Below are 57671 nucleotides of genomic sequence, written 5' to 3'. Positions count from 1 at the left end.
GTAGTAGATAAAGCGACCCTTGAGGTCTACCGGCAAGGTTTCACCCTTGTTCAGCATTTCGACCATGCGCTTGTGCGCCGCGTCGCGACCGGTGAGCATTTTGCCGTTGAGCAGGACGGTTTCGCCCGGCTTCCAGCTCTGCACATCTTCCGGGGTCAGGGTGTCGAGGTTGACACGGCGGGCCGAAGGGCCTGCTTCCCAGACGATTTCCGGGTAGGCGTCCAGCGGTGGCGCTTCGAGGGCTGCCGGGCCGGAGCCGTCCAGTACGAAGTGGGCGTGACGGGTGGCCGCACAGTTGGGGATCATGCACACCGGCAGCGACGCTGCGTGGGTCGGGTAGTCCATGATTTTGACGTCGAGCACGGTGGTCAGGCCGCCCAGGCCCTGGGCGCCGATGCCCAGCTGGTTGACCTTCTCGAACAGCTCGATGCGCATCTCTTCGATACGGTTGGACGGGCCGCGCTTGATCAGGTCGTGAATGTCGATGGATTCCATCAACACTTCCTTGGCCATCACTGCGGCTTTTTCTGCGGTGCCGCCGATGCCGATGCCGAGCATGCCCGGTGGGCACCAGCCCGCGCCCATGGTCGGAACGGTCTTGAGTACCCAGTCAACGATCGAGTCGGACGGGTTGAGCATGGCCATTTTCGACTTGTTCTCGGAACCGCCGCCCTTGGCTGCCACGTCCACTTCCACGGTGTTGCCCGGGACGATGGAGTAGTGGATGACCGCAGGGGTGTTGTCCTTGGTGTTGCGACGGGCACCGGCCGGGTCGGCCAGGATCGAAGCGCGCAGGACGTTTTCCGGCAGGTTGTAAGCGCGACGCACGCCTTCGTTGATCATGTCGTCCAGGCCCATGGTGGCGCCATCCCAGCGCACGTCCATGCCGACGCGCACGAATACGGTGACGATGCCGGTGTCCTGGCAGATCGGGCGGTGGCCGGTGGCACACATGCGCGAGTTGATCAGGATTTGCGCCATCGAGTCACGGGCCGCTGGCGATTCTTCGCGCAGGTAGGCTTCGTGCATGGCCTGGATGAAGTCCACGGGGTGGTAGTAGGAAATGAATTGCAGGGCGTCAGCAACGCTCTGAATCAGGTCGTCTTGCTTGATCACGGTCATGGGTCGCGCTCCTCTATAAGACGGGAACATACAATCAATAAGGTGTTTGCGACCTTGGTGCATCGGTCTGTCGGAAACATCTTCGCTGGGCATACCGGGCACGCATGACCGGTACAAAAACGGCGCGGCAGTATAACCCGGTACACTGTTTGATACACCGGTAGAGATGCAAACGAAAGTAGGGTGTGCTTTGTAGCCGCTGCCGAAGGCTGTGATAAGGATCTATCGGTCAACATTATTCAACTGTGGGAGCGGGCTTGCTCGCGATTGCATCACCGTGGTGTACGAGATTCACCGCGTCGTCAGCATCGTGAGCAAGCCCACTCCCACAGGTTTACCCTGCGGAGGCCAAGTGCCCGAACTACAAGTTGCCGACCGGCATTGGTCGGTTGCCGATGGCAGCAACCTGCTCGACGCCCTTAATCAGGCCGGTGTAGCGGTGCCCTACAGTTGCCGGGCGGGCAGTTGCCATGCCTGCCTGGTGCATTGTGTGCGTGGCGAGCCCTTCGATCTCAAGCCCGAGGCCCTTGACCGGGCACAGCGTGAGCAGGGCTGGCGCCTGGCGTGCCAGTGCCAGGTGGTCGGGGATTTGCAGGTGGAAACCTTCGATCCGTTGCGCGACGGCTTGCCGGCCGAGGTTGCGGCGCTCGACTGGCCAAGCCCGGGGGTGTTGCGCTTGCGCCTGGTGCCGCAGCGCCCGTTGCGTTATCGCGCCGGCCAGCATCTGGTGCTGTGGACCGGCGGCGTTGCGCGCCCATATTCACTGGCGAGCCTGCCCGAAGAAGACCGCTTTCTGGAGTTTCACCTCGATTGTGCGCACCCCGGTGAGTTCGTTGACGCGGCGCGGCAGTTCAAGCCCGGTGACGTGGTGCGCTTGGGCGAGCTGCGTGGCGGGGCACTGCGTTATGACCCGGACTGGCAGGAGCAACCGCTGTGGCTGCTGGCGTCCGGCACCGGCCTGGGGCCGTTGTACGGCGTATTGCGCGAGGCCTTGCGCCAGGATCATCAAGGCCCGATACGGCTGGTACATGTGGCCCGCGACCAGGCTGAACATTACCTGCGGGACGAACTGCTGGCCTTGGCGCAGGCTTGCCCACAGCTTGTGGTCGAATACCTTGAGCGTCCTCAGCTGCCCGACTACCTGTTACAGATGCGTGTCATCTCGCGCCAGACCCACGCCCTGGTCTGCGGCCACCCCGACACGGTCGATGCCTTTGCCAGGCGTTTGTTTATGGCGGGCTTGCCGCGCAATCAGCTATTGGCCGATGCCTTTCTGACGCGCAGTTGAGGGCACAAAAAAGCCCCGCCTGATCACTCAGGCGGGGCTTTGGATTCAAGCTTTACAGGGCTTAAACCATTTTGTCGCCGACATGCAGGATCTTCATGCCGTTGGTGCCACCGATGGTGTGGTAGCTGTCGCCCTTGGTCAGGATGACCCAGTCGCCTTTTTCCACAACGCCACGCTTGAGCAGCTCGTCAATCGCGGCCTGGCTGACCTGTTCTGGCGGCAGCGATGCCGGGTCGAACGGTACGGTGTACACGCCACGGAACATCGCCGCGCGCGCCTGGGTTTCGCGGTGCGGGGAGTACGCGTAGATCGGCACCGAAGAACGGATGCGCGACATGATCAACGGTGTGTAGCCGCTTTCAGTCAGGGCGATGATCGCTTTGACACCCGGGAAGTGGTTGGCGGTGTACATGGCCGCCAGCGCAATGCTCTGGTCGCAGCTTTCGAACGTTTTACCGATGCGGTGGCTGGAGGTTTTGCTGGTCGGGTGCTTTTCAGCGCCGACGCAAATACGCGCCATCGCCTGCACGGCTTCCAGCGGGTAGGCACCGGCAGCACTTTCAGCCGAGAGCATCACGGCGTCGGTGTAGTCGAGAACGGCGTTGGCAACGTCGGACACTTCGGCACGAGTTGGCATCGGGTTCTGGATCATCGACTCCATCATCTGGGTTGCCACGATCACTGCTTTATTGTGGCGACGTGCGTGCAGGATGATTTTCTTCTGGATGCCCACCAGCTCGGCATCGCCGATTTCAACGCCCAGGTCGCCACGGGCAACCATGACCGCGTCGCTGGCCTTGATCAGGCCGTCGAGGGTTTCGTCATCGGCTACGGCTTCGGCGCGTTCAATCTTCGCTACCAGCCAGGCGGTACCGCCTGCTTCATCGCGCAGTTGGCGGGCGTATTCCATGTCGGCAGCGTCACGCGGGAACGACACGGCCAGGTAGTCGACCTGCATTTCGGCAGCCAGCTTGATGTCGGCCTTGTCTTTTTCAGTCAGGGCCGGCGCGGTCAGGCCGCCACCGCGACGGTTGATGCCTTTGTGGTCAGACAACGGGCCACCGATCAGCACGGTGCAGTGCAGGGCGTCTTCAGTGGCGGTGTCTACACGCATGACCACACGACCGTCGTCGAGCAGCAGCTCGTCGCCGACGCCGCAGTCTTTAACCAGATCCGGGTAGTCGATGCCGACCACTTGCTGGTTGCCTTCGGTCAACGGATGGCTGGTGGAGAAGGTGAATTGATCACCGATCTTCAGCTCGATCTTTTTGTTGGCGAATTTGGCGATACGGATTTTCGGGCCTTGCAGGTCACCCAGCAGGGCTACGAAACGACCGTGCTTGGCAGCGATGTCACGTACCAGCTTGGCACGAGCCTTGTGCTCGTCGGGGGTGCCGTGGGAAAAGTTCAGACGGGCAACGTCCAGGCCAGCGAGGATCAGCTGTTCCAGCATTTCCGGTGAATTGCTGGCAGGGCCAAGTGTGGCAACAATTTTGGTTCGACGAACAGACATGCAAAGACTCCTGAGTTCAAGCGCTGCCAAAGGCTACTATGGTCTTTGGCTGTAGTCATTGTTCCTCTGCACTACTTTCTGCTTAAGTTGTGGTGCATCGGGTCTGTTGTCTGAAGAATCTGGCCGTGGGGTCGATACACTGTTGTGAACAGGAGATACCCATGCGAATCGTGCTCGTTTTATTGTTGGTCGCCAGTGCGGCCGGTTGCACCCGTTGGTCGATGAACCATCACTTGAACAATGCTTACCGGGCCTATGATCGCGGTAACTGCGAGGCGGTGATGCTTGAGTTGTCGGAGGTTGACCGCGATAGCAGAAGCCGTCCGTACATCTGGCCACAAACAGCTATGCTCCGTGGGCTGTGTCTGGAGCGTACGAAGTTTTACCTGGATGCGGCCCAAACGTATCAATACATCATCAACGAATTTCCCAAGAGTGAATATGCCTATCGGGCCAAGGCCCGGATCGAGACACTGCGCATTCTCAAGTTCATCCCGGGCCCCGGCGCAGCCGCCCAGGGGGTGCCTGTGAGCATCCCATGATGAGCGAAATTTAAACTGGTCATTTGTACCCGGTTGACTACTATTAAATTCGTTTGAGTGCTTTTGGTTTTTGTTGGTACTCAAACGGTTTTATTCCTTCTTGGCAGCTTGATATGTCGAGCTTCAGCTGAAGGTGGCGGGCAGATTTTCACGGGGTTGTTGACCCGGTTGTGGGGCAGGGCGTTTCGAGACGCCAGCGCGGCCATGCTCAATGGCCTCTCTATAGTGAATTCGAACATGGTTATCGAACGGCTTATCCTGCGGCACCAACTGACGTGTTTCCTGAAAGTGTTCAATCGGTTCACGGACAAGCCCATAGGTTATCTGGGCAATGTGTCTGATGGCGGGTTGATGCTGATCAGCCAGCTGCCGATGCTGGTGGACGCCAATTTCGAGTTGCGGCTCAAGCTGCCCGATACCGACGGCTGCCCGCAATTTATTGATCTGACGGCGCGCTGCCTGTGGTGTCGCGAGGATGCTACGCCGCACTACTATGACTCCGGATTTATCCTGTATCAGCCGCCTGCCGAGTACGTCGGGTTGATCAGTGCCTTGCAACGCTACTTCAGCTTTCAGCCCTTGCAGGCTTCTGCCTAGGGCTGGTCTTGCCCGGGTTTGAGCGCCTAGACTGTCGAGGTCTACTGCTTAGGAACACCCCGTGACCTCTATTTTCTGGTACGACTACGAAACCACTGGCATCAACCCGCGCTGCGACCGGGCCGTGCAAGTGGCCGGCATCCGCACCGACCTGGAACTCAATGAGATTGATCAGCCGGTCAATCTCTACTGCCAGCCAAGCGACGACATCCTCCCGCATCCGATGGCCTGCCTGATCACCGGTATCACCCCTGGCCGCCTCGAAGACAAGGGGCTGGGCGAAGCCGAGTTCATGACCCGCACCCATGCCCAGCTGGCGTTGCCTGGCACCTGCGGGGCGGGCTACAACTCGTTGCGCTTCGATGATGAAGTCACCCGCTACAGCCTGTACCGAAATTTCTTCGACCCTTATGCGCGTGAGTGGCAGGGTGGCAACAGCCGCTGGGATTTGATTGATGTGGTGCGCACCGCCTACGCCCTGCGCCCGGAAGGGATCGTCTGGCCAGAAGAGGACGGCCGGGTGACCCTCAAGCTTGAACGCTTGACGGCGGCCAACGGCATCGATCATGGCCAGGCCCACGATGCGTTGTCCGATGTGCGCGCAACCATTGCCCTGGCCCGGTTGATTCGCGACAAACAACCCAAGTTATATGAGTGGTTGTTCCAGTTGCGCAGCAAACAGCGGGTGCTTGACCAAGTTCGACTGTTGCAGCCCATGCTGCATATTTCGGGGCGTTTTTCTGCGGCCCGGCATTATGCCGGCGTGGTATTGCCATTGGCCTGGCATCCGAAGAACCGCAATGCCTTGATTGTGTGCGATCTGCACTTTGATCCGCAGCCATTGCTGGATATGGATGCCGAGTCTTTGCGCAAGATGCTTTATACCCGTCGTGATGAATTGCCTGACGGCCAATTACCGATTCCGCTCAAGCTGATACAGATTAATCGTTGCCCGGTGGTGGCCCCCTTGAATGTTGTACGCGCGCAGGATCAACAGCGTTTGCAACTGGACATGGACCTCTATCAGGCGCGAGCGCGCAGCCTTGTAGAGGCCCGGGAAGTTTGGCAAGACAAGTTGTCGGCCATTTATGCGCATGAAGACTTCACGCCCAGTGAAGATCCCGAGCAGCAATTGTACGACGGCTTTATCGGCGATCGAGACCGTCGCCTGTGTGAGCAAGTCAGAAACAGTGACCCCGAACAATTGGCCAAAGATACATGGCCTTTTGATGATGAGCGCTTGCCTGAATTGTTATTCCGTTACCGCGCGCGAAACTTTCCGTACACCCTGGATGCACAGGAACTGGAGCGCTGGCAGGTGTTCTGCCAACAGCGTTTGTCGGACCCTGCAATGGGGGCGCCCATGACCCTGGATAGCTTTATGCAGGCAGCCGACGAGTTGTCGCGCAGTGCCACGCCAGCCCAGCTAAAGCTGTTGGGGGAGTGGCAACGCTATGCGCAGGCCTTGAGCCGGCGTGTGGGGCTGAGCCCGTCAGGCGAGGGCGCGGACTGACACACAGGCAATAAAAAACGCCAGCAAGCTGGCGTTTTTTAATGGCATCGCAAAAGGGTTGCGTACCGGGGGTGTTACTTAGTCCAGCAAAGTCGCCCAGCCTTCAACCACGTCGCTGCCCCACTTGGCTTTCCACTCTTTCAGAGTTTTGTGGTTGCCACCTTTGGTTTCAATCACTTCGCCATTGTGTGGGTTTTTGTATTGTTTAACCTTGCGGGCACGTTTGGTGCCGGTGGTTTTAACAACACCGCGTGGTGCTTTGCTTACTTTGGATTCCGGATCCAGAAGCGCGATGATATCGCGTAGCGATTTCTGGTACTCGCCCATCAGAGTGCGCAGTTTGCCTTCAAATTCCAGCTCGGTTTGAAGTTTGTCGTCTTCAGACAGGTTCTTCAGGCGAGCTTGCAGTTCTTTGATGGCTTCTTCAGTTGCGCGATATTCGTTGATCAAGGACATGAGGATAACCTTATGTTGAAAAGGGGTAACAGGGATACAGTGGCGCAATAGTAGTCAGACAGTTACTGCAAGTAAACCTGTAACAGACGATTAATTTAAATTTTTATCCATTAACTTCGCACTCGTCAATATGAGTGCTATTAAATAGACGAAGCGCCAGCTGGGTTATTAAGGGGGATGAATAACCCATGTCAATTGTCCTTAAATACCGATGCAGGCCACGCCGCTGCTGGCGTGGGCCACAGGCTGCGCGACCCAATGGCGCAGGCGCCAGGGTGTAACGAATACTGCAGTTTTGCTGCGCACTCGCTAGAATGGCGGCCTTAGTAAAGTTTTTGGAGTTTTCCCCTCATGCGCACTTTTCGGTTGGTGATTGCGTGCCCCGACGGCGTCGGCATTGTCGCCAAGGTCAGCAATTTCCTTGCCTCCCACAATGGCTGGATCACTGAAGCGAGCCATCACTCGGACGACCAGAGCGGTTGGTTCTTTATGCGTCACGAGATTCGTGCCGATTCCTTGCCATTCGGGCTTGAGGCTTTTCGTGAGGCATTTGCCCCGATTGCCGAAGAGTTTTCGATGGAGTGGCGCATTACCGATACGGCGCAGAAAAAACGCGTGGTGTTGATGGCCAGCCGTGAATCCCACTGCCTGGCAGACTTGCTGCATCGCTGGCACAGCGATGAACTGGACTGCGATATCTCTTGCGTGATCTCCAACCACGATGACCTGCGCAGCATGGTCGAGTGGCATGGCATCCCGTTCTACCATGTGCCGGTCGACCCCAAGAACAAGGAGCCGGCATTCGCCGAAGTGTCGCGACTGGTCAAGCATCACGATGCTGAAGTGGTGGTACTGGCCCGTTACATGCAAATCCTGCCGCCTGATTTGTGCCGCGAATATGCTGGTCAGGTCATCAACATCCACCACAGCTTCCTGCCGTCGTTCGTGGGCGCCAAGCCTTACCACCAGGCTTCGATGCGTGGCGTGAAGCTGATCGGTGCAACGTGCCATTATGTGACTGAAGAGCTGGACGCCGGTCCCATCATCGAGCAGGACGTGGTGCGCGTCAGCCACAGTGACAGCATTGAAGACATGGTGCGATTCGGCCGTGATGTCGAGAAGATGGTACTGGCCCGTGGCCTGCGCTATCACCTTGAAGACCGCGTGCTGGTGCATGGCAACAAGACAGTCGTGTTTTAAGCAGTAGTCGCTGCCGCAGGCTGCGAAGGGTTGCGTAGCAACTGGTTTCCTTGACGACTGCGAGGACCTCATCGCAGCCGCAGCAAAGAGAAGGGTTCGTCATGACTGATCCGCTCGACAAGGCCACTTCCAGTGCCCCGGCTACCTTGGGCGAAGGGTGCCTGAGTCGCTATGACCCGGATGCCCTCAGTTCCGAGGATGGCACCGACTTCCCCGATGCCGCCAGGCTTTGGGATGCGCTGCAGCAAGCTTCAGGCGACATGCCTGAAGCCAGCTGCGCTACATCAGATACGGAAACTGCCCACCAGTTGCTTCAGGCGCACAGCCTGTTGCTCCAGGTCGGAGCAGGCACGAAGGGTTGATTGCAGGTTTTCAACGCCTTCCTGGTTCAGCGTATTGATTTCGGTAATGTCCATGTTGATCGACTCGACCACCGAGGTTTGCTCTTCGGTTGCCGTGGCCACGGACTGGTTCATCCCGTCAATCTCGCCAATACGCTCGGTCACGCTGATCAAGCGCTCGCCTGCGCGGTTGGCGATTTCCACGCTGTCCTGGCTGTGACGCTGGCTTTCTTCCATGGTGCTCACTGAGCCGCGGGCGCTGACCTGCAACTCCTCGATCATTTTTTGCACCTGTTGCGCCGATTCCTGGGTGCGATGGGCCAGGTTGCGCACTTCATCGGCCACCACGGCAAAACCGCGTCCGGCTTCACCAGCACGCGCCGCTTCAATGGCAGCGTTAAGCGCCAGCAGGTTGGTTTGTTGGGAAATACTGGTGATCACTTCCAGGATCTGACCGATATTCACTGTCTTGTCGTTCAGCGCTTCGATATGGCCGCTGGAGGTGCCCAGCAGTTGCGACAGTTGCTGCATCGAGCTGATGCTGCGTTCAACCACCTGCTGGCCTTCTTCAGCCAGGCCGCGTGCGTCGCTGGCCTGGTGCGAGGCCTGGGCGGCATTGCGGGCGATCTCTTGCGCAGCGGCGCCCAGCTCGTTGATGGCGGCGGCGACACTGTTGGTGCGGCTCGCTTGCTCGTCAGAGTTAAGCATCGACGAATTGGAGGCACTGACCACCCGCAGGGCCACTTCGTTGAGCTGTTCTGTGGCCGAGGCCACTTCGCTGATCGAGGTGTGGATACGTTCCACAAAGCGGTTGAACGCGCTGCCCAGAATACCGAACTCATCCTGGGATTCGACCGCCAGGCGGCGCGTCAGGTCGCCTTCACCTTCGGCAATGTTTTGCATGGCGCGGGTCATGACGTGCAGGGGTTGCATCAGCAAGCGGATCAACAGGCCGAGCAGGGCGATGATCGACACCACAGCAATCACCGTGGCGATAATCGCCGAGGTGCGGAATTCGCTGAGTGCGGCGAAAGCCTGTTCCTTGTCAACCGACAGGCCGATATACCAGTTGGCCGAACCCAGCCCTTTGACAGGGGCAAAGGTCACAATCCGGGCTTTGCCGTTGACCTGGATCTCGCTCAAGTCGGTAGTGATCGCAGGGGTGTCCTGAGGGTAGATATCTTTCAGGTTTTTGGTCACCAGACTTTTGTCCGGGTGTACCAGGATTTCGCCATCGGCATTGATCAGAAAGGCGTAACCCATGCCGTTGAAATTCAGTGCGTTGATACTGTCGGTGATGGCTTGCAGGGTCATGTCGGCACCGACTACGCCCAGGGTTTGCCCGGCTTTTTTCACTGGCGCGCCGATGGTGATGACCATTTGCCCGGTGGCGGCATCGATATAAGGCTTGGTCAGGCTCGATGAGCTGCTGTTGAGCGCATCCTTGTACCAGGGCCGGGTGCGCGGGTCATAACCGTCAGGCATCTTGCTGTCGGGGCGAATGGTAAAACCGCCCTGGCTGTCACCAAAGTAAACCGACATAAAGGTATTGCTGAGGGTTTTTTGCTCCAGCAGATTTGCCACCTGGCCAGGCTCCGGGGTCAGGGCGATGGTTTCGGCAAGGTTTTGCGCCAGCAGAATCCGGCCTCCCAGCCATGTCTGAATGTTATTGGCGGTGACACTCCCCATTTCATTGAGGTAGTTGTCCAGGTTGTGGCGAATGGCGTTGCGTTGCAGGTAATCGTTGTACAGCGTAAATAGCGAAAAGGCGGCTATTACGATCAGGGACGCGGCAAGCAGGATTTTATGGCTGAAACGCAGGTTTTTATTCATGGCTTGAAGGGTCCGCTAAAGTCTAAAAGTGTGAGGCGTACACTCTGGTAAAACGCGCGCTCTGCACATCACTGCCAAAACAGGGCAAGTTGGCTGTTTATCAAGGCGCTTTACGACGCTAAATCCGGATTTTTCTGGTCTAGCATTCAGTGTGTATCGACCCGCGATCGGGAAAGATTAATCAAAGGTGGCAAAATGCCTGACTCTTCTGCTCTAGTACTGGGTGCCGACCTTTCGGGCCAGCCCATCGCACAGTCTTTACGCCTGGCCAACCGCCACGGCCTAGTGGCGGGGGCCACGGGCACGGGTAAAACCGTCACCCTGCAGCGTCTGGCCGAACAGTTCAGCGATGCCGGGGTGGCTGTGTTTGCGGCTGATATCAAGGGCGACCTGTGCGGTCTGGGCGCCGCGGGCAACCCCCAGGGCAAAATCGCGGAGCGAATTGCGGGCATGCCGTGGCTTGACTACGCCCCCAAGGCCTATCCGGTCACCCTTTGGGATATACAGGGCAAGACCGGCCATCCGTTGCGCACAACCTTGAGTGAAATGGGGCCGTTGCTGTTGGGCAGTCTGCTGGAACTGACCGATAGCCAGCAGTCGGCGCTGTATGCCGCGTTCAAGGTGGCGGACCGTGAAGGCCTGTTGCTGCTCGATCTCAAAGACCTCAAGGCGCTGCTCAACCACCTGCGCGATAACCCCCAGGTACTGGGTGATGACGCGGCCCTTATGACCACCGGCTCCAGCCAGGCGTTGTTGCGGCGCCTGGCAACCCTTGAGCAGCAAGGTGCCGAAGCCCTGTTTGGTGAGCCTGCACTGCAACTGGAAGATATCTTGCAGCCGGCCAGCGATGGTCGCGGGCAGATTCACCTGCTCGATGCCAGTCGTTTGGTGCATGAAGCGCCCAAGGTGTATGCGACTTTCCTGCTATGGCTACTCGCAGAGCTTTTTGAGCAATTGCCCGAGCGCGGCGATGCCGACAAGCCGTTACTGGCGCTGTTTTTCGATGAGGCACACCTGCTGTTTGCCGATACCCCGAAAGCCTTGCAGGACCGACTGGAGCAAGTAGTGCGGTTGATTCGTTCCAAGGGTGTAGGGGTGTATTTCGTCACGCAATCGCCAGCGGACTTGCCGGATGCGGTCCTTGCGCAACTGGGGTTGCGTATCCAGCATGGCTTGCGGGCCTTTACGGCGAAAGAGCAGAAGTCCCTGAAAGCTGTGGCCGACGGCTTTCGCCCCAATCCGGCATTCAATGCGCTGGCCGTGCTGACCGAACTGGGCACGGGGGAGTCGCTGGTGGGCATGCTTGAGGAAAAAGGCACGCCGGCGATGGTGCAGCGCGTCCTGATTGCGCCACCGCAATCGCGCATCGGCCCGCTTACTGAAGCCGAGCGGGCGGCGCTGATCAGCGGTTCGGCGTTGCAGGGGCGCTATGACAAGCCCATAGATCGTGAGTCGGCTTATGAAATTCTGATGGCGCGCAAGGGCGTGGCGCCTGAAGCGCAAGCGCAAGCACAAGCACCAACTGCACCGCATGAGCCCGGGCTGCTTGATCAGGCCGGGGAGTTTTTGGGTAGCGCAGCAGGCAAGGCCTTGCAATCCATGGCACGCCAGGCTGCGAACCAGATGGGTCGCCAATTGGTGCGCGGGTTACTGGGGTCGCTGTTGGGCGGCAGCAAGCGTAAATAAACAGGTGTGAAAAATGCCCAGGTGGGAGCGGGCTTGCTCGCGATGCAGGCGACAAGGTCTGTCAGATAGACAGCAGTGATGCCATCGCGAGCAAGTCGAATCGTCGCCCCCGCCGTTTTTTGCGCCTAGGGCTTGGGTTTAGCGTGACTCGCCAGGCGCTCAAGGGCCGCACGCAAGGCCGGGTCGGTGATGCCCTCGGCCGTTGCCTGAATGGTCTGGGCGGCATCAACTGACAAGTCCAGTGTGTGCCCCGCGACCTTGGCCAGCACCGTAGGCGGCTGCACTTTGAACAAAATTCGGGTCAGGCTGGCAAATTCGTCGAACGCCTGCAATTGGCGCAGCAGGCGTTTTTGCTGATAGCGCAGGCGAGTGGCCCAATGGCCGTCGGTCACGATCAGCAACAAACTGCCTTCACGCCATGAGGCGACGTGACAGTGTTCGCGTGCAGCCGGCTGCAGCTGGCTTTCAAGCAGGCGTTGCAGGTGTGCCAGACGCTTGGCATGGCCAAAAATGGCTTTTAGGGGCTTGGCCTCGCGCAACAGGACGGAGGGTGCCCGCGCTGGATGTGGGCGAAATGCCATGTTCAAGCACCAGAGAAAACAGAGCAGCAATCTTAGCAGAAACCGGCAGTTGACTCGTGGGGATCCGGTTTCATTAAGATTTATTTACGAAATCAATGAGTAACTTCTCGTGTTAATGGGTTGAAGTTCAGCAAAAAGCCCTTATTTTAGGAAAGCCCCTTCACAACGCAGTACCAGTATCGTGGAATAACGCCACTTTCCTCACCGCCGTTTCCGGGTAGAATGCTCGCTCGCATGCGGCCATCAGGGCTGCTCGGGCGACTCTCGGGGCCGCCCTCCATCCCTATGTGTGGAAGATCCTGCCGATATGTTTGCGCCTTTGTTAAAGAAACTTTTTGGAAGCAAGAACGAGCGCGAAGTCAAACGCATGCTCAAGACAGTTCAGGTCGTCAATTCCTTGGAAGAGCAAATGGTTGCTCTGACTGATGAGCAATTGCGCGCCAAGACCCAAGAGTTCAAGGCCCGCATAGCCAAAGGTGAGACCCTCGACCAACTGTTGCCGGAAGCCTTTGCGGTTTGCCGCGAAGCGGGCAAGCGTGTCATGGGCATGCGTCACTTCGACGTACAGTTGATCGGCGGCATGACCTTGCACGAAGGCAAGATCGCTGAAATGCGTACCGGTGAAGGCAAGACCCTGGTAGCGACCCTTGGGGTTTACCTCAATGCGCTATCGGGCAAAGGCGTACACGTTATTACCGTGAACGACTACCTGGCTCGCCGGGATGCCAACTGGATGCGTCCGCTCTACGAATACCTGGGCCTGACGGTCGGTGTTGTCACACCGTTCCAGCCGCCTCAGGAAAAGCGTGAAGCCTACGCCGCCGACATCACCTACGGTACCAACAACGAGTTTGGCTTTGATTACCTGCGCGACAACATGGCTTTCAGCATGGAAGAAAAATTCCAGCGTGAGCTTAACTTCGCAGTGATCGACGAAGTCGACTCCATCCTGATCGACGAAGCCCGTACGCCGCTGATCATCTCCGGCCAGGCCGAAGACAGCTCCAAGCTCTACACCGAAATCAACAAGTTGATCCCGCGCCTTGAGCTGCATGTCGAGGAAGTCGAAGGCGAAGTGACCAAGCCTGGCCATTTCACCATTGATGAGAAGACTCGCCAGGTTGAGCTGAACGAAGCGGGTCACCAGTTTGTTGAAGAAATGCTCACCCAGATCGGCTTGCTGGCCGAAGGCGAAAGCCTGTACTCGGCGCACAACCTGGGCCTGTTGACCCATGTGTACGCTGCACTGCGCGCGCACAAGCTGTTCAACCGCAACGTTGAATACATCGTTGAAGACGGCCAGGTATTGCTGGTTGACGAACACACTGGCCGTACCATGCCAGGTCGTCGTTTGTCCGAAGGCCTGCACCAGGCGATCGAAGCGAAGGAAGGCCTGAATATTCAGGCAGAAAGCCAGACCCTGGCCACGACCACCTTCCAGAACTACTTCCGTCTGTACAACAAGCTGTCGGGCATGACCGGTACTGCGGACACCGAAGCGTTCGAGTTCCACCAGATCTACGGTCTGTCGGTGATGGTGATCCCGCCGAACAAGCCGCTGGCGCGTAAAGACTACAACGACCTGGTATTCCTCACCGCGGACGAGAAGTACGCGGCGATCGTGGCAGACATCAAGGACTGCATGGCCAAGGGCCGTCCGGTGCTGGTGGGTACGGCCACCATCGAGACTTCCGAGCACATGTCCAACCTTCTCAAGAAGGAAGGCATCGAGCACAAGGTCCTGAACGCCAAGTTCCACGAAAAAGAAGCTGAAATCATCGCACAGGCCGGTCGTCCGGGCGCGCTGACCATTGCAACCAACATGGCCGGTCGTGGTACCGACATCCTGCTGGGCGGCAACTGGGAAGTTGAGGTTGCCTCCCTGGAAAACCCGACACCGGAGCAGATCGCACAGATCAAGGCTGATTGGCAGAAGCGTCACCAGCAAGTGCTGGAGTCGGGCGGCCTGCATGTCATCGCTTCCGAGCGTCACGAATCGCGCCGTATCGACAACCAGCTGCGTGGTCGTGCCGGTCGTCAGGGTGACGCGGGTTCCAGCCGCTTCTATCTGTCGCTTGAAGACAGCCTGATGCGCATCTTCGCCTCTGACCGGGTGAAGAACTTCATGAAGGCCCTGGGCATGCAGTCTGGCGAAGCGATCGAGCACCGCATGGTGACCAACGCGATCGAAAAGGCCCAGCGCAAGGTTGAAGGTCGCAACTTCGATATCCGTAAGCAATTGCTGGAGTTCGACGACGTTAACAACGAACAGCGTAAAGTGATTTATCACATGCGTAACACGTTGCTGGCGGCCGACAATATCGGTGAAACCATCGCCGACTTCCGCAAGGACGTTCTGGACAGCACCATCAGCGCTCACATCCCGCCACAGTCGTTGCCGGAGCAGTGGGACGTTGCAGGCCTGGAAGCTGCCATCGAAAGCGGCTTCGGGGTGAAACTGCCGATCCAGCAATGGCTCGACGAAGATGATCACCTGTACGAAGAGACCCTGCGTGAGAAGCTGCTGGCCGAGCTGATTGCCGCTTACAACGAGAAAGAAGAGCAGGCCGGTGCCGAAGCACTGCGCACGTTCGAGAAGCAGATTGTGCTGCGCGTTCTGGATGACCTGTGGAAAGACCACCTGTCGACCATGGACCACCTGCGCCACGGTATCCACTTGCGCGGCTATGCGCAGAAGAACCCGAAGCAGGAGTACAAGCGCGAGTCGTTCAACCTGTTCTCCGAGCTGCTTGACTCGATCAAGCGTGACTCGATCCGTGTACTGTCCCATGTACAGGTTCGTCGCGAGGATCCGGTCGAAGAAGAAGCACGTCTGCGTCAGGAAGCTGAAGATCTGGCCTCGCGCCTGCAGTTCCAGCATGCCGAAGCGCCAGGCCTCGATCAGCCGGATGCGATGGCCCAGGTGCTGCAAGGTGCTGACGTCGAAGATGTTGTGGCGGCAACCGAGCCTGCGCGCAGCGAGCCGAAGCTGGGTCGCAACGAGCTGTGCTACTGCGGCTCGGGCAAGAAATACAAGCACTGTCACGGGCAAATCAACTAAAGCCCGCTTCAACTGCTGAAACACCTGCGCCGCGACCGGCATTAGCCGTCGCGGCGTTTTACCATTGAATTTCCGTCCTTTTGCGGCGGCGCACAGAACTTTTTAGGAGCGCGTCATGGCTGTTGGTCTTGGTCCTTTGCCTGTTTTGCACCCGGTGGCCGGTTTCGAACTGGGTATCGCTTCTGCCGGTATCAAGCGCGCAGGGCGCAAGGACGTGGTGGTTATGCGCTGCGCCGAAGGCTCCAGCGTAGCGGGTGTGTTCACCCTCAATGCATTTTGCGCAGCGCCCGTGATCCTGGCCAAACAACGCGTGCAAGGCCCGATACGTTACCTGCTGACCAATACCGGTAATGCCAATGCGGGCACCGGTGAGCCGGGGCTGATCGCTGCAACCCGGACCTGCGCCAGGCTGGCTGAGCTGACCGGCGTCGATGCCAGTGCCGTGCTGCCATATTCCACCGGGGTGATTGGCGAGCCGCTGCCTGTCGAGAAGATCGAAGGCGCACTGCAGGCCGCGCTGGATGACCTGTCAGAGAACCACTGGGCTGAAGCCGCAACCGGCATCATGACCACCGACACTCTGCCCAAGGGTGCCAGTCGCCAGTTCGAGCACGAGGGTGTAACCATCACCGTGACCGGTATCAGCAAGGGTGCGGGCATGATTCGTCCAAACATGGCCACCATGCTGGGCTACATTGCCACCGACGCCAAAGTTGCCCGCGACGTGTTGCAAAACCTGCTGCTCGACGGTGCGAACAAGTCGTTCAACCGCATCACTATCGATGGCGATACTTCAACCAACGACTGCTGCATGCTGATTGCCACCGGCAAGGCCGCCTTGCCTGAAATCAGCGAAGCCAGCGGCCCGCTGTTTGCTGCGTTGAAACAGGCGGTGCTGGAAGTCTGCATGGAAGTGGCACAGGCCATCGTGCGTGACGGTGAGGGTGCGACCAAGTTTGTCACCGTTGAAGTGAATGGCGGCGCCAATCACCAGGAATGCCTGGACGTGGGCTACACCGTGGCCCACTCGCCACTGATCAAGACTGCACTGTTTGCCTCGGACCCGAACTGGGGTCGTATCCTCGCCGCCGTAGGCCGTGCTGGGGTGCCGGATCTGGACGTGAGCAAGATCGATGTATTCCTGGGTGAAGTGTGCATCGCCAGCGGCGGCGCCCGTTCGGCTACATACACCGAAGAGCAGGGCTCGGCAGTGATGGCGCGCGAAGAAATCACCATCCGCATCGAGCTGGGCCGTGGTGCTTGCAGCGAGACCATCTGGACTACGGACCTGTCCCACGAGTATGTGAAAATCAACGCCGAGTACCGTACCTAAGTCGTCTCGACATCACGGGGCTGCCAGCCGATCCTGCGCGGGCAGCACCGTGATGCCTTGAGGGCATCAGATTCCCCCCCCCCTAATTCTCAAGGTGTCTGTGTATGAGCTTCCACCTGATCATTGGCGACAAGTTGCATTCATCGTGGTCCCTGCGTGGCGCGTTGGCGCTGGATCTGGCGGGTGCTCCCTATACCGAGACCCTGATAAAACTGGGTCAGCCCGACACTCGGGCCTTGATCCTGCAGCATTCGGCAACGGGCAAGGTACCGTTGCTCCAGACCGAACACGGCACCATCGCCGATTCCCTGGCGATTGCCGAATACCTGAACGAGCGCTTCCCGGCAGCGCAAATGTGGCCTGCAGATACCGCGGCGCGGGCCCAGGCTCGCTCGGCGTGTGCGCAAATGCACAGCGACTTTTTTGGCTTGCGCAGCAATCTGCCCTTTGACTTGAGTCGCGACCGGGCACTGGTGCCCATGCCTGCCGAGGCCCAGGCCGATATCGACAGAATGACAGCCCTGTGGGCGCAGTGCCGCGCCGTGGCGACCGAGCCCGGGCCGTACCTGTTTGGACGACTGAGCCTGGCGGATGCTTTTTTCGCACCAGTGGCGGTGCGTCTTCGTACCTACCGTGTTGCGCTGTCAGCCGAAGATGAAGCCTATATCGACGCCATTTACCAATGGCCTGCGTTTAAAGCCTGGCAACAGGCCGGATTAGAGGAAGTACAAGGGTGAAACGAGTTCATGTGGCTGCGGCCGTTATCCGGGGCACAGACGGCAAGATTCTGATCGCCCGTCGCGCTGACACTCAGCATCAAGGCGGCCTCTGGGAGTTTCCCGGCGGCAAGGTCGAGGCGGGTGAGTCGGTGGAAGCGGCGCTGGGGCGCGAGTTGCAAGAGGAGCTGGGTATTGTGGTCAAGGCTGCCCGACCTTTGATCAAGGTTCAGCATGACTACCCCGACAAGCATGTCTTGCTCGATGTGTGGGAAGTGTCGGATTTTACTGGCGAACCACATGGGGCAGAAGGTCAGCCCTTGGCTTGGGTCAGCCAGCGCGAGTTGGCGGGCTACGAGTTTCCGCAGGCCAACCAGCCCATTGTTGCCGCTGCCCGCTTGCCCGATCAGTACTTGATTACCCCGGATGGCCTGGAAACCCCGGAGTTGTTGCGCGGTATCCAGAAGGCCATTGCTGGCGGCACCCAGCTGATTTCGTTGCGAGCGCCCAATGGCTATGACCCCAAGTACCGTGACCTGGCGGTGGACGCTACCGGGCTGTGTGCTGCCAAGGCGCAATTGATGCTCAAGGGGCCGCTGGAGTGGCTGGGGGATTTCCCGTCGGCTGGCTGGCACCTGACCGCTGCACAATTGCGCAAGTACGCCGCCAAGGGCCGTCCATTGCCAAAAGACCGCTGGTTGGCGGCTTCCTGCCATAACGCCGAAGAACTGGCGCTGGCCGAGCAGATGGATGTGGACTTTGTGACCCTGTCGCCGGTGCTGGCGACCCAGACTCACCCGGACACACCGCCACTGGGTTGGGAGCAGGCACAGCAACTGATTGCCAATTTCAGCAAGCCGGTGTTTTTGCTGGGCGGGCTGGGCCCTGATGATCGTCAGCAAGCCTGGAGCGTTGGTGCACAGGGCGTTGCAGGTATTCGGGCGTTCTGGCCGCAGGTGTAAAAAACTGCACAAAACCCAGTGGGAGCGGGCTTGCTCGCGATGGCATCACTGCGATGTACCTGCCTGAGCGCGGTGCCTTTATCGCAGGCAGGCCAGCTCCCACAAGTTCTGTACCTGATCGTCAGGCCTTCGGCTTGGCCGCCGCTTGCCACAGGATTTCAGCTATTCCCTGGCGCCTGGCAATCAGGCGCGCGGCGACAAACAGCAAGTCAGATAAACGATTGATATACGCCAGCCCCACGCCTGCCAGTGGCTCAAGTGCATTGAGTTGCTGGCAGCGGCGTTCGGCACTGCGCGCCAGGCTACGGCATACATGGGCTTGGGCGATCAGGCTCGAACCGCCGGGCAGAATGAAATTCTCAAGTGGCCCCAGCTCTTCGTTCCAGCGATCGATTGCGGTTTCAAGGCGCTCGATTTCAATATTGTTGAGCGCCTGATATTCGGGCATTGCCAGTTCCCCGCCCAGGTCAAACAAGCGGTGCTGACAAGGCTCAAGCACTTCAATCAGCTCGCCAAGGCCCGGATTCTGGGCGCTGTGCTCAATAAGCCCGGCCAGCAGCAGGCCGAGCTGGCTGTTAAGCGTATCGACTTCGCCGATGGCCTCTATACGCGGGTGATCCTTGGGAACGCGGCGGCCGTCGCCAAGCCCTGTTTCGCCTTTGTCGCCGGTACGGGTGTAGATTTTCGATAAGCGAAAGCCCATGTTTACAGTTCCACCTTGGTAGGTTCGGGGGAGGCCAGCTGGTTGCCGGCCAAAGGCAGGCGCAGGGTAAAGCAGGTGCCTTGGCCCTGGGTCGAGTGAACTTCCATTTGGCCCTTGTGGTTGTTGGTAATGATGAAGTACGACACGGACAGACCAAGCCCCGTGCCCTGGCCAACTTCCTTGGTGGTGAAGAAGGGTTCGAAAATTCGTTTGCGTACAGCCTCGGGCATGCCGACGCCGTTGTCCTCGACTTGTATTTCCGCCCAGGGCGGGTTGAGTCTGGTGCGCAGGGTTATGCGCCCCGGCTCGCTCTGGTCGGCACGTTGATGAATGGCCTGGGCGGCGTTCTTCAGCAGGTTGAGCAATACCTGCTCCAGCTCGTTGGGGATACCGGGAACAGGCCCCAGTTGCGGGTCGAACTGGCGGACAATGGCTTGCCCCATAAAATCAAAGCCAATGGTCAAGTCGAAATCATTGCTGGCGATGTCCAGAGCCTGATCAATCAGGGCCGACAGATCACAGGGGCTCATCTGCCGATTGCTGCGCCGGCTAAAGCTGAGCATATGGGTGACGATTTTCGCGGCGCGTGCACCGGCCTGTTGAATGCCATCAAGCAGCTGCGGGATTTCCCGGGCCTGCAGGTAGTGATTGACCACCTCCAGGTCGATGCCGGTCTGTTCGGCTTGTTCGATATTCTTGGGCAAGTCGCTCGACAGGCGCCGGCGAATGTTCTGCACGTTATGCAGGATGGCTCCCAACGGATTGTTGATTTCGTGAGCCATGCCGGCAGCCAGTCCACCAACGGATAGCATTTTTTCTGATTGCACCATCATGTCTTCCAGCGACAGGCGCTGGGTGATGTCATCGATGCGGATTACCACGCCGCGCCCACCGCCGCCCATAAGCGGGTAAAAGGTCAAGGCATAGTGGCGGGCATCTTCGCCCTGGGTCCAGGTAACCCGTTCAATTTTTGCCACCTGATGGTGCTCAATCGTGTCCTTGAGTTGCGGCAGGAAGGGCTTGAGAGGAGCAAATGCCAGCTCTATGGGCTTGTTCAATGCTTCATCCAGTTGCGTGCCCGAAAGGGCGCTGGCTTCCTGGTTCCACTGGGTCACATAGAGCTGTTCGTCCAGTGCGATCAGCGCCGAAGGCATGGAGTCGATGATGCAGTTGAGATAGTTCTGAAAGCCGGTGAGTTTCTTCTCTATTTTGCTGCGTACCTGTACTTCCAGTTCCAGTTTGCGATTGGTGTTGCGGGTTTCTTCAGCCAGCGACTGCGCTTGATCGTACGCCTGGCGGGCCTCGTCACGTGCGCGCTTGAGCTCTTGATCGCGTACTTCGATGCGCGACAGCATGGTGTTGAACGCTTCGGCCAGGCTGCCGATTTCGTCGTTGTTGCCAGGCGCGGCACGCAATGCGTAATTCTCTTCGCGGGTTACCTGGCGGGACAACTCTTCGAGGCGGTGAATGGGTTGGGTAATCAGGCGCTTGATCTGCCGGGCTACCACAAACCAGAGTAAAACACTGAATAACAGAATGCCCAGGCTGGCAGTCAAGGTGCCGGTATAGAAGGCCATGGGCAGTTCGCTGCTGGCGATCAACAGCAAATGCCCGGGGGGCTGGTCGCCGTGGTGCAGGCGTGTCACTTGATGGCTGCGCAGCTCGGTCAGGCTCCAGGCCTCAAGCTGGCGATAGTGCTCCGGCAGGGGCAAGTGTTCGCCATGCTGCAACTGCACCAGCAGGTTACCCGCGCTGTCATAGATGGCCGCTGCGCGCAGGGGGGCGTAGCTGCCGATTTCATTGAGCAGGGCTTTGGCGCTTTGCGGCGAGTCCAGGGCATGGACGATCAGTTCCGGCTCGGACGTCAGTTGCCCCAGTGTCTGCAAGGCCTGCGGGGCGGTGCTCTCATGGGAGATCCAGTACGCCACGCTGATAAATGTCAAATTGGCCACCAGCAATACGGCAGCCAGCAGGATGAGCAGGGCGGCCAGCAACTTCTGGTCTACCGGAAGGTTTTCAAGGCGCTGGCGCAAGGGCATGGGAGGGCCGTCTGGACAAGAATATGCAGGCAGGGTAGCGCGGGCTTCAGTTGCAGGGCAATCCGCGCTGTTGCAGGTGCCGGGTCAAGCGCTGGTGCAGCTGCTGCAAGTGTGGCACCGCGAACTGTCGGCGCTGGGCTGCTTCACAGGCATAGCCCAGCAGGTAGCTGATTTCGGTACGACGGCCTTGGGCAACATCCTGATGCATCGATGAGTAGTTATTGGCAGTGGCCTGGATCACCCGCAGCACTTCCAGGCCCAGATCAACCGCCGCCTCGGGCTGGCCGCAATGCTCAAGCAGGCTGGCGAGTTCGGTACAGAGGGTCTGTACTTCAGCCGTGTGGGCCTGCAAGCCGCCATTGCGGCAGTTATACAGAACGGTCAGTGGGTTGATCGCACAGTTAAGGGCCAGTTTTCGCCAGAGCCGGCTCAGAATATTCGGGCTCCATTCGTGGGCAATGCCGCTGCGTTGCAGCTCTTCAAGCCATGCCGGGGCCGGGGCTTGCCCGGTATCACCCAGCCAGGTATGGCCGCGGCCGGCAAATACCACGCGCCAGTCACCATCGCGAAAGGCGCCTTCGGTACTGGAAGCGAACAGGCAGCGTGCCTGGGGCACCAGGGCGGCAACTGCTTGCTGGCTGCCGAGGCCGTTCTGCAACAGGATCAGCTCGGCATTAACCGTGAGCCGCCCGGCGATTTGCGCGACGGCCTGCTCTGCGTCATAGGCCTTGCAGGCGACCAGCAGGCGCTGGATCGGCTCGTCAGTTTCAGGGATTTGCGCACTGATGGCCCATTGTTGCGAATCTTCGTCTTCAATCAGGGTCAACCCTTGCGCCGCTTTATAGGCTTGCAGGCGCTCGGCGTTGCGCAGGATGAGTTTGACGGGCAGGCCAGCCCGGGTCAGGCGCGTGGCCCACAGCATGCCCATGCTGCCAGCCCCCAGGATGTGCCAGGTGACAGGCGTAGTGAAGTGGGGCAGGGGCAGGGCAGAATCTGGCATGTGAGCTCGCAAGTGAATGAAGTCGAAGAACCGCTATAATGCCCGCGCATTTTAACTGTCAGGCCAGGCGTGCTCCATCTGTGTTGAGCGCGCCCTTTATTATTGGAGAAAATTACATGCCGTCGTTCGACGTGGTATCCGAACTGGACAAGCACGAAGTCACCAACGCCGTCGAGAACGCCGTCAAGGAGCTGGACCGTCGTTATGACCTCAAGGGCAAAGGCACTTTTGAGTTCAAGGAAAAGGATCTGACGGTCAACCTGACCGCCGAAGCCGACTTCCAGCTTGAAGCAATGATCGAGATCCTCAAGCTGGCCCTGGTCAAGCGCAAGATCGACGTTCAGTGCCTTGAGGTCAAGGATGCTTATGCATCGGGCAAATTGATGAAGCAGGAAGCCGTGCTCAAGGAAGGCATTGATAAAGAGCTGGCGAAGAAAATCGTCGCCCATGTCAAGGATGCCAAGCTCAAGGTTCAGGCCGCCATCCAGGGCGAGCAGGTGCGCATCACCGGCAAGAAGCGTGATGACCTGCAAGAGGCCATTGCTGCACTGCGTGCCAAGACGTTCGACATGCCGCTGCAGTTCAACAACTTCCGCGACTGATAACAGGCCTGGGAACCTATGGGGCTCATTGACGTCCGATTTTCCTGGGCGCTGCGCAAACGATTTAGCGGCCAGGGCTGCTTTATCGTTTTGCTGAATTACTGACGCTGCCGGGTATTGGCGCGAGGAGACGTAAATGGATTTGAACACTGAAGTGGATCAATTGATCAAGGCCTCACAAGCCTGGATCCCGATGATCATGGAATACGGCAGCCGTGTGCTGCTGGCATTGGTGACACTGGCGGTGGGCTGGTGGTTGATCAATCGCCTGACCACCAAGATCGGGCAGTTGCTGGCCATGCGCAAGGCTGATCTTGCCCTGCAAGGTTTTATCAGCAGCCTGGCCAATATCATCCTCAAGGTGCTGCTGATTGTCAGCGTGGCCTCGATGATCGGCATCCAGACCACCTCGTTTGTTGCGGCCATCGGTGCGGCAGGCCTGGCCATTGGCCTGGCACTGCAGGGCAGCCTGGCGAACTTTGCCGGCGGGGTGCTGATTCTGTTGTTCCGCCCGTTCAAGATCGGTGACTGGATCGAAGCGCAAGGCGTAAGCGGGACGGTCGACAGTATTCAGATCTTCCATACCGTGCTGCGTACCGGTGACAACAAGACCGTCATCGTGCCAAACGGCAATCTGTCCAACGGCATTATCACCAACTACAACCGTCAGCCGACGCGCAAGGTGGTGTTTGATGTGGGTGTGGACTACGAGGCGGACCTGCAAAAGGTGCGTGAAGTGCTGCTGTCGCTGGCCGATGACCCTCGGGTGCTGAAGCAGCCGGCTCCGGTCGTTGTGGTGACTGCCCTGGGCGACAGTGCCATCACCATGTCGCTGCGTGTTTGGGTCAATACCCCGGATTACTGGGACGTGCTGTTTATGTTTAACGAGCACTCGCGCGATCGCTTGAAAGCGCAAGGGGTAGATATTCCTTTCCCGCAGCGTGTTGTTCGCGTGGTTCAGGAAGTGGCTGCGCAATAATGCCGATAACGGCACCTGACACTTGAGTCAGGTAAAGGCAAACAATTAAAGGGGCGAAAGCCCCTTTAATTGTTTTTGCCACTTGGGTTTACAGGTGTGCGTGCAAGAGTGGGTCAACTCGGAACAACTGATAATTAATTGCATTTGATCTTGTTAGTTAGCTTGCTATATAACTTGCTTTTATTTCGGGCAATAAAAAGCCACGCCCTGAGACAGGTGCGTGGCTTTCACTAAACAGCGTGTTGTAAACAGTGCCCGAAGGCCGTGATTACAAGATGTTCAGTGGGTATTCAGCAATCAGGCGTACGTCGTTAACGTCATTGCCGTTGTTGCTGGTAGTGCGGTAAACCGCGCTACGCAGACGCAGAGACAGGTCCTTGGCCGGGCCTTCTTGCAGCACGTATTTGGTCTCGAAGTCGAACTCGTGCTCTTTGCCTTCGCCGTCAGTGGTGGAGATGTTGTCACCCTTGACGTAGCGAGCCATGAAGCTCAGGCCTGGCACGCCATAGCTGGCCATGTTCAGGTCGTAGCGACCCTGCCAGGAGCGTTCGTCACGCTGGTTGAAGTCGGAGTATTGCACGGAGTTGGCGAGGAAAATGGTGCCGCCGCCGTCTACGCCGTAGTAGTAAGCGCTGTCACCGGTGGAGCGCTGGTGAGCGATGGTGAACTTGTGGGCGCCCAGGCTATAGGCAGCTGCCAAGCTCCAGATTTTGTTGTCAACGTCGCCGGCTAGTTCCTGGCCCTGGCTCGAGGTTCTGTAGCCGTTGAAGTCGAAGTTCAGGGCTTGAGTCTCTGCGATCGGCAGGGTGTAGTTCAGGTTGATGTACTGCTTCTTGAAGTAGTCATCAACATCGGAAGCCGCCAGGCCACCGACGAAGTTGTCAGTGAACTGGTAGGTTGCGCCAGCAATGTTGGCAGCAGTCAGGCCTGGTTCGCCCTTGCCGTTGATGCTGTCACGCGCCATGCCAGTCTGGGAGCTCAGTGCGGTGAAGCGACCTGCGGTCAGCTCCAGGCCTTTGATTTCCTTGCTGGTGATCAGGGTACCGGTCGCAACTTCTGGCAGCAGGCGGCTGTCGTCAGTGGAGAACACCGGGCTGGCGACGAACTGGTTGCCGTACTTCAGTTCAGTGTCGGAGAGGCGGAACTTGACCGCGCCGCCGATTTTGCCTTGGGTATCTTCCGGAGAACCGTCGCTCTTGCTGGCGAACAGGCCGTTGCCTTGACGACCAGCACCGCCGTCCAGGCGTGCAGTACCCATTGCGAACGCATCAACACCGACACCGATGGTGCCTTGGGTGAAGCCGGACTGGTAGTTGAGCAATTCACTCAGGCCCCAGTCTTCACGGTAGCCGCTTTTGAACGAGCCGTCGGCCTGCTGCTTGTTGCCAGCACCGTTACGGAAGTCACGGTTCATGTACAGCATGCGGGTTTTGGAAGTCAGCGTGCTGTCTTCAACGAAACCTTTTGCGTCGTCCTGGGACGAGGCCATTGCGAACTGAGTAGTGCCGGCTGATACAGCCAGGGCGATCATGCTCCACTTCATCACGCGCATCGTGATTTGCTCCTTTGGTTTTTAGGAAGAGTACTGCCGTCCCACCTGAATTATTATCTGGGCGGCTCTTTCTTTTTGTGTCGGCGCAAACTTATATCACGCCGACAATGTTGGCGATACTTGCTCTCATAACCTTTCAGCTTCTTTACAGCTATGTCGCAAATTGCCCTCCACATGTCGCAAGCGCGCAGCTTAGAGCCATTTCTCAGCATCTATTCAGTGCTGTTTTCAGTGTTTGGCATATGGGTGGTTTCGTATTGCCTACAATGAAAACTCCAAATTCCTACGGTTCAGCTATTGTTATTTATCGTCAGGCCGTTGTGCTCCTGCGCGGGCCTGGCGACTGTGAGAAGGGTCTATGCAACAAGCATGCTCAAATGCTTTGGCAGATGAAAAATAAATCATCTTCTGCGTTTTTGAGCTATGAGGCCTGATCTTGCTTGGGTCGAACGGCGATAAGGCTGGGCTTGGGATGTTGTGTTTTGTTGCAAGAAGTCTTTCTTGCGGCGCAAGTGCGCTTAAAGCGTTACCGGTTAACACCTGCTGGGGTGGTAGGTGACGTTTTGGCGCACTAAAAACATTCGTTTTGTGCAGTTTTGGTGCACAAGTGTCCGAATGCTGTTGATTGACCGTGCCGAGCGGCCTTTTGCCCGAGCATGTCGGGCTGGCGAGGTGAAGCCGGGCACAATCAAGGGTATCCTTGGTTTCTGTCATCTGGCCTGCGGTGAGTCTCATCGGGTGCCGGGTTGTGCTGAAATGAACGGTCAAACAGGAGAGCTCCCAGTGTTCGCTTTGGATACACGTCTGCAAGAGGATACCTGGCTGATAGGGGACTTCCCCTTGTGCCGCTTGCTGCTTTCCAACGATTCGAATTACCCCTGGTTTATCCTGGTGCCGCGGCGCGAGGGTATAACCGAACTGTTTCAATTGGATGACGCCGACCAGCAACGCATGTGGGCTGAGACCACCGCTTTGGCGCGGGTGCTGAAAGCGTTGTTCGGCGCGGATAAAATGAATGTGGCCACCCTGGGTAATGTGGTCAGTCAGTTGCACATGCATGTGATTGTTCGTTACCAGGCTGACGTGGCATGGCCAGGGCCGGTATGGGGCAAGCACCCGGCCAGGCCCTATACGCCGGCGCAGGTGCGTGCTGTGCGCGACAGGCTGGCGTCGGAGCTTGACGCCAGTTTCATTTTTTCGGAGGGTTGATCGTGACGCTTGAAGCGCGAGTGATGGACCTTGAGAGCCGCCTGGCTTTTCAGGATGACACCATTCAGGCATTGAATGATGTGCTGGTTGCCCAGCAGAACGCAGTGGACCGTCTGCAGATGCAGATGGCTGCCTTGCTCAAGCGCCAGGAGGAAATGGGCGGGCAGTTCGAGTCTTTTGAAGAAGAGGCTCCGCCACCGCATTATTGATGGTTTTATGTAGGCATAAAAAAACCGCGATTCAGCCAGGCTGATCGCGGTTTTTTTTCAGGCTTGAATCAGCGGCGCGGCAGTGCGGCGATCACGTCTTCGGCCTGCAGGCCCTTGTCGCGGTTCATGACCGAGAACTCGACCCGTTGCCCTTCCACCAAAACCCGGTGGCCTTCGCCACGGATGGCGCGAAAGTGGACAAAAATATCATCGCCGGAATCTCGCGAAATAAAGCCGAAACCCTTTGAAGTGTTGAACCATTTGACCGTCCCCGTATCGCGGTTGGTCATGTCATAGCTGTGCGAGGATGACGAAGGTGAAGACTTGTAGAAGCTGACAGCAAGATGCAGCAGCACGGCAATCACAGCAGGCGTAAGGCCGAGCAGTACAGCGGGCTGATCACCGATCGGCAGCAGAAGGCCGAACAGGGTCAGTGTTTGCAGGACCACGGAAAGCACCAGCAGGGCGCTGACCAGGTTTTGCAGTTGGTGACGCGGACCTTTATTCCAGAACGGAATAACTGGGGCCAGTGTCAGGTTCAGCAGGCCAAAAAAAGCCAGGTAAAGGGCATCAGGATGTTGGAGGTAAGGTAAGGCTTCGGGTTGCAGGCTGGGAATAAAGGACAGCAGCAAAGCCGCTGCACCCGTTATCAGGTGGACGATTTTCAACATTTCAATGACTCACATTAAGATAGATCGCAAGGAAGAGCTGACTGCGCACGGTTCGCTTCAGAAAAAAATGGAGGCGCTGGACACGCGAGTTCATCAGCCTATGCGCCCTCGCCAGAGGCGAAAATTGGGCAACACGCTGCCAATTTAACAGCAAAGCTCGGGCCTACTCAAATTAAGCGTAAAGAGCTATCGGTGAGCGCGACTGCTTGCTGAGGTTTGGACGATTTCTGCATTTTACGAAAGCCTTGTTTTAGACGTGTGTAGTCCTCTCGTCTTGAAGTTGTAGGAGTGTTGCTTTCTGATAGCGTGAGCCGTGCGGGGTTGGCAGTTCTTGCTCTTCATGCCCGGATTTACCTGACTATCCAAAGTATCGGGTCGGCTGGCATTGGCATCGTTCGGTAAATGCATACGTTTGTCGTCGACAAGATCAATGGAGGCAACGTTCAGGTCTTGATAGAAGGGCGTTAATGCTGCCGTTGTTGCGAGTGCTGGGCGGTCGTCGTGCGCCGCGTTTGCGCCTGTCGATATTCGTCGCTCCTACCGAGAGCGCTCCTACAGATTTGCGGGTTTGATCCGCTGGATAAGAATTTTTACATGTCGTTTGATGAGGCAAATTCTTTGAAAAAGATTGATCAAATCCAATGATGCGCAATGGAGTGCTTAACGATGGGACGATTGATTCAGCAAGAAAATACCGGCTGCCGATTACTGCAAAGAGTCAGGGTCGATCCTGTGATACTGGACTTTGGCATGGCGCTGGCCCGACCCTTGTCGCGCTCAGTGCGATTGAATGGCTTTGCCACCTGTTTGCGCCTTGAGGAAGTGTACTGGGAGGTTTTGGCCGATATCTCACATATCAACAACTGTTCAATCAACACGCTACTGTCTTATATCGATCTGGAGGTTCACTTGCGGCATGGCGGGGTGAAAAACTTCAGCGGGTTTATTCGGGTCGTTTGTGTGATGCATTTATTGAAGAGGGCGCGCGGTCCCCAGGGGATGGCGCAGCAGGTATTCGTGGGTTGAACAAGGTGGCGGGTAGAAGCTGTCTGGTCGATGGCTTGTAATCGTCCAATATTTATGATGCATTTAGGGGCTTCTGGCTGTTCATGCGGCTGCAATGGCTCGATTTACCAGATATAATCTCGCTCTTTGCTGTGTGGCCCTGCTCAAGGGTTGCCGCTCACGGATTGTCGAGACACGCCAATGCCCATGTACGATTACCAGTGTGCTTCCTGTGGTCATCAGCTGGAAGCCATTCAAAAGATCAGCGCTGCACCGCTGGTTGATTGTCCCGCCTGTCAGGCCCCCGAGCTGAAGAAGATGCTGTCCATGCCGGGCTTCCGCCTTAGCGGTACAGGCTGGTATGAAACAGACTTCAAGACAGGTTCGAAAAAGAATCTGGCAGGCGGCGATAAATCCGACTGAGGTCGAGCGAAAGCAGTCAGAACACAAGCGGGCTCTTGCAAGGTTACCAGCACCGACGGTGCGCAAGACTTCCACCGAATTTCGAATTACGAGAAGTGAAACCACTACCATGATGCGCAGCCATTATTGCGGCCAACTGAACGAAAGCCTGGACGGCCAGGAAATTACCCTTTGCGGATGGGTTCACCGTCGCCGTGACCACGGTGGGGTGATTTTCCTCGATATCCGTGATCGTGATGGTCTGGCCCAGGTGGTTTTCGACCCGGATCGCGCTGAAACCTTCGCTGCCGCCGACCGTGTGCGCAGTGAGTATGTCGTCAAGATCACTGGCAAGGTGCGCTTGCGCCCGGCCGGTGCCGGCAACACCAACATGGCTTCGGGCATGATCGAAGTGCTGGGTTACGAACTTGAAGTGCTGAACGAAGCGGAAACCCCGCCGTTCCCGCTCAACGAGTTCTCCGACGTTGGCGAAGAGACCCGCCTGCGCTATCGCTTTATCGACCTGCGTCGCCCGGAAATGCTCGAGAAGCTGCGCCTGCGTTCGCGCATGACCACCAGCATCCGTCGTTACCTCGACGAAAACGGCTTCCTGGACGTTGAAACACCGATCCTGACCCGTGCCACGCCGGAAGGCGCACGTGACTACCTGGTGCCTAGCCGTACCCACGCCGGTTCGTTCTTTGCACTGCCGCAATCGCCACAGCTGTTCAAGCAGTTGCTGATGGTTGCCGGTTTTGACCGCTACTACCAGATCGCCAAGTGCTTCCGCGACGAAGACCTGCGTGCCGACCGTCAGCCTGAATTCACCCAGATCGACATCGAAACCAGCTTCCTCGATGAAAAAGACATCATGGGCCTGACCGAAGGCATGATCCGCAACCTGTTCAAGGAAGTGCTGGATCTGGAATTCGGTGAATTCCCGCACATGACTTTCGAAGAGGCCATGCGCCGTTACGGTTCCGACAAGCCTGACCTGCGTAACCCGCTGGAACTGGTAGACGTTGCCGATCAACTGAAAGACGTCGACTTCAAGGTGTTCAGCGGCCCGGCCAACGACCCTAAATGCCGTATCGCGGCCCTGCGTGTTCCGGGTGCTGCAAGCATGCCGCGCAAGCAGATCGACGACTACACCAAGTTTGTCGGCATCTACGGTGCCAAAGGCCTGGCGTACATCAAGGTCAACGAGCGCGCTAAAGGCGTGGAAGGTCTGCAGTCGCCGATCGTTAAAAACATCCCTGAAGCCAACCTGAACGTGATCCTCGATCGCGTTGGCGCAGTGGATGGCGACATCGTGTTCTTCGGTGCCGACAAGGCCAAGATCGTCAGCGAGGCCCTGGGCGCGCTGCGGATCAAGGTGGGCAACGACCTCAACCTGCTGACCTGCGAGTGGGCACCGATGTGGGTTGTCGACTTCCCGATGTTCGAAGAGAACGACGACGGTAGCTTCAGCGCCTTGCACCACCCGTTCACTGCGCCGAAGTGCTCGCCTGAAGAACTGGAAGCCAACCCGGCAACCGCGATCTCGCGCGCTTACGACATGGTCTTGAACGGTACCGAGCTGGGTGGCGGTTCTATCCGTATCCATCGCAAGGAAATGCAGCAAGCTGTATTCCGCCTGCTGGGTATCGAAGAAGCCGAGCAGGAAGAGAAGTTCGGCTTCCTGCTGGACGCCCTGAAATATGGCGCGCCGCCCCACGGTGGTCTGGCCTTCGGTCTGGATCGTCTGGTGATGCTGATGACTGGCGCCCAGTCGATTCGTGAAGTGATTGCCTTCCCGAAAACCCAGAGCGCTGCCTGTGTCATGACACAAGCGCCTGGCGTTGTAGATGCCAAAGCGTTGCGCGAGCTGCACATTCGTTTGCGCGAACAAGCCAAGGCTGAGTAAGTCTGACCTGCAAAGGCGCATCCTCGGGTGCGCCTTTGTTTTTTGGGTCGAGAATTTTTATTGTCAGGCCCAGGCCTGGCAAGGTTTTTAAAGGGATTCGGAGTGCGTTATGGCAGGTCATTCTAAGTGGGCGAACATCAAGCACCGCAAAGAGCGTCAGGATGCCAAAAAAGGCAAGATTTTCACCAAGTGGATCCGTGAGCTGACCGTTGCTGCCCGTCAGGGTGGTGGCGACCCGAGCTCCAACCCGCGTCTGCGTCTGGCGCTGGACAAGGCCCTTGGTGCAAATATGAGCCGCGACATCATTGATCGTGCGGTCGCCCGCGGCGCTGGCGCCGCAGACACCGACGACATGGTCGAGTTGAGCTACGAAGGCTATGGCCCGGGCGGTGTTGCCGTGATGGTCGAGTGCATGACCGACAACCGTAACCGTACTGCAGCAGCTGTGCGTCATGCGTTCAGCAAGTGTGGCGGCAACCTTGGCACTGACGGCTCCGTCGCTTATCTGTTCGAGCGCAAGGGGCAGATCTCCTATGCCGCCGGCGTCGATGAAGATGCGCTGATGGAAGCGGCGATGGAGGCCGATGCTGACGATGTGGTGACCAACGAAGACGGTTCGATCGATGTGTTCACATCGTTCTCCAGTTTCTACGCTGTGCGTAACGCATTGGAAGCTGCTGGGTTCAAGCCGACAGACGCTGAAATCGTCATGTTGCCGACAACCAGTGCCGAGCTGGATCTGGAGGGCGCTGAAAAGGTGCTCAAGCTGATCGACATGCTTGAAGACCTGGATGACGTACAAAACGTATATTCCAACGCTGAAATCCCTGACGCCGTCCTGGAACAGCTTGCCTGAGACTTTAGTGTCCTGCCTCGCAAATATTGATCCTTTTTGAAGGCGTCTGTTGTTGCCAAGCTGCGTTGCCGCTCCTCCCCATAGCCAGCTATGAGTCGTCGCGGCGTCTTGCCTGACAACAACAGCCACTCTTCAAAAAAAGAATCATATTTGAGAGGCAGAACACTGACTGCGTCAATCAAGAGGCCGGGGGTGCTCCGTCGCGACAATCGCGGCGCTGGGCACCTCCGGCTTCTGCCTTTAAGCTGTCCGGGTATTTGCCGGTGGGCGTCACTTCATAAGCTGCAGGCGTTATGACTCTTATTCTTGGTATCGATCCGGGTTCGCGAATCACTGGCTATGGCGTAGTGCGAGACACTGGGCGTGGTTGTGTGTATGTGGCTTCGGGGTGTATTCGTACAGGTAGCGGTGAACTGCATGAGCGGTTGCAGATCGTCTATCGTGGTGTGCGTGAGGTTATTCAGACGTACGGTCCTGTCACCATGGGCATCGAAAAGGTGTTTATGGCGCGCAATGCCGATTCGGCGCTAAAGCTGGGGCAGGCCCGGGGGGCGGCTATTGTTGCCGGCGCCGAAGAAAACCTGGAAATCGCCGAGTATTCAGCAACCCAGGTCAAGCAGGCCGTGGCAGGCACGGGTGGTGCCAATAAAGAACAGGTGATGATGATGGTCATGCACCTGCTCAAGTTGACCAGCAAGCCGCAAATCGATGCCTCGGATGCGCTGGCGATTGCCTTGTGCCACGCCCATACGCGTTCAAGCCTGCTGCCCCATGGTTTGGGGGCGGCGCGCAGCCGTGGCGGACGCTTGCGTCTGTGAGTCGCGGTTTTTAACCTAATTAAGCTTGCTGGCAGGGCTTCATCTGTAATGATGCTGCTCTGTCGCTCTACTTGTCAGCCATTGATCTGGCCAGAGAAAAGGATCTGAAACGTGATTGGACGCTTGCGCGGCACTCTGGCTGAAAAACAGCCGCCGCACCTGATTCTCGATGTAAACGGCCTGGGCTATGAGCTGGAAGTGCCGATGACCACCCTCTACCGGTTACCGTCTATCGGTGAGCCGCTGACCCTGCATACCCATCTGGTCGTTCGCGAAGATGCCCAGTTGCTCTATGGTTTCATAGGCAAGCGCGAGCGCGACTTTTTCCGCGAGCTGATCCGCCTCAACGGCGTCGGCCCCAAGCTGGCCCTGGCATTGATGTCCAGCCTTGAGGTCGATGAGTTGGTGCGTTGCGTGCAGGCCCAGGACACCTCGGCCTTGACCAAAGTGCCGGGGGTCGGCAAAAAAACCGCCGAGCGCCTGCTGGTAGAGTTGAAAGATCGCTTCAAGGCGTGGGAACAAGTACCCAGCATGTTCGCTCTGGTGCCTAATCAGCCGGATGCTCCGGCGCCGGTGGCCAGTGCTGAAAGTGATGCGGTCAGCGCCTTGATCTCCCTGGGCTATAAACCTCAGGAAGCGAGCAAGGCAGTTTCTGCGATCAAGGATAAAACGTTGAGCAGTGAAGACATGATTCGCCGCGCCCTCAAGGGGATGATTTAAGTGATTGAAGCTGACCGACTGATTACGGCCTCAAGCGGGCGGGACCGGGAAGAAGTTCAGGATCGGGCGATTCGCCCTCTGAGCCTGGCCGACTATATTGGTCAGCCAGCCGTGCGCGAACAGATGGAGCTGTTTATCCAGGCTGCGCGCGGGCGCTCGGAATCGCTGGACCACACGCTGATTTTCGGTCCGCCGGGGTTGGGCAAGACCACACTGGCCAACATCATCGCCCAGGAAATGGGTGTGTCGATCAAAAGCACTTCCGGCCCGGTCCTGGAGCGCCCGGGTGATTTGGCGGCGTTGCTGACCAATCTTGAGCCTCATGATGTGCTGTTTATCGATGAAATCCATCGCCTGTCGCCCATTGTTGAGGAGGTGCTGTACCCGGCAATGGAGGACTTCCAGCTCGATATCATGATCGGTGAAGGGCCAGCTGCGCGCTCGATCAAACTCGACCTGCCGCCTTTTACCCTGGTGGGGGCGACCACGCGGGCCGGGATGCTGACCAACCCATTGCGTGATCGTTTCGGGATTGTTCAGCGACTGGAGTTCTATAGTACTGACGACCTGGCGACGATTGTCAGTCGCTCGGCGGGTATCTTCGGTTTGCCGCTCGACCCTGAGGGGGCGTACGAAATTGCCCGGCGCGCGCGCGGTACACCGCGTATTGCCAATCGTTTGTTGCGTCGTGTGCGCGATTTTGCCGAAGTGCGCGCCAAGGGTCATATCACCAAGCCGGTGGCTGACCTGGCGTTGAACCTGCTTGATGTTGATGAGCATGGTTTTGATCATCAGGACCGGCGTTTGCTGCTGACCATGATCGAGAAGTTCGATGGTGGGCCGGTAGGTGTCGACAGCCTTGCCGCAGCCATCAGCGAGGAACGTCATACCATTGAAGATGTGTTGGAGCCGTATCTGATTCAGCAGGGTTACATCATGCGCACGCCGCGTGGTCGCGTGGTGACCCGGCATGCGTATTTGCACTTCGGTTTAAACATTCCGTCACGTTTGGGCGATATGCCTGTGGTAGACGAATTTTTGAATGCTCTGGATGATTAATAAGCCGTTAGCGGTCGATTTTTTTAAGGTTTTTGCTGTCTCAAGGACTGGCGCTGAAAATCTTCGGTCATAAAGGCCAAGAAGCGTAAAAAACAGTGGTTTGGCGGATTGGCAACCTGAGGAGTAAGCACTAGAGTATGCGCGCGCAAAACAGGCTTGAGCCGTTCGCACATCGCTGTCGCGTTTATTACGAGGACACCGATGCGGGTGGCGTCGTGTATTACGTAAATTATCTAAAGTTTATGGAGCGGGCTCGGACCGAAAGGCTGCGGGAATTGGGGTTTGCCCAGTCCGCGCTGGCAGGCGAGAACCTGTTATTTGTCGTGCATTCCAGCGAGGCGCGCTACCACGCGCCGGCGCGACTGGACGACGAACTGTTGGTAAGTGCGCAAGTGATGGAACTCAACCGTGCCAGCCTGCGTTTCAAGCAGCAGGTCTGGCGGGCTGCAGATGCAACGCTGCTCTGTGAAGGGCAGTTTTTGGTGGCCTGTGTGCGCGCCGATAGTTTTAAACCCCGAGCCATTCCCGAAGCTTTACGTACGGCCTTTGCCGACGTGAGCGGCGCGGGTAAACATTTAGAGCAGGAGATAAAGCGTGGAAGCTAACGTCGTCGACCATTCCTCCATGTGGAGCTTGGTCAGCAATGCCAGCATTGTTGTGCAGTTGGTAATGTTGACCCTGCTGGCCGCATCGGTTACCTCGTGGGTCATGATTTTTCAGCGCAGCACCATGCTGCGCGCCGGTCGACGTGCCCTGGAAAGCTTTGAAGAGCGTTTCTGGTCGGGTATCGACCTGTCGAAGCTGTATCGTCAGGCGGGCAGCAATCCTGATCCGGACTCTGGCGTTGAACAAATCTTCCGTGCCGGTTTCAAAGAGTTCTCGCGTCTGCGTCAGCAGCCGGGCGTTGACCCTGAAGCCGTTATGGAAGGTGTTGCGCGTGCCATGCGCGTAGCCATTTCGCGTGAAGAAGAAAAGCTTGAGCAAAGCTTGCCGTTCCTGGCCACCGTAGGTTCCGTAAGTCCGTATATCGGTCTGTTCGGTACCGTATGGGGCATCATGAACTCCTTCCGTGGCCTGGCAACTGCCCAGCAGGCAACCCTGGCGACCGTAGCGCCCGGCATTGCCGAAGCACTGATCGCAACGGCCATCGGCTTGTTCGCGGCCATCCCGGCCGTTATTGCCTACAACCGTTTTGCTGCGCGTAGCGAAACGCTGATCAGCCGCTATTACACCTTCGCCGATGAATTCCAGGCGATCCTGCACCGCAAAGTGCACACCAGCGAAGAATAAGCAGGTAATTTCCAATGGCTTTAATCGCTCGAGCGCGCAAAAAGCGCAAGCCGGTCGCCGAGATGAACGTAGTGCCTTACATCGACGTGATGCTGGTGCTGCTGGTCATCTTCATGGTGACCGCACCGATGCTCAACCAGGGTGTGAAGGTTGATTTGCCCAAGGTCTCCAGCGAGGCCTTGCCGCAAGACAACAACACCCAGGTTCTGACCATTTCGATCAAGGCTGACAAGACCTACTTCTGGAACCTTGGCAGTGAAGTCGACACCGACAAGCAGATGGACAAGGCAATGACCTTGCCCCAGATGACTGACGCCGTGACCAAGATCATTCGCGCAGGCAATGAAGGCGGCAAGCACACCCAGGTCTTTATTCGCGGCGACAAGACCGTGGATTACGGCGCGGTCATGGGTGCCATGGGTGGTCTGCAGAAGGCCGGGGTCGGTAACGTTGGCTTGATAACCGAGGCTCCCTGATGCGCGAACAGCGGGAGCCGTCCGCCTCTGAAAACTATTTTTGGCCTACAGTCTGGGCGGTAGGGCTGCACGTCCTGATTTTTGGCATGCTGTTTGTCAGCTTTGCCATGACTCCGGAACTGCCGCCTTCCAAGCCGATTGTTCAGGCGACCTTGTACCAGCTCAAGTCCAAGAGTCAGGCGACCACCCAGACCAATCAAAAGATTGCGGGTGAGGCGAAGAAATCCGCCGCGCGCCAGACCGAAGTCGAGCAGATGGAACAAAAGAAGGTTGAGCAGGAAGCCGTAAAAGCCGCGGAACAAAAGAAAGAAGAGGCTGCCGAAAAAGCTGCAGAAGCCAAGAAAGCAGACGAAGCTAAAGCGAGCGAGGCCAAAAAGGCAGACGAGGCGAAGAAGGCTGATGAAGCCAAAAAAGCCGACGATGCCAAAAAAGCCACTGAAGCCAAAAAAGCCGAAGAGAAAAAACTGGCTGACATAGCCAAGAAAAAATCCGAGGAAGAGGCCAAGAAGGCCGCTGAAGAAGAGGCCAAGAAAAAGGCCGCGGAAGACGCCAAGAAAAAAGCGGCTGAAGATGCGAAGAAAAAAGCAGCTGAAGACGCCAAGAAAAAGGCCGTAGCAGACGAGGCGAAAAAGAAATCCGCCGAAGACGCGAAGAAAAAGGCCGCTGCCGATGCCGCCAAGAAAAAGGCCGTAGAAGCAGCACGTAAATCGACCGAAGAGAAAAAGGCGCAAGCCCTGGCTGATTTGCTTTCCGATACGCCGCAACGCCAGCAAGCACTGGCAGATGAGCAAGGTGATGAGGTCGCCGGCAGTTTCGATGACTTGATTCGTGCTCGTGCAGCAGAAGGGTGGGCTCGTCCGCCGTCGGCGCGCAAAAACATGACAGTGGTGCTGCAAATCGGCATGTTGCCAGATGGTACGGTAACCTCTGTAACGGTTGCCAAGTCCAGCGGTGACGGGCCTTTCGACAGCTCGGCTGTGGCAGCGGTCAAGAACATTGGCCGTTTAACGGAAATGCAGGGTATGAAGCCCAGCGATTTTAATCCTTATCGATCGTTCAAGATGACATTCACACCTGAGGATCTAGCCTTGTGATTAAACTTTTTCGAGGACTGCTGGTCGTCGTCTGCTGCCTGGCAGGGATGGCTGTAGCAGATGAAAAGAACATCCTGGTCACCAGTGGCAGCGATCGGGCAACGCCAATTGCCGTAGTCCCTTTTGGTTGGCAGGGCGGTACTGTGCTGCCGGACGACATGGCTGAAATCATCGGCAATGACCTGCGCAACTCGGGTTACTACGCGCCGATTCCAAAGCAGAACATGATTGGCTTGCCGACTCAGGCCAGCGAAGTCATTTTCCGCGACTGGAAAGCCCTGGGTGCCCAGTACGTCATGGTCGGTAATATCGTGCCAGCAGGCGGTCGCCTGCAGGTGCAATATGCCTTGTTCAACGTGGCCACCGAGCAACCGGTTCTGACCGGCAGTGTGTCGGGCACGGCTGAACAGCTGCGGGACATGGCGCATTACATCTCCGATCAGTCGTTTGAAAAGCTGACCGGTATCAAAGGTGCATTCTCAACCCGTCTGCTGTATGTGACGGCTGAGCGCGCCAGCGCCACCAACACCCGTTACACCCTGCAGCGTTCGGACTACGACGGTGCTCGCGCCGTGACTCTGCTGCAATCCCGTGAGCCGATCCTGTCGCCGCGTTTTGCACCCGATGGCAAGCGTATCGCTTATGTATCGTTCGAACAGAAACGTCCGCGTATTTTTGTGCAGAACATTGATACTGGTCGTCGCGAGCAGATCACCAACTTTGAAGGTCTGAACGGTGCACCCGCGTGGTCGCCGGATGGCTCCAAGCTGGCGTTCGTATTGTCCAAGGACGGTAATGCCGAGATCTATGTCATGGATCTGGCTTCCCGTGGGTTGACTCGTGTTACCAACAACCCGGCAATTGATACAGAACCTTTCTGGGGTAAAGATGGTTCCACCATCTATTTCACCTCCGACCGTGGCGGCAAACCGCAGATTTACAAGACCAATGTGGGTAGCGGCAACGCAGAGCGTGTGACCTTTATCGGCAACTACAACGCCAGCCCCAAGCTTTCGGCTGACGAAAAGACCCTGGTAATGATCCATCGTCAGGACGGCTTCACCAATTTCCGTGTTGCGGCGCAAGATTTGCAGCGTGGAAGCGTGAAAATCCTCACAGATACCAACCTTGATGAGTCTGCTACTGTTGCGCCCAACGGCACCATGGTAATCTACGCCACCCGCCAGCAGGGCCGGGGAGTCTTGATGCTCGTGTCCATTAACGGACGCGTAAGGCTCCCTCTTCCTACCGCTCAAGGCGAAGTCAGAGAACCTTCCTGGTCCCCTTACCTGAACTGACGTGGTGATAGCTGTACGTTGCACATAACACTTGGGGTTCATTAGGAGTTTTACGATGGAAATGCTGAAGTTTGGTAAATTTGCTGCGCTGGCACTGGCCATGGCTGTAGCTGTAGGTTGCTCGTCCAAAGGCGGCGACAATGCCGGTGAAGGCGCTGCTGTTGATCCAAACGCTGGTTACGGCGCAAACACTGGCGCTGTTGATGGTTCCCTGAGCGAAGAAGCTGCTCTGCGCGCTATCACTGTTTTCTACTTCGAATACGATTCTTCGGACCTGAAACCAGAAGCAATGCGCGCTCTGGACGTTCACGCCAAAGACCTGAAAGCTAACGGCGCTCGCGTTGTTCTGGAAGGTAACACTGACGCCCGTGGTACTCGTGAGTACAACATGGCACTGGGCGAGCGTCGTGCGAAAGCCGTTCAACGCTACCTGGTACTGCAAGGCGTTTCTCCAGCACAGCTGGAGCTGGTGTCCTACGGTAAAGAGCGTCCAATCGCTACTGGCAACGACGAACAGTCGTGGGCTCAAAACCGTCGCGTCGAACTGCGTAAGTAATTCGTCATGCGAACGTGCCGCCGTGCTGTAACTATTCTGACTCTCAGCCTCATGCCGCTAGCGGCATGGGCTGCGGTTCCTGTGGTCGATGACAACTCTGGCTATAACAATAGCGGGGGGAGTTATCCGTCACCGGGTTATGGTGCGAGCGGCGCCTATGCCGGGGGAGGGGTTTCGGCCCCTATCTCGGCACAGGGCGAGCTGTTCAACCAGCTGCAACAAATGCAGGAGCAGATTGCCCGCCAACAGGGTGTGATCGAAGTTCTGCAAAATGATATTTCGCGCATGAAACAAGAAAGCCTGGAGCGATACCAGGAACTTGATCGGCGTATTGGTGCTGGCGTTGCTCCTGCCGCCGCTCCTGATAATTCTTCTGCTGGTGGTGCGAATGCCGCCGGCAATACAGCAGCGCCTGCGTCTCAGGCTGCTGCCAGTTCCGAGCCTGGTGATCCGGCGAAAGAGAAGCTCTATTACGATGCTGCTTTCGACCTGATCAAAGCCAAGGACTTCGACAAGGCCAGCCAGGCGTTCACCGCCTTTCTGCGCAAATACCCAAATAGCCAGTATGCGGGCAATGCCCAGTACTGGTTGGGTGAAGTGAACCTTGCCAAGGGTGATTTGCAAGCGGCAGGCCAGGCCTTTGCCAAGGTCAGCCAGTTGTACCCCAAGCATGCCAAAGTGCCGGACTCGCTCTACAAGCTGGCTGATGTTGAGCGCCGCTTGGGTCATACCGACAAGGTAAAAGGCATTCTGCAGCAGGTTGTTGCCCAGTATCCGGGCACTTCGGCTGCACAGTTGGCGCAACGCGATCTGCAGCGCATGTAATACATACGATGCTTTCATCGAGAAACCCGCGCCTGTCGCGGGTTTTTTCGTTAGAATCCACGCCCTTTTATGAAATACGCTCTTCTTGATCCTGCGCAAGCAGATTTTTTGGAGTGCCTGACGGAGGCGGACAGCCTGTTTAGCTGTTACGCCCGTGGCGAATATGCAAGACACATTGAGAATTACCGAAGTTTTTTACTCGTTGCAGGGTGAGACGCGAACGGCTGGCCTGCCCACCGTTTTTGTACGCCTGACCGGTTGCCCTCTGCGCTGCGGTTACTGTGACAGCGCCTATGCCTTCAGTGGCGGTACTGTGCGCCCTCTGGACGACATCCTTGAGCAAGTTGCCAGCTATCGCCCGCGTTATGTGTGCGTAACCGGTGGCGAGCCGTTGGCCCAGCCCAATGCCATTCCTTTGCTCAAGCAGCTCTGCGATGCAGGCTACGAAGTCTCTATCGAGACCAGTGGAGCGCTGGATATCTCTGCAGTCGACCCGCGCGTCAGCCGCGTGCTCGATTTGAAAACGCCAGGTTCCAAGGAATCCCATCGTAACCTCTACGAAAACATTGCCTTGTTGACACCCAACGATCAGGTCAAGTTTGTGATCTGCTCGCGGGAAGACTATGACTGGGCTGTGTCCAAGTTGATTGAATACGGGCTGGAGCGACGGGCAGGCGAAGTACTGTTTTCGCCGAGCCACCATGATTTGTCGGCCCGTGACCTGGCCGACTGGATCGTGGCGGATAACCTGCCAGTACGTTTGCAAATGCAGTTGCACAAATATCTGTGGAATGACGAGCCGGGGCGCTGAGATGACCGAACAAACTGTTGTGACTGAAAAAAGAGCCGTGATCCTGTTGTCCGGCGGCCTCGATTCAGCAACTGTCGTGGCTATGGCCCGTGCTGAAGGCTATAGCTGCTACACCATGAGCTTTGACTACGGCCAGCGCCACCGTGCCGAGCTGGACGCCGCTGCACGGGTGGCTCGCGATCTGGGCGCTGTTGAACACAAAGTAATTGGCCTGAACTTGGACGGTATTGGCGGTTCGGCACTGACCGACAGTTCGATTGACGTTCCAGAAGCCCCAAGTGAAGGTATCCCGGTCACTTATGTGCCGGCGCGCAACACCGTGTTCCTGTCCCTGGCATTGGGATGGGCAGAAGTGCTGCAGGCTCGCGACATCTTTATCGGTGTCAACGCGGTGGATTACTCTGGTTATCCAGACTGCCGCCCGGAGTTTGTCGAAGCGTTTGAAGTCATGGCAAATCTGGCGACCAAGGCCGGGGTAGAGGGGCAGGGCTTCCGAATCCAGGCGCCGCTGCAAAACATGAGCAAGGCACAAATCGTACAGGCAGGTGTAAAGCTGGGCGTGGACTACTCGCTGACGGTTTCCTGCTACCAGGCTGACACTCAAGGGCGTGCCTGCGGAAAATGCGACAGCTGCCGCTTGCGTGCAGAAGGCTTCGCCGCCGCCGGAATTAGCGACCCAACCCGTTATTTTTGAATTATTTCGGGTTTATTTCTGATCGGGTGTTGAATTCTCGTTAGAAATCAGTATTATACGTCCCACAACGAAGCGGGTCGTTAGCTCAGTTGGTAGAGCAGTTGGCTTTTAACCAATTGGTCGTAGGTTCGAATCCCACACGACCCACCATATTGCTACACCAAAACAGCCGGTTTAATCCTCAGGGATGACCGGCTTTTTTGTGTCCGGGATTTGGTGGGGCGGGGGCTGGAAGGTGTACAAAGCACAACACACACACTTTGCGGACATGCAGCCGTCTGAATCGAACACTAATTTCGACTTCAGGTGATGTCGATATGGAGTGGTCGAGTTCTTGGCTGTATTTAGCGATTTAAGCAATGTCTGTCGGAAGATGGATTTCGATGTTGCAGGAACATTCTTTTTGTTCTGAAAAGCGTTTCTGATGATCGTTACCTTGAGCTTACAAGCCTGCTCGGATCTCTCCGGGATTTGTTGCCATCAGTGCGATTGCTACGATCTTGGTTCCGCATTTCCTAACCCCGATTGTGGATCTTCATGCCACCGACCTGACTGATCATCATAAAGCGCTCTAGGATTATAAGAAATTGGCCATCAGAGTAGAAAACCTGTTGTCTCATTGTTCAGCAGGCTGCTGCTCTTTTTTGATCAATCATAAATAATAACTGAGAGCGTGAAACCAGTTGTCTCCAGCGGCTATAACTGGCGTAGGAACCCCGCCGATGGCTGGCACATCAGCGTAGGGTGAGACCTTCACACCCCTGCTTGAGGGTGTGTATATGAATATCAAGCACACTCCCTAAAGGACAGTTCTCAGGACTGCCCTTTTTCTTTGTCTTTGAGTAAAGCCTTATAGCACTGGTGCTGCAGCTCGCCATGTCGATACTAGTTCAGTGACTTGGCATCCGTTTGCATGAAATTCCAGAACAAAAGCCCGTCTCGTACAGCGACAATGACCAGCATCTGGCGCTTTGCTTCGTAGGCTCCTATAAAGGCCAAGCGGTGTGTGATTCATAGCATGTCCTCAAAGCCTCCATCACAAGGCACCTTCATCAGGAGGCTTTTTAAAAGCTACCACAGGCCTGCTGACAGCAGTTGCTTGCCGTATTACCTCAATGCACGCTGGGTGCGCGCAGGCAAAACCATTCGTTTAAGGGTTCGCCAGACGCTATGTGCAGCTCGCGACACCGGGTGACGGCTTGCCCGGCGCAATTCTCGCTCGACTTCTTTGCGCAAGGCCTCACGGGACAAGCTTGGAGTCAGGGGAACAGGTTCGACATGTACTGCAATAATGTCGATATCTGCCCCTCTACGAGCATCATGAACTTCCCGTCTCTCAATTGCAGTTGCCCGCAGGCCAAATGCATTCATAAGTCTCTGGGTCGAGCGGCCATTGCCCTCACTGGCCAGAAAGCGCTCAAGCATTCCTTCTGTCTGGTTGGTTGCGCGTAGCGCCTCAGCATTGATGACGTCCCAGCGCACAATGACTTTGGGCAGTACGCCGTAAAAATTGTTCTGCCTCGAAACCTGTTCATATTGCTGCCACGTTACATCGGTCGCGTTCGGCCCCTCTGCTGGCGCGCGGAAGTTTTCCATCATTCTCCAACGGCCTGGCAAGTACTCGTTCTTGAAACGATATCTTCCAGGTATGGAGGGGGCGGTATAGACCGAGTCAATAGTATTTGCGCGATGTATCGTGTGAGTGAGTTCGTTCGCAACAGCCATCTGGCGAGCGGCGGCTGTTTGTTCATCGATATCCCGACGCCTGAATGTTTGCGGATCCTGTTGATAGCCCGCAGCCATTGCGCTGGGGGATTGTTCCGAGTAGTCGTCTTCAGCGTCCTCGGGTAGCCTGCCATCGCTATCGCGCAAGCGTACGGGATTGTTCCTGACCATTCGGAACAGGTTCAGGCCCTCCACATCCCCGGCCGGGTCTGGATTGATCCAGCGGTTCAACCAAGGTGAGTAATAGCGGTAGCCGTAGTAATACAACCCTGTCGCATCCCGCTCTTTGCCTGAGTAACGCACTGTTTTGTAGTGTGCAGTGATAACATTTTTCGCGGCCCACCAAGCCGTGCCACCGTAGGGGTAGTAACTTTCCTGGCTGATTAAGTCGACGTTTTGATCCACTTCCAGGGTGCTGCTGCCCAAGTGATCACTCAAGCTGTAACGCAATTGATCGTTATCAATGTGCTCCGGTTTCACGCTGTCCCAATGCAACAGGCGCACGCCATTGCGTCCAGTTCGGGCGATCAGCACATGCAGCTGTTCACCCGACGTGCGGGTTCGAATCTCCAGTCCCGGCAAGTAACGCACTTCACTGATCTGCTCCCCGCCGCGGGTTTTTGCGCGACGCACTTTGCGTACCCGTTGACCGCTGCCGTCATAGACGTAGGTTTCGGTATCATCGTCCTGCCCCTGGGGCTCGTCGCGCTGCACATGGGTGATTTGGCGCAATTGGTTACGGCTATCCCACTGCATGAGTTGCCCCGGTACCAAGGCCTGTTGATTGCCGTTTGCATCAAAATGTATGGGTGAACCATTCATGAGTACGCAGCGGTTGCTGCGTTCGTCGACAACCATCTCGCGGATATAGGTGTTGCCAGGCCCGGCTTCGTGCTTGAGCCGAGTCAGGTTACCGCTGCTGTCGTAGGTGTAGGTCTGGCTGTAAGTGCGCCACTGGCTGTCATTCGCCGCAGCAAAAGTCACCACTCCCGGCAGGCCGGGGCCAATGGTCTGGCTGGCACATTCACGGCCAGTTGCGTTGGTCAGTTGGTACAGTGAGTCATAGGTGTAGGTACTGATCGCCTGAATGCGCTGCTGGGCAAACCATTGCACGGGCTGGGCGAGGTCCTCAATGCACTGGATATTGCCGACGGGATCGTACTGATAGTGCAAGTTCTGCAATGTGTTACCGCCCAACTTTGCGGTATTAAGGCTTTGCAACAGGCCGTCCACTGGTGAGTAACAAGCCGTGGTGATCACATCATTGCCAGCCTGCTCAATCTCCAGCTGGCCAAAGGCGTTGTACGTCGTATGTTTGAGTATCGCCAGGCCGTCCAGCCAGGAAGCCTTGGGCCGGCCTGCAAGATCTACCACGAAACGGTGCACATGGCCCAACGCATCGACCTGTTCAACCAGCGTGCCCAATGCATCGTGCTGCCATCGAGTAGTGTAGACCTCGGGCTCCAGCCCTGATTCTGATTCAGGCCAGTTGGGGGCGGTGAGTGATGTACAAAACCGCCGGCTTTCAGCCAGCGGTTGTCCGTGCAATCCGAACGCTTCATGCGTCAGGCTACCTGCCTGGTCATCGTGGCGGATCAGCTGACCACTGCGGTTGCGGTGTACGTCCTCTTCAAGTGAACCGGCATAGGTGAAGTGCTCCATACACTGTTGCGGGGTGTCTGTGGAGCTTTGTTCAAACACGCTCACAAGACGCATGAATTGATCGTAATGATGGCTGCGATGAGTTTCGCGGCCGTCCCAGCTTTCACGCAACAACCCTGCAGAATCCTTGCAGAAAACCCGCAAACCGGCATCGACGCTCTCCGTTTGCAGCACCTGCCCAGTGAGGCTGTAGCGCGTGGTTTGATTGGGTAGACCGGCAACCTCCGTCAGCGCAAGCAAGCGTGGGTCCCATTGCTTTCTCAAGTGACCATTGGCATTGAACACCTGGCGATTGGTGTGCGCTGTAATGGGCTCCCCGGCACTCCGGCGCTGATAAGCAATGCTGCGCACAGACAGGCCGCGTGGATCAGTGACTATAAGTTGAGGGGTATGCTGATGAATCAAGGCTGAAGTTGACATAAGTCCGACTCATGTAAGTTGAGGTGACTTATTTCAGTATGGCCCAGTTTTCAGGCCATCAATCACGACTGTTTGAATGGGGCGCGCTATCTGCTGGCAGGGTTGATCGATAAAACACTGCGCAGCACAACCCCTTGAGAGTACCTGGTCGCGTTGGGATGTTTACTTATGATTATCAAGTCAGTGTGTTATGAGAAAAGAGTAGTTCGTGAGGGATGTTGGTATCCACGGATCTAAAGCGCTTATAAACTTATTTCACTGTTTTAGGGTGTTTAATTGCTTCATTGACCAGCGTGTTGTGCTCTTCTAGCGTGCAAGGCAGAGTAGAAGTGGGTTGCCATGCTTATAGGTGGAGTGCCATGCCAGTCTGGTGACGGTGCGGTTCGCTTTGGTTTGTTGATGAATCGCTGCCTGACGGGTGAGTACGTGTCGTAAATTAAAATCGGTGCTGGATTTCACGCTTATACATCCCGTGTTGGCCGGGATGTATAGGCGTGTGATGGAGTTTGAAAGGTTAGAGAGTTAGGGGAAAGTAACTTTATAGGGTTGGCCATTCATGTGTTTGGAGAGTGGCTTGCTGATTGGCCGGTGGCTTGTGATGTGCTGACATCAAGCCGATATGTTGGCTCATCAATGCATTTCAACTACTTGGCGGTCGCATGTTATGACAAAGGGCGAGGCCATAGGTCGTTAGATGAGGCTCTCAGTGTCATTGTTGGCAATGGTATTAAGACATAGACAAGGCCTTTTTTTACTGGAAACCGCCAAGGCTTCTGCCGTCCAGGCTGGCAGTGATATCTCCAGCCAGGCCCCTCTTCAAACCCCTTTGGTACTCGGCAGCAGGATGGTCAATACCCCCAACAACGGCAAGTAAGAGCAGAGTCCATATACATACTCGATGCCCTTGATGTCCGCCAGATGCCCCAGCAACGCGGCACCGATGCCGCCAAAACCGAACATCAGGCCGAAGAACACACCGGCTATCATGCCGACATTGCCTGGCACCAGTTCCTGGGCGAAGACCACGATGGCGGAGAACGCCGACGCCAGGATAAAACCGATCACCATGCTCAGTATGCCTGTCCAGAACAGGTCCACATAAGGCAGCGCCAGCGTGAACGGGGCCGCACCCAGGATTGAGAACCAGATAACTTTTTTGCGTCCGATCCTGTCGCCAATCGGGCCGCCAAAAAAGGTACCTGCCGCCACTGAACCGAGGAACAAAAACAGGTACAGCTGGGAGCTGGCCACTGACAGGTGGAATTTCTCGATCAGGTAAAACGTGAAGTAGCTGGTGAAGCTGGTCATGTAGAAGTATTTGGAAAACACCAGCATGGCCAGGACCACCAGTGCACCTGTCACTCGCCCTTTGGACAGGCCGTGGTGCGCCTGGCTGCCCTGTTTGAGTTTGAACAGGGCCAGGTGGTTGCGATACCAGCGGCTCAAGCCGTACAGCACAACGATGGCAAAAGCCGCAAACAGCCCAAACCAGGCAACATGCCCCTGGCCATAAGGGATCACGATGGCTGCAGCCAGTAACGGGCCGAAAGCGCTGCCGGCATTGCCGCCCACCTGGAAGGTTGACTGGGCCAGGCCATAGCGACCGCCTGAGGCCAGCCGCGCCACGCGCGAGGTCTCCGGGTGGAAGGTCGATGAGCCGATGCCGACCAAGGCACTGGCCACCAGGATCGAGGCAAAGCTACCGGCGAAGGCCAGCATCAAGATCCCGATCAGGGTGCAGACCATGCCCGCCGGCAGCAACCAGGGTTTGGGATGGCGATCGGTGTGGTAACCCACCCAGGGTTGCAGCAGCGAAGCTGTCAGTTGGAAGGTCAGAGTAATCAGGCCCACCTGGGTAAAGCTCAGGCCGTAGTTGGCCTTGAGCAGGGGATAGATCGAAGGGAGTACGGCCTGGATCAGGTCGTTGATCAAATGTGCCAGCGCGCAGGCGCCGATTACTTTCATGACAAGCGGGCTTGCTTGCCGGGCTACTGAGGCAGACGCAGAGGCCGGGGATGCAGTTGTTGTAGGCATGGCAAATCTTCCGGGCGATAGGAGTGCGAGCTCGACGCTCGGGGCCATCCTAGAATTCGCCTGCATGCCTGTCTCGCTGTATAAGGGAGCAAACCATCGCAAAAGGGGCGTCGCGATCAAACCGCTTACTGATTTTTTGCTTGAGATCGATCAAAGCAACCGGATGGTGATCGGCAGCGCTACCGATTATCCGCAAGACTGGGTCATTGCGCCTCACACCCATGAGAAGCATCAACTGCTTTATGCCATCTCGGGTGTCATGGTGGTGTACAGCGAGTCGAGCCAGTGGACTGTTCCCTCCAACCGGGGGGTGTGGATGCCCAGTGGCCGGGTTCACTCGATCCGCTGTGTGGGGCCGCTGAAAATGCGCAGTGTGTTTGTGCGGCCCGATGCGCTGGTGGATCTGCCCGCCGAGGTAAAGGCCGTGAGCATCTCGCCGCTGTTGAGCGAGTTGATCAAGGTTGCCGTGGGCCTGCAGCAGCCCTATGCCGCGCACTCCCGCGAAGATCGGGTGATGCAGTTGATTCTGGACGAGTTGGCCCTGCTGCCCGCACTGCCTTTGCACTTGCCGCAGCCAGCCGATCCGCGTATCAATGGGATTTGTCGCAGTTTGCAAAAAAATCCCGCCGACGGTTCGACGCTGGCGGACTGGAGCACCCACCTGGGCCTCGATGAAAAAACCATCCAGCGCCTGTTTCGCAAGGACACCGGCATGACCTTTGGCCAGTGGCGCCAGCAGGCGCGTTTGCTGCTGGCGGTTGAGCGCATGGCAGTGGGGGAGAAGATCATCGATGTGGCGTTTGCACTGGGCTATGAAAGCCCCAGCGCGTTCACCAACATGTTCAAGAAACAGTTCGGCAAAACCCCCAGCCATTTTTTCAAATAGCCGCCCGCTCGTTACTACGACCCGTTACACACCTTGGCAGCAATCGGGTCGTCGGGGATAAATGAATCTTTGGCGTCAGGCTTGAGTACCACATAGCCGCGACGCCAGGGCTGGTCATCGACCATGTTCCAGCGGTGGCCAGTGCCGGTGTTGTCTTCAGCGATCAACACTTCGCCGGGGTGCAGGGTGAATGTCTCGCCATTGCGGGTTGCGAACGCCAGGGTGCCGGACAATGTGATGACGTATTGCGGCTCCGGGTCGTTATGCCAGTCATAGCTGGCGTGCGCCGGGCTTTGCTTGAAGTGAATCGAGGTCACGTCGTTGCGCATGTTCTGGTCGATGGTGCCGTGCAGCACATGGGAGGCGTTGTCTGCCCCCGTGCACAGTTTGTAGGCCTTGATGGTGTCGGCAGTGGCAGCCTGGGCGCCGCCGAACGTTGCCAGGCTGATGGCCACGACGCCAGCCGTGCGCAGGCTCAGGCGGTGGATTGCAGTGCGCTGCGGTACGCGTGTGTGCTGGTGCATGGAGCCGGTTTCCCTTGTGCTGAAGTGCGTGACAGGCGGCCATGTTCTGCGGGGCAAGGGCTCTGGACAATTAACATTTTTTTCATTGAACCAGGGCAGCTTCAGCCCGACCTGCCGGGCTGAAGCCGTCGCGCAATGTTCAGCTCTTGGCCACCCCCACCCGCCATTGCGAAGGAGGCACCAGACCGTTGACCAGGTAATTGCCGACAATGCGCGACTTGTACACGCGCGGGTTGTGGTTGGCCAGGGTACGGGCGTTGCGCCACAGACGATCGAGTGCCTTGTTGCTGGCCGTGGCGCTGGCGCCCAGGGCATCGAATAGCGCCGTGGTCGCAGCCAGGGTGGCGTCCACCACGGGGTTGACCGCCAGGCACACCTCCAGCTCGGCCAGCGCCACTTGCGGGTCTTCATGGGTCAACGGCTGCTCGCTGGCAATGGTGTATTGCGCGGTACTTTCCAGGCGCTGCGCCGCGTACCGGGTAATGGCCTGTGCCGCGTAGGCCTGGCTGGCCACTTCGCCGATTACCTGGAGCAATTGCACGTCCTGCGCGGCGCTATCGGCATTGCCCGTGGAGAAAGTTCGGGAGCGGCTGCGCAGTTCATCGGCGCCGCTCAAGGCGGCGCGGCGGGCGATGCCGGCCAGGGTGCTGAGGTGGTAGATCTGGAAGAACGACTGGCCATAGGCAAAACGCTGGTCGGTGGCGCGGGGTTCATCGTCCACCCGCACGCTGTCGAAGATGCAGGTACCGCTGGCCGTCAGGCGCTGACCAAAGCCGTTCCAGTCATCAATGATCTGCACGCCGGGAGCCTTGAGGTCGACCACGACGCTGTACAGCGTGCCGTCGTCGCCAGTGCCGATGATGTTGATCAAGTCGCTGTACAGGGCGCCGGTGGTGTAGAATTTTTTGCCGCTGATGCGCAATGAGCCATCTTCAGCACGCTGGATGCGGGTTTCGAATTCACCACGGGTCTGGGTGCCCACCTCGGTACTGCCCGGTGACAGCAGTACGCCCTGGCTGAGCTTGTCCAGCCACTTTGCCTGCCAGTTGCGATCCTTGGAAACCAGCACTTCTTCGCAAAAACCAAAATGCCCACGCAAGGCCTGGGTGATATTGGAGTCGGCTGCGGATAATTCGGTTAACAGGGCGAGCAACTCAACCAGGCTGGCGTCCTGCCCGCCGTAACTGGCCGGCAGGCGCCAGCGTGGCAAGCCCAGTGCGTTCAGTTGCTGGATCACCTTGCCCAGGTGGCTGCGCGAACCGTCAGCTTCGGCGGCTTGTGCGCCGATGTGCGCAAACAGCGGGCGAAAGGGGGCGGCCAGTTGTTCGTAACGGGCGCTAGGGGCGGTGCCCCAGATATCAAGTTGTGAGTTAGGCATGCAATCTGACCTTGCCGGGCCTGCGCTCAAAGGCGCGCTGGCGCTGTAATGAGTGAAGTAAATGCGGTTAGGCCCAGTGGTCTGGTGATGCCACCCTAATACTAGATTGGTCAAATTCTTAATATCAAAAACAGCTAAGCCAATACCCGGACAGGGTTCTATGGATATGCCTTAAAAGTATTAGTTGCCTATATCGTTATTGCGCTAGCTTCTAAAAACGCCACGCTTGGCGATCCATAAAGCCTCTATTCTCAATGCCAGACTGCATGCCTACAGATGGTTGAGTTAGCTGTTAACTCTGTAGGAACCTTCAATGACAACACGTCTAAAACTGCTCTCCCTGTTGGGCCTGGCCTCTGTGCTGCTGCATGGCACTCCCGTCTACGCCGCTGCACCACAGACCCTGGTGGTAGGTGATCAGTTCTTCTCCAATCGCATCGTTCTGGAACTTTCGGGTGAGCTTAAAGACTTGCCCTATACCATCGACTTCAAGCGCTTCAATACCGGCTCGCCGGTGGCCTCGGCCGTGGCCAGCGGCGCCCTGGATATTGGCGTGGTGGGGGATACCCCGGTGATCAGCCTGGCGGCCAACGGTGCTCCGGTCAAAGTCGTGGCCAGTACCCAGACCAGCCTCAATGGCGTAGGGATCGTGGCCCGCCCAGGCATTCACTCGGTGGCTGATCTCAAGGGCAAAACCGTGGCGATCTGGAATGGCTCCTGGAGCCAGCAGATGATGTTCAAGGCCCTCGACGAAGCAGGCGTGCCGCGTGACAGCGTCAACTACAAGTTCCTGTTGCCGGCGGAGGCGAGCATGGCCCTGAGCCAGGGCGATATCGACGCCTTCGGTACCTGGGAACCCTATGTGTCCTTGCAGGAAAAAGAAGGCAGTACCCTGATCCGCAATGCCAAGGGGCTGATGAGCGCACCGACTTATGTGGTTGCCTATGAGCCGGTGCTGGCGCAAAAGGGCGAGATCATCAAGGACTTTGTCGAGCGTCTGACCCGTGCCCGGGAATGGAGCCAAAGCCATGTCGACGAATACGCCGCAGCCTGGTCCAAGGCCAACCAGTCGTCCCCGGAGATCGCCAAGGCCTGGTTCAAGCGCGACGCCATCACCGTACTGCCGATCTCGCCGACCATTGTCAGCGAAGCCCAGGCCACCTCGGATTTCCTCTACGACGCCAAGCTGCTGAAAAAGCCGTATGACGTCACTCCCATGTTTGACCGCGCACTCTGATAACCAAGGAAAACCATATGGCCAAGCAAATGGCATTGGCGGGGTTCATGCTCTCGGGCCCCGTGGTACATAGCCACGCGGTGTGGCGTCACCCGCAAACCCATAGCCACTTTCTCGACCCTGACTACTACATTGAAATCGCCAAGACCCTGGAAGACGGCTGCTTCGACCTGCTGTTTTTTGCCGATCGCCTGGCAGTCGGGGATCAGGCCGGGCAATCCCGTGCGCGTTCCTTCGAGCTGGGTGCGCAGGATGCGGCGCGGCTCGATCCGCTGCCAATCCTCAGCCTGCTGGCCGGCCACACCAAGCATATTGGCCTGGGGCTGACACGCTCCACCACCTACTACCAACCGCCCCATGTGGCGCGGGCCATCGCCTCTCTGGACCATATCTCCAAAGGGCGCAGCGCCTGGAATATCGTCACCTCGATGAACGACAGCGAAGCGCGCCTGTTTGGCCATGCGCAGCACCTGGCCCATGACCAGCGCTATGCCCGCGCCGACGAATTTGTCGAGTTGGTGCTCAAACTGTGGAACAGCTGGCAGCCGGACGCGCTGGTGCTGGACAAGGTGCGCGGCATCCTCGCCGACCCGGGCAAGATCGACGCGTTCAAGCACAGCGGTACTTATTTTGATTGCGAAGGGCCGCTTAATATCCCCCGTGTACCCCAGGGCCAGCCGGTGTTGATCCAGGCCGGAGCTTCGGGGCGCGGGCGCCAGTTTGGTTCACGCTGGGCCGAGGTGATTTTCAGCATCAACAGTCGGGTAGAGCGTATGCTCGAATTCCGCCAGGACATTCACCAGCAAATGCGTGCCATTGGCCGCAACCCTGATGACTGCAAAATCCTCACGGCGGTCATGCCCTTTATTGGCGGCACTGAAACCGAAGCGCTCAAAAAGCGCGATGAACACAATGCCCTGGCTAACCCAGAACTGGGGGTTATCACCCTGTCGACCCAGTCCAATTTCGACTTTACCCAATTCCCGCTGGATACCCGCCTGCTCGATATCGCCAGGCACTCGGCGACCCCCGATGTGGTCGCGCAAAAGCTGCGTCTGGAGCGCGATATCACCCTTGGCGAGTACGGTGCGATCATGGCCGCCAGCATCCGCGTCCCGCAATTGGCGGGCACCGCAGAGAGCGTGGCGCAGCAAATGATCGACTGGCTGGAACTGGGTGCCTGCGACGGTTATGTGGTGTCGCCTGCCTACCTGCCCGGCACGTTCACCGAATTCACCGAATCGGTGGTACCGATCCTGCAACGTCGCGGCTACCTGCGCAGCGCCTATGAACACCCGACCTTGCGCGGGCACCTGGGTTTGAAAAGCTTCAATTGATCGCTACAGCGCGAGGGGTTTACCCCCTAAACCCCTCGCCAGTAACGTGCTGCTCGACAGATCCATCCATTCGCACGTTTTTGTGAGCGCCTCCCCGACTTAGAAGCGGCGAGCGGTGGTGTAGTTTTTCTTCCAGTACGCATTGTCCAGTGAGTCGATACGGATCGTCTTGCCTGTGCGTGGTGCATGGATAAAACGGTTATCACCTATATACAGGCCGACGTGATTGCTTCGCGAGCCGCTGTTGGTGATGAAAAATACGGCGTCACCCGGTTGCAGTGCATGGCGTGCGACTTTTTCCAGGTCTGCACCGAGCATGGCGGCGGTGGTTCTTGGGATGTGGATATTGGCTTCGTGCTTGAACAGATACACCAGCATGCCGCTGCAATCGAAGCCCTTTTCCAGTGACATGCCGCCCCACAGGTAGGGGATGCCCAACAAGGTGTGGGCGCGCTTGATGACCCGCTTGACATGCAAGGGCGAAGAATCATGTTTGACCGATTGAATGGCCCAGCTGTAAGGCTTGCGAAGGTCGGTTGCGGACGCAAAGTTAGCGCCGGTGAGCGTAAGCAACATTGCCAGAGGGATGACTTTAGACACAGGTAACCTTCCGTTTTATGGGGGTACTTGCAGTCTAAAAGTGAGGTCCTGCTGGGTATGTGGGGCGTTTCCTACATGAATTACGGTATTAATCTGAACCCGACGAGCTGTAGTTGCTGTAACGGAAAAGCCCTTCGAAGACGGTGCGAAGCAACAGCGGGGGGAGCCTGCTGGTGAGCAGGCTCCCCCCTTAGAGGACGCCCGGGGTTTGTGGGCTTACAGAATATTCAACGGATAGCTGACAATCACCCGATGCTCGTCGCTGTCACGCTGGGTGCTGACTTCGGTGCGCAGCGAGGCATGGCGCAGGGCAATGCTCAGATCCTTGAGCGGCCCTTGCTGCACAACATAGCTGACGGTCAGGTTGCGTTCCCATTCATGCTTGTCACCCGTGGGCGTGCGGATATTCGAGCCGCTTTCGTACATGCCCATAAAGGTCAAGCCCGGTACCCCGAGGCCGGCAAAGTCATAGCCGTACTTGACCTGCCAGGTGGTTTCGCCGGCGCGCTGGAATTTGCCGATCATCGACTCGGTCATGAAGTAGGCCGTGGAGCCGTCGCCCTGGTTGAGCCACACCGCATCACTTTTACCGCTCACTTGCTGCAGGCCCGCCGCCAGGGTGTGGCCGTGGATCAGGTAGGTGAACTGCGCACTGCTCAGGCGACTGTCGACCTTGCCCTTGGTCACGCCGTCGCCGTAGTAGCCGAAGGTGTAGTAGGCCGGGTCATGGCCGTTGGCGCCGTCGGCGCGGTTGTCGAAAAAGCGCAGGTCGGTACGCAAGGTGCCAGGGCCCACGGGCAGGTCGTACTTGAGGCCCAGGAAGTTTTGTTTGTAAAAGTCTTCCAGGCCGCCGTAGTAGTACTGCAGGGTCAGGTCTTTGCTGGCCTTGTAGTCAACGCCGCCGTAATAGAATTTATTGACGAATTCGCCGGTCTGCGGGTTGTTGGCGCCAGGAATGGACATGCCCATTTCGTTGCTCGAACCGCGGCCCTTGACGTGCTCCAGGCGGCCCAGGGTGAAGGTCAGGCCGTCCAGCTCGCGGGACTGGATCTGTCCGCCGTTGAAGGTCTGTTGCAGCATGCGGTCGGTGGACATGACCACCGGCAGCATGGGCACCAGGGTGCCGTACTTGAACTCGGTTTTCGATATCCGCGCCTTGGCGGTCAGGCCCAAGCTGCCGAATTCGTCCACCGCCCGGCCATCATGGTCAGTGGGGAAAATATTGCCGTTGAACGCGGTGCTCTCAGGGTTGTAATGGCGGCCTTTGCCCGAATCCAGGCGCACGCCGAACATGCCGATGGCGTCTATGCCAACGCCCACGGTGCCCTGGGTAAAACCCGATTCAAACGTGGCGATAAACCCCTGGCCCCATTCCTGGGTGTAGTTGGGGTCGGCGGCGCCGCTGCGGTTGTCGGCGTTGCTGAAAAAATTGCGCGCCAGAATATTCAGCTTGCTGTCTTCCACCAGCCCGGCGGCAAAGCCTTGCTGGGCGATAAACAGGCCGCAAAGGCCGACCATGACTTTCGGTGCGCGATTGAAAAGCTCCATTGGAGTCATCCCGTTGAGTGGTTGAAGGGGCGGGGCAGTCAAAAGCGGCAGCAGGGTTTTTATTGTTTTGCAGGTGTATGCAACTGGACCGGCGGTAACCGGTACAGCACCAGCAGCGCCAGCACGCCGATACCGGCACACAGCAGCAGGCCGACACCCACCGACTGCGCCAGCGCATCGCGGGCCAGATCCAGCCATTGGCCGTGTTCGAGCATGGCGCTGTCGGGCCGCAGCAGGACTTCGGGGGTGGCAAACAGGGGCAGTGCCTCGGCATGCCCCTGGCCGATAAACAGGCGTTGCAGGTTGCTGCTGTACAGCAGGTTGACCAGTACCCCCATGCCCGCCGTGCCCAGCAACCCGCCCACCAGCCGCAGCGATTGCGTCAGTGCAGTGGCGATGCCGAGGAACTGGCGCTCGGCCAGGGTTTGGGTGAATACGGTCAGGTTCAGCAGGATAAAACCCAGGCCCAGCCCGGCCAGCAGAATCAGCCCCAGCAACTGGTTGAACGAGGCGCCGCGCCCGACAATGGCCAGCCCCAGGCAGGCCAGCAGCAGCGCGGCAAAGCCCGCCAGCGGCAACAGGTTGGGGTTGCGCAGGCGGGTGACGATCCGGCCGTTGACGATCGCCCCCAGGGTGATGCTCAGGGCCAGTGGGGTGATCAGCAGCCCGGCGTCCTGGGGCGAATAGCCGTAGCTGCCTTGCAGCAGCAGCGGCAGATAAAACAGCAGGGAAAACATGATCGCCCCGGCCGCCACCGACAACACAAACAACCAGCGCAGGCTCGGCACGTCAAGCAGGGCGGCTGGCAGCAGGGCGTGGGCGCAGTGTTTTTCCCAGCGCCACAGCATCAGGGTAGCGACCACACACACCACGCCCAGTGCTGCACTGAGGGCCAGGCTGGAATGCCCCAGCCACTCGACAAACAGCTGCAAGCTGCCTAGCGCCAGGGCGATAAGCAAGGCGCCGGGCCAGTCCAGGCTGATCTGCAAACGTTGCTGCGGGCGGTAATGAGGCAGGTAGCGCCAGGCAAAAAACAGCGCGATGCAACCCAGTGGCAGGTTGATATAAAACACCGAGCGCCAGCCATAAGCCCCGGTCAAATAACCACCGAGCCCCGGACCAATGGCATTGACCACGCTGAACAGGGCACTGAGCAGCATCTGCCAGCGCAGGCGTTGGCGTGTGTCGGGGAACAGCTCGGGGATGCACGCAAAGGCGGTGCCGATCAACATGCCGCCGCCCACCCCCTGCAACGCCCGGCCGATCACCAGCAACAGCATGTCGTCGGCTACGGCGCAGGCCAGCGACGCGAGGGTGAAGATCAGGGTGGCGGCGAGCACAAACGGCTTGCGCCCGTAATAGTCACCCAGGCGGCCGAAAATCGGGATGGTGACGATGGACGCCAGCAGGTAGCCGGTGGCGACCCAGGCATAGAGTTCAAAGCCATCCAGCTCGGCGACGATGCTCGGCAGGGCGTTGCCGATCACCGTCTGGTCGAGTGCCGAAAGCATCAGCACCAGCGAGATGCCGAGCATGGCCAGCAAAGCCTGTTTGAAACTCAATGGCGGGTGCACCGGCGCGGTCATGGTCGGGCCTCAGTTCAAGGCTGCGACGGCAGTGGCGATGCGCGAACAGCCTTGTTCGAGGGTGTCGAGCGCAGTCGCAATCGACATGCGGAAAAACGGTGCCAGCCCGTACGCGGTGCCCGCCACCACGGCCACGCCCTGGCTTTCCAGCAGGTACATGACCACATCGTAATCGCTGTCCAGGCGCTGGCCCTGCGGGGTGGTCTTGCCCAGCAAGCCCGAACAGTTCACATACAGATAGAACGCACCATCGGGTTTGCGGCAGCTCAGGCCATCAATCCCGTTGAGCAAATCGAGGCAGCGGTCACGGCGTTGCTGGTACACCTGCACGCTGTTCTTGACGAACAGCTGGTCGCCATTAAGCGCTTCGACAGCGGCGGCCTGACTCACCGAACAGGCGTTGCTGGTGGATTGCGATTGCAGGGTGGCCATGGCGCCGATCACATCTGCGGGCCCGGCGGCATAGCCGATGCGCCAGCCGGTCATGGCGTAGGTTTTCGACACGCCGTTGACCACCAGGGTGCGATCGCTGAGTGCCGGTTCGATGGCGAGGATATGTGGGTTGTCCAGGCCGTCGTAGCGGATGTGCTCATAGATGTCGTCGGTCATCAGCAGCACATGGGGGGCGTCGAGCAGCACATCGGCCAGTGCCCGCAACTCGGCGGCGCTGTAGCTGGCGCCGGTGGGGTTGCTTGGCGAGTTGAGCAGCAGCCAGCGCGTGCGTGGAGTGATGGCGTCGCGCAGTTGAGCGGGGGTCAGCTTGAAGGCGTTCTCTTCGGGGCAGGCCAGGGTCACGGGTTCGCCTTCGCAGGCCAGCACCATGTCCGGGTACGACACCCAGTAGGGTGCCGGGATCAACACCTCGTCACCCGCGCCAAGGGTGGCGGCAAAGGCATTGAAAATCGCGCTTTTCGCACCGCTGGTGACCAGCACCTGGCTGGTTGCGTAGCTCAGGCCGTTTTCCCGCTGCAACTTGTCGACAATGGCCTGGCGCAACTGCGGGGTGCCGGCGTTCGCTGTGTAGCGGGTTTCGCCGCGCTCTATGGCAGTGCAGGCCGCTGCGCGAATGTGCGCCGGTGTGTCGAAGTCCGGTTCGCCGACCACCAGGTTGATGATCGATTTGCCCTGCCGGCGCAGTTCATTGGCGCGATCGGACGCAGCACTGCTGGGTGAGGGTTTGATGCGTTGCACACGGGCGGAAATTCGGGAGGTGCTC

At 57.7% G+C, this 57671-nt stretch carries 51 protein-coding genes, 1 tRNA gene and 1 pseudogene (2 of these 53 cut by a window edge); 34 read left to right on the top strand and 19 right to left on the bottom strand.

From position 1 onward, the window contains the following. Positions 1 to 1122 carry the 5' portion of a fumarate hydratase gene (locus AB3G35_RS20065; RefSeq protein ID WP_016782200.1) on the bottom strand. 402 nt of this gene lie to the left of the window's left edge, so only the first 1122 of its 1524 coding nucleotides appear in the window; it begins with the start codon at positions 1120 to 1122; its stop codon lies beyond the left edge, outside the window. A 352-nt stretch (positions 1123 to 1474) separates the two neighbouring features. On the opposite strand from AB3G35_RS20065, the gene AB3G35_RS20060 reads away from it, so the two are divergent. Continuing rightward, entirely contained in the window at positions 1475 to 2410 is a 936-nt protein-coding gene (locus AB3G35_RS20060) for an iron-sulfur-binding ferredoxin reductase (RefSeq protein ID WP_016782201.1), read from the top strand. 61 nt (positions 2411 to 2471) lie between these two features. Here AB3G35_RS20060 and pyk read toward each other — a convergent pair whose 3' ends face one another. Continuing rightward, positions 2472 to 3923, bottom strand: a complete 1452-nt coding sequence (gene pyk, locus AB3G35_RS20055; protein WP_016782202.1) for a pyruvate kinase — start codon at positions 3921 to 3923, stop codon at positions 2472 to 2474. Positions 3924 to 4084: 161 nt separating this feature from the next. Here pyk and AB3G35_RS20050 point away from each other — a divergent pair, with 161 nt between their 5' ends. The 3 genes from AB3G35_RS20050 to sbcB all read left to right on the top strand — a co-directional run bounded on the left by AB3G35_RS20050 (position 4085) and on the right by sbcB (position 6575). After that, the gene (locus AB3G35_RS20050) at positions 4085 to 4465 is read left to right on the top strand and encodes a tol-pal system YbgF family protein (RefSeq protein ID WP_369781987.1); all 381 of its coding nucleotides are present in this window, start codon (positions 4085 to 4087) and stop codon (positions 4463 to 4465) included. A gap of 237 nt (positions 4466 to 4702) precedes the next feature. Continuing rightward, a complete protein-coding gene (locus tag AB3G35_RS20045; protein ID WP_016782204.1) occupies positions 4703 to 5062 on the top strand; it encodes a PilZ domain-containing protein in 360 nt (119 codons plus the stop codon). Positions 5063 to 5123: 61 nt separating this feature from the next. Then, a complete protein-coding gene (gene sbcB / locus AB3G35_RS20040) occupies positions 5124 to 6575 on the top strand; it encodes an exodeoxyribonuclease I (protein ID WP_169886126.1) in 1452 nt (483 codons plus the stop codon). Positions 6576 to 6653: 78 nt separating this feature from the next. Here sbcB and mvaT read toward each other — a convergent pair whose 3' ends face one another. Continuing rightward, positions 6654 to 7031 carry a histone-like nucleoid-structuring protein MvaT gene (gene mvaT, locus AB3G35_RS20035; protein ID WP_016782206.1) on the bottom strand — a complete coding sequence of 126 codons (378 nt, stop codon included), beginning with the start codon at positions 7029 to 7031 and terminating at the stop codon, positions 6654 to 6656. Positions 7032 to 7382: 351 nt separating this feature from the next. On the opposite strand from mvaT, the gene purU reads away from it, so the two are divergent. Continuing rightward, complete coding sequence (purU, locus tag AB3G35_RS20030) at positions 7383 to 8231, top strand: formyltetrahydrofolate deformylase (RefSeq protein WP_016782207.1); 849 nt, start codon at positions 7383 to 7385, stop codon at positions 8229 to 8231. Between the two features lie 284 nt (positions 8232 to 8515). Here purU and AB3G35_RS20025 read toward each other — a convergent pair whose 3' ends face one another. After that, complete coding sequence (locus AB3G35_RS20025) at positions 8516 to 9280, bottom strand: methyl-accepting chemotaxis protein (RefSeq protein ID WP_369782759.1); 765 nt, start codon at positions 9278 to 9280, stop codon at positions 8516 to 8518. A gap of 93 nt (positions 9281 to 9373) precedes the next feature. Then, a pseudogene (locus tag AB3G35_RS20020) lies at positions 9374 to 10405 on the bottom strand (cache domain-containing protein); the annotation flags it as partial. Positions 10406 to 10600: 195 nt separating this feature from the next. Between AB3G35_RS20020 and AB3G35_RS20015 the strand changes: the two are divergent. After that, the gene (locus tag AB3G35_RS20015) at positions 10601 to 12091 is read left to right on the top strand and encodes a helicase HerA-like domain-containing protein (RefSeq protein ID WP_369781986.1); all 1491 of its coding nucleotides are present in this window, start codon (positions 10601 to 10603) and stop codon (positions 12089 to 12091) included. Between the two features lie 125 nt (positions 12092 to 12216). Here the strand turns inward: AB3G35_RS20015 and AB3G35_RS20010 are convergent, their stop codons facing one another. Then, entirely contained in the window at positions 12217 to 12672 is a 456-nt protein-coding gene (locus tag AB3G35_RS20010) for a DUF721 domain-containing protein (RefSeq protein ID WP_016782210.1), read from the bottom strand. A gap of 307 nt (positions 12673 to 12979) precedes the next feature. On the opposite strand from AB3G35_RS20010, the gene secA reads away from it, so the two are divergent. From secA to AB3G35_RS19990, 4 genes are all read left to right on the top strand, one after another. Continuing rightward, entirely contained in the window at positions 12980 to 15733 is a 2754-nt protein-coding gene (secA, locus tag AB3G35_RS20005; RefSeq protein ID WP_016782211.1) for a preprotein translocase subunit SecA, read from the top strand. 115 nt (positions 15734 to 15848) lie between these two features. After that, positions 15849 to 17066, top strand: coding sequence for a bifunctional glutamate N-acetyltransferase/amino-acid acetyltransferase ArgJ (gene argJ / locus AB3G35_RS20000; RefSeq protein WP_169883137.1), 1218 nt, complete (start codon positions 15849 to 15851; stop codon positions 17064 to 17066). A gap of 104 nt (positions 17067 to 17170) precedes the next feature. Further along, positions 17171 to 17803 carry a glutathione S-transferase family protein gene (locus AB3G35_RS19995; protein ID WP_095039981.1) on the top strand — a complete coding sequence of 211 codons (633 nt, stop codon included), beginning with the start codon at positions 17171 to 17173 and terminating at the stop codon, positions 17801 to 17803. Continuing rightward, positions 17800 to 18744, top strand: coding sequence for a Nudix family hydrolase (locus AB3G35_RS19990; RefSeq protein ID WP_016782214.1), 945 nt, complete (start codon positions 17800 to 17802; stop codon positions 18742 to 18744). The genes AB3G35_RS19995 and AB3G35_RS19990 overlap by 4 nt, the downstream gene beginning before the upstream one ends. 121 nt (positions 18745 to 18865) lie before the next feature. Here the strand turns inward: AB3G35_RS19990 and AB3G35_RS19985 are convergent, their stop codons facing one another. The 3 genes from AB3G35_RS19985 to AB3G35_RS19975 are packed head-to-tail and all read right to left on the bottom strand — an operon-like array spanning position 18866 to position 22408. Next, entirely contained in the window at positions 18866 to 19447 is a 582-nt protein-coding gene (locus AB3G35_RS19985) for a cob(I)yrinic acid a,c-diamide adenosyltransferase (protein ID WP_016782215.1), read from the bottom strand. 2 nt (positions 19448 to 19449) lie between these two features. Then, a complete protein-coding gene (locus AB3G35_RS19980) occupies positions 19450 to 21486 on the bottom strand; it encodes an ATP-binding protein (protein ID WP_369781983.1) in 2037 nt (678 codons plus the stop codon). 46 nt (positions 21487 to 21532) lie between these two features. After that, on the bottom strand, positions 21533 to 22408 hold the full coding sequence (locus AB3G35_RS19975) for a putative 2-dehydropantoate 2-reductase (protein ID WP_037001503.1): 876 nt from the start codon (positions 22406 to 22408) through the stop codon (positions 21533 to 21535). 194 nt (positions 22409 to 22602) lie between these two features. On the opposite strand from AB3G35_RS19975, the gene AB3G35_RS19970 reads away from it, so the two are divergent. Both AB3G35_RS19970 and AB3G35_RS19965 read left to right on the top strand, forming a co-directional pair. Further along, on the top strand, positions 22603 to 23088 hold the full coding sequence (locus AB3G35_RS19970) for a YajQ family cyclic di-GMP-binding protein (RefSeq protein ID WP_007906601.1): 486 nt from the start codon (positions 22603 to 22605) through the stop codon (positions 23086 to 23088). Positions 23089 to 23224: 136 nt separating this feature from the next. Beyond that, positions 23225 to 24067, top strand: coding sequence for a mechanosensitive ion channel family protein (locus AB3G35_RS19965; protein WP_016782218.1), 843 nt, complete (start codon positions 23225 to 23227; stop codon positions 24065 to 24067). 268 nt (positions 24068 to 24335) lie between these two features. On the opposite strand, the gene AB3G35_RS19960 is transcribed toward AB3G35_RS19965, so the two are convergent. Then, positions 24336 to 25619 (bottom strand): OprD family porin, encoded by a 1284-nt coding sequence (locus tag AB3G35_RS19960; protein ID WP_016782219.1) that lies wholly within the window; start codon positions 25617 to 25619, stop codon positions 24336 to 24338. A gap of 783 nt (positions 25620 to 26402) precedes the next feature. Here AB3G35_RS19960 and AB3G35_RS19955 point away from each other — a divergent pair. Both AB3G35_RS19955 and AB3G35_RS19950 read left to right on the top strand, forming a co-directional pair. Then, positions 26403 to 26828: an HIT domain-containing protein gene (locus AB3G35_RS19955; protein WP_016782220.1), complete on the top strand. Its 426-nt coding sequence runs from the start codon at positions 26403 to 26405 to the stop codon at positions 26826 to 26828. A gap of 2 nt (positions 26829 to 26830) precedes the next feature. Further along, entirely contained in the window at positions 26831 to 27037 is a 207-nt protein-coding gene (locus tag AB3G35_RS19950) for a SlyX family protein (RefSeq protein ID WP_029611570.1), read from the top strand. Between the two features lie 68 nt (positions 27038 to 27105). On the opposite strand, the gene AB3G35_RS19945 is transcribed toward AB3G35_RS19950, so the two are convergent. After that, on the bottom strand, positions 27106 to 27708 hold the full coding sequence (locus AB3G35_RS19945; protein WP_016782222.1) for a cold-shock protein: 603 nt from the start codon (positions 27706 to 27708) through the stop codon (positions 27106 to 27108). Positions 27709 to 28374: 666 nt separating this feature from the next. Between AB3G35_RS19945 and AB3G35_RS19940 the strand changes: the two genes are divergently transcribed. The 17 genes from AB3G35_RS19940 (at position 28375) to AB3G35_RS19860 (ending at position 41668) form a co-directional block, all read left to right on the top strand. Beyond that, entirely contained in the window at positions 28375 to 28734 is a 360-nt protein-coding gene (locus AB3G35_RS19940) for a ribbon-helix-helix domain-containing protein (protein ID WP_369781981.1), read from the top strand. Positions 28735 to 28914: 180 nt separating this feature from the next. Next, a complete protein-coding gene (locus AB3G35_RS19935) occupies positions 28915 to 29136 on the top strand; it encodes an FmdB family zinc ribbon protein (RefSeq protein WP_029611571.1) in 222 nt (73 codons plus the stop codon). Positions 29137 to 29245: 109 nt separating this feature from the next. Beyond that, positions 29246 to 31021: an aspartate--tRNA ligase gene (gene aspS, locus AB3G35_RS19930; protein WP_016782225.1), complete on the top strand. Its 1776-nt coding sequence runs from the start codon at positions 29246 to 29248 to the stop codon at positions 31019 to 31021. Positions 31022 to 31130: 109 nt separating this feature from the next. Then, positions 31131 to 31877: a YebC/PmpR family DNA-binding transcriptional regulator gene (locus AB3G35_RS19925; protein WP_016782226.1), complete on the top strand. Its 747-nt coding sequence runs from the start codon at positions 31131 to 31133 to the stop codon at positions 31875 to 31877. 293 nt (positions 31878 to 32170) lie between these two features. Further along, entirely contained in the window at positions 32171 to 32695 is a 525-nt protein-coding gene (gene ruvC / locus AB3G35_RS19920; RefSeq protein ID WP_029611572.1) for a crossover junction endodeoxyribonuclease RuvC, read from the top strand. 111 nt (positions 32696 to 32806) lie between these two features. Further along, positions 32807 to 33415 (top strand): Holliday junction branch migration protein RuvA, encoded by a 609-nt coding sequence (gene ruvA, locus AB3G35_RS19915; RefSeq protein ID WP_016782228.1) that lies wholly within the window; start codon positions 32807 to 32809, stop codon positions 33413 to 33415. Then, complete coding sequence (ruvB, locus tag AB3G35_RS19910) at positions 33416 to 34474, top strand: Holliday junction branch migration DNA helicase RuvB (RefSeq protein ID WP_369781980.1); 1059 nt, start codon at positions 33416 to 33418, stop codon at positions 34472 to 34474. Between the two features lie 137 nt (positions 34475 to 34611). Beyond that, positions 34612 to 35079 (top strand): tol-pal system-associated acyl-CoA thioesterase, encoded by a 468-nt coding sequence (ybgC, locus tag AB3G35_RS19905; protein ID WP_016782230.1) that lies wholly within the window; start codon positions 34612 to 34614, stop codon positions 35077 to 35079. Further along, on the top strand, positions 35069 to 35764 hold the full coding sequence (gene tolQ, locus AB3G35_RS19900; RefSeq protein ID WP_016782231.1) for a protein TolQ: 696 nt from the start codon (positions 35069 to 35071) through the stop codon (positions 35762 to 35764). Before ybgC ends, tolQ begins: the two co-directional genes overlap by 11 nt. A 23-nt stretch (positions 35765 to 35787) precedes the next feature. Then, positions 35788 to 36240, top strand: a complete 453-nt coding sequence (gene tolR, locus AB3G35_RS19895; RefSeq protein ID WP_162200692.1) for a protein TolR — start codon at positions 35788 to 35790, stop codon at positions 36238 to 36240. After that, entirely contained in the window at positions 36240 to 37334 is a 1095-nt protein-coding gene (tolA, locus tag AB3G35_RS19890; RefSeq protein WP_016782233.1) for a cell envelope integrity protein TolA, read from the top strand. The genes tolR and tolA overlap by 1 nt, the downstream gene beginning before the upstream one ends. 47 nt (positions 37335 to 37381) lie before the next feature. Then, complete coding sequence (gene tolB / locus AB3G35_RS19885) at positions 37382 to 38632, top strand: Tol-Pal system beta propeller repeat protein TolB (protein ID WP_016782234.1); 1251 nt, start codon at positions 37382 to 37384, stop codon at positions 38630 to 38632. 55 nt (positions 38633 to 38687) lie between these two features. Then, a complete protein-coding gene (pal, locus tag AB3G35_RS19880) occupies positions 38688 to 39188 on the top strand; it encodes a peptidoglycan-associated lipoprotein Pal (RefSeq protein WP_003441254.1) in 501 nt (166 codons plus the stop codon). 6 nt (positions 39189 to 39194) lie between these two features. Further along, positions 39195 to 40013 carry a tol-pal system protein YbgF gene (ybgF, locus tag AB3G35_RS19875; RefSeq protein WP_369781977.1) on the top strand — a complete coding sequence of 273 codons (819 nt, stop codon included), beginning with the start codon at positions 39195 to 39197 and terminating at the stop codon, positions 40011 to 40013. A 163-nt stretch (positions 40014 to 40176) separates the two neighbouring features. Continuing rightward, positions 40177 to 40824 (top strand): 7-carboxy-7-deazaguanine synthase QueE, encoded by a 648-nt coding sequence (gene queE, locus AB3G35_RS19870; RefSeq protein WP_016782236.1) that lies wholly within the window; start codon positions 40177 to 40179, stop codon positions 40822 to 40824. A 19-nt stretch (positions 40825 to 40843) separates the two neighbouring features. Next, entirely contained in the window at positions 40844 to 41518 is a 675-nt protein-coding gene (gene queC / locus AB3G35_RS19865) for a 7-cyano-7-deazaguanine synthase QueC (protein ID WP_037001506.1), read from the top strand. Between the two features lie 74 nt (positions 41519 to 41592). Beyond that, positions 41593 to 41668, top strand: a tRNA-Lys gene (locus tag AB3G35_RS19860). A gap of 957 nt (positions 41669 to 42625) precedes the next feature. On the opposite strand, the gene AB3G35_RS19855 is transcribed toward AB3G35_RS19860, so the two are convergent. Both AB3G35_RS19855 and AB3G35_RS19850 read right to left on the bottom strand, forming a co-directional pair. Next, on the bottom strand, positions 42626 to 45325 hold the full coding sequence (locus tag AB3G35_RS19855; RefSeq protein WP_106116046.1) for an RHS repeat domain-containing protein: 2700 nt from the start codon (positions 45323 to 45325) through the stop codon (positions 42626 to 42628). An 816-nt stretch (positions 45326 to 46141) separates the two neighbouring features. Further along, a complete protein-coding gene (locus tag AB3G35_RS19850) occupies positions 46142 to 47359 on the bottom strand; it encodes an MFS transporter (protein WP_029611575.1) in 1218 nt (405 codons plus the stop codon). 64 nt (positions 47360 to 47423) lie between these two features. Between AB3G35_RS19850 and AB3G35_RS19845 the strand changes: the two genes are divergently transcribed. After that, on the top strand, positions 47424 to 48245 hold the full coding sequence (locus AB3G35_RS19845; protein ID WP_134049984.1) for a helix-turn-helix domain-containing protein: 822 nt from the start codon (positions 47424 to 47426) through the stop codon (positions 48243 to 48245). 14 nt (positions 48246 to 48259) lie between these two features. On the opposite strand, the gene AB3G35_RS19840 is transcribed toward AB3G35_RS19845, so the two are convergent. Both AB3G35_RS19840 and AB3G35_RS19835 read right to left on the bottom strand, forming a co-directional pair. Further along, positions 48260 to 48769 (bottom strand): cupin domain-containing protein, encoded by a 510-nt coding sequence (locus AB3G35_RS19840; protein ID WP_324708648.1) that lies wholly within the window; start codon positions 48767 to 48769, stop codon positions 48260 to 48262. 139 nt (positions 48770 to 48908) lie between these two features. Further along, positions 48909 to 50147 carry an acyl-CoA dehydrogenase family protein gene (locus tag AB3G35_RS19835; RefSeq protein ID WP_369781974.1) on the bottom strand — a complete coding sequence of 413 codons (1239 nt, stop codon included), beginning with the start codon at positions 50145 to 50147 and terminating at the stop codon, positions 48909 to 48911. 313 nt (positions 50148 to 50460) lie between these two features. Here AB3G35_RS19835 and AB3G35_RS19830 point away from each other — a divergent pair, with 313 nt between their 5' ends. Both AB3G35_RS19830 and AB3G35_RS19825 read left to right on the top strand, forming a co-directional pair. After that, positions 50461 to 51384: an ABC transporter substrate-binding protein gene (locus AB3G35_RS19830; RefSeq protein ID WP_016782246.1), complete on the top strand. Its 924-nt coding sequence runs from the start codon at positions 50461 to 50463 to the stop codon at positions 51382 to 51384. 17 nt (positions 51385 to 51401) lie between these two features. Then, positions 51402 to 52721 carry an LLM class flavin-dependent oxidoreductase gene (locus AB3G35_RS19825; protein ID WP_324708650.1) on the top strand — a complete coding sequence of 440 codons (1320 nt, stop codon included), beginning with the start codon at positions 51402 to 51404 and terminating at the stop codon, positions 52719 to 52721. A 99-nt stretch (positions 52722 to 52820) separates the two neighbouring features. Here AB3G35_RS19825 and AB3G35_RS19820 read toward each other — a convergent pair whose 3' ends face one another. From AB3G35_RS19820 to AB3G35_RS19805, 4 genes are all read right to left on the bottom strand, one after another. Beyond that, a complete protein-coding gene (locus tag AB3G35_RS19820; protein WP_324708836.1) occupies positions 52821 to 53297 on the bottom strand; it encodes a C40 family peptidase in 477 nt (158 codons plus the stop codon). A gap of 240 nt (positions 53298 to 53537) precedes the next feature. Next, positions 53538 to 54869, bottom strand: a complete 1332-nt coding sequence (locus tag AB3G35_RS19815; protein ID WP_324708651.1) for an OprD family porin — start codon at positions 54867 to 54869, stop codon at positions 53538 to 53540. Positions 54870 to 54928: 59 nt separating this feature from the next. After that, a complete protein-coding gene (locus AB3G35_RS19810; RefSeq protein ID WP_324708652.1) occupies positions 54929 to 56455 on the bottom strand; it encodes an MFS transporter in 1527 nt (508 codons plus the stop codon). Between the two features lie 9 nt (positions 56456 to 56464). Then, a protein-coding gene (locus AB3G35_RS19805; RefSeq protein ID WP_106116051.1) for an aspartate transaminase crosses the window boundary here: on the bottom strand, positions 56465 to 57671 show its 3' portion. Its footprint extends 2 nt past the window's final position; only the last 1207 of its 1209 coding nucleotides appear in the window; only part of the start codon is in view: it crosses the right edge, with 1 base visible at position 57671; its stop codon occupies positions 56465 to 56467.

This window comes from Pseudomonas sp. WC2401, assembly GCF_041200115.1.
GTDB classification, from domain to species: domain Bacteria; phylum Pseudomonadota; class Gammaproteobacteria; order Pseudomonadales; family Pseudomonadaceae; genus Aquipseudomonas; species Aquipseudomonas fragi.
The sequence above is the reverse complement of the archived record's forward strand: the minus strand, read 5'-3'. Positions and strand labels throughout refer to the sequence as shown.

Bases quoted from the DNA above. Each gene is read 5' to 3' on its own strand.
- AB3G35_RS19815 (WP_324708651.1), bottom strand. From the start codon at position 54,869: ATGGAGCTTTTCAATCGCGCACCGAAAGTCATGGTCGGCCTTTGCGGC.
- AB3G35_RS19810 (WP_324708652.1), bottom strand. From the start codon at position 56,455: ATGACCGCGCCGGTGCACCCGCCATTGAGTTTCAAACAGGCTTTGCTG.
- AB3G35_RS20010 (WP_016782210.1), bottom strand. From the start codon at position 12,672: ATGGCATTTCGCCCACATCCAGCGCGGGCACCCTCCGTCCTGTTGCGC.
- pyk (WP_016782202.1), bottom strand. From the start codon at position 3,923: ATGTCTGTTCGTCGAACCAAAATTGTTGCCACACTTGGCCCTGCCAGC.
- AB3G35_RS20015 (WP_369781986.1), top strand. From the start codon at position 10,601: ATGCCTGACTCTTCTGCTCTAGTACTGGGTGCCGACCTTTCGGGCCAG.
- AB3G35_RS19940 (WP_369781981.1), top strand. From the start codon at position 28,375: ATGGGACGATTGATTCAGCAAGAAAATACCGGCTGCCGATTACTGCAA.
- ybgC (WP_016782230.1), top strand. From the start codon at position 34,612: ATGCGCGCGCAAAACAGGCTTGAGCCGTTCGCACATCGCTGTCGCGTT.
- AB3G35_RS19965 (WP_016782218.1), top strand. From the start codon at position 23,225: ATGGATTTGAACACTGAAGTGGATCAATTGATCAAGGCCTCACAAGCC.
- ybgF (WP_369781977.1), top strand. From the start codon at position 39,195: ATGCGAACGTGCCGCCGTGCTGTAACTATTCTGACTCTCAGCCTCATG.
- AB3G35_RS19835 (WP_369781974.1), bottom strand. From the start codon at position 50,147: ATGCCTAACTCACAACTTGATATCTGGGGCACCGCCCCTAGCGCCCGT.
- AB3G35_RS19945 (WP_016782222.1), bottom strand. From the start codon at position 27,708: ATGTTGAAAATCGTCCACCTGATAACGGGTGCAGCGGCTTTGCTGCTG.
- secA (WP_016782211.1), top strand. From the start codon at position 12,980: ATGTTTGCGCCTTTGTTAAAGAAACTTTTTGGAAGCAAGAACGAGCGC.
- AB3G35_RS19855 (WP_106116046.1), bottom strand. From the start codon at position 45,325: ATGTCAACTTCAGCCTTGATTCATCAGCATACCCCTCAACTTATAGTC.
- ruvC (WP_029611572.1), top strand. From the start codon at position 32,171: ATGACTCTTATTCTTGGTATCGATCCGGGTTCGCGAATCACTGGCTAT.
- AB3G35_RS19960 (WP_016782219.1), bottom strand. From the start codon at position 25,619: ATGCGCGTGATGAAGTGGAGCATGATCGCCCTGGCTGTATCAGCCGGC.
- AB3G35_RS19975 (WP_037001503.1), bottom strand. From the start codon at position 22,408: ATGCTGTGGGCCACGCGCCTGACCCGGGCTGGCCTGCCCGTCAAACTC.
- AB3G35_RS19985 (WP_016782215.1), bottom strand. From the start codon at position 19,447: ATGGGCTTTCGCTTATCGAAAATCTACACCCGTACCGGCGACAAAGGC.
- aspS (WP_016782225.1), top strand. From the start codon at position 29,246: ATGATGCGCAGCCATTATTGCGGCCAACTGAACGAAAGCCTGGACGGC.
- purU (WP_016782207.1), top strand. From the start codon at position 7,383: ATGCGCACTTTTCGGTTGGTGATTGCGTGCCCCGACGGCGTCGGCATT.
- AB3G35_RS19820 (WP_324708836.1), bottom strand. From the start codon at position 53,297: ATGTTGCTTACGCTCACCGGCGCTAACTTTGCGTCCGCAACCGACCTT.
- pal (WP_003441254.1), top strand. From the start codon at position 38,688: ATGGAAATGCTGAAGTTTGGTAAATTTGCTGCGCTGGCACTGGCCATG.
- AB3G35_RS19825 (WP_324708650.1), top strand. From the start codon at position 51,402: ATGGCCAAGCAAATGGCATTGGCGGGGTTCATGCTCTCGGGCCCCGTG.
- queE (WP_016782236.1), top strand. From the start codon at position 40,177: ATGCAAGACACATTGAGAATTACCGAAGTTTTTTACTCGTTGCAGGGT.
- AB3G35_RS19830 (WP_016782246.1), top strand. From the start codon at position 50,461: ATGACAACACGTCTAAAACTGCTCTCCCTGTTGGGCCTGGCCTCTGTG.
- AB3G35_RS20025 (WP_369782759.1), bottom strand. From the start codon at position 9,280: ATGCTTAACTCTGACGAGCAAGCGAGCCGCACCAACAGTGTCGCCGCC.
- tolB (WP_016782234.1), top strand. From the start codon at position 37,382: ATGGCTGTAGCAGATGAAAAGAACATCCTGGTCACCAGTGGCAGCGAT.
- AB3G35_RS20050 (WP_369781987.1), top strand. From the start codon at position 4,085: ATGCGAATCGTGCTCGTTTTATTGTTGGTCGCCAGTGCGGCCGGTTGC.
- AB3G35_RS19970 (WP_007906601.1), top strand. From the start codon at position 22,603: ATGCCGTCGTTCGACGTGGTATCCGAACTGGACAAGCACGAAGTCACC.
- AB3G35_RS19840 (WP_324708648.1), bottom strand. From the start codon at position 48,769: ATGCACCAGCACACACGCGTACCGCAGCGCACTGCAATCCACCGCCTG.
- AB3G35_RS19935 (WP_029611571.1), top strand. From the start codon at position 28,915: ATGCCCATGTACGATTACCAGTGTGCTTCCTGTGGTCATCAGCTGGAA.
- AB3G35_RS19845 (WP_134049984.1), top strand. From the start codon at position 47,424: ATGCCTGTCTCGCTGTATAAGGGAGCAAACCATCGCAAAAGGGGCGTC.
- AB3G35_RS20045 (WP_016782204.1), top strand. From the start codon at position 4,703: ATGGTTATCGAACGGCTTATCCTGCGGCACCAACTGACGTGTTTCCTG.
- AB3G35_RS19925 (WP_016782226.1), top strand. From the start codon at position 31,131: ATGGCAGGTCATTCTAAGTGGGCGAACATCAAGCACCGCAAAGAGCGT.
- AB3G35_RS19980 (WP_369781983.1), bottom strand. From the start codon at position 21,486: ATGCCCTTGCGCCAGCGCCTTGAAAACCTTCCGGTAGACCAGAAGTTG.
- mvaT (WP_016782206.1), bottom strand. From the start codon at position 7,031: ATGTCCTTGATCAACGAATATCGCGCAACTGAAGAAGCCATCAAAGAA.
- tolA (WP_016782233.1), top strand. From the start codon at position 36,240: ATGCGCGAACAGCGGGAGCCGTCCGCCTCTGAAAACTATTTTTGGCCT.
- argJ (WP_169883137.1), top strand. From the start codon at position 15,849: ATGGCTGTTGGTCTTGGTCCTTTGCCTGTTTTGCACCCGGTGGCCGGT.
- AB3G35_RS19995 (WP_095039981.1), top strand. From the start codon at position 17,171: ATGAGCTTCCACCTGATCATTGGCGACAAGTTGCATTCATCGTGGTCC.
- AB3G35_RS19850 (WP_029611575.1), bottom strand. From the start codon at position 47,359: ATGCCTACAACAACTGCATCCCCGGCCTCTGCGTCTGCCTCAGTAGCC.